The 50,373-nt window shown below is 39.2% G+C and carries 65 protein-coding genes; 35 read left to right on the forward strand and 30 right to left on the reverse strand.

The genetic code is table 11. The annotated features are described in order from the left end of the window. The first annotated feature begins 694 nt into the window (after positions 1-694). Positions 695-1,033, forward strand: a complete 339-nt coding sequence (locus DYD54_RS10910; protein ID WP_063515070.1) for a hypothetical protein — start codon at positions 695-697, stop codon at positions 1,031-1,033. 101 nt (positions 1,034-1,134) lie between these two features. Here DYD54_RS10910 and DYD54_RS10915 read toward each other — a convergent pair whose 3' ends face one another. From DYD54_RS10915 to DYD54_RS10925, 4 genes are all read right to left on the reverse strand, one after another. Beyond that, positions 1,135-1,356: a hypothetical protein gene (locus tag DYD54_RS10915; RefSeq protein WP_147285098.1), complete on the reverse strand. Its 222-nt coding sequence runs from the start codon at positions 1,354-1,356 to the stop codon at positions 1,135-1,137. A gap of 2 nt (positions 1,357-1,358) precedes the next feature. Further along, positions 1,359-1,607, reverse strand: a complete 249-nt coding sequence (locus DYD54_RS10920; protein WP_063515068.1) for a hypothetical protein — start codon at positions 1,605-1,607, stop codon at positions 1,359-1,361. Between the two features lie 68 nt (positions 1,608-1,675). Next, positions 1,676-1,870, reverse strand: coding sequence for a hypothetical protein (locus DYD54_RS11315; protein ID WP_147285099.1), 195 nt, complete (start codon positions 1,868-1,870; stop codon positions 1,676-1,678). Positions 1,871-2,171: 301 nt separating this feature from the next. After that, complete coding sequence (locus tag DYD54_RS10925) at positions 2,172-2,396, reverse strand: hypothetical protein (RefSeq protein WP_115265781.1); 225 nt, start codon at positions 2,394-2,396, stop codon at positions 2,172-2,174. 232 nt (positions 2,397-2,628) lie between these two features. Between DYD54_RS10925 and DYD54_RS10930 the strand changes: the two genes are divergently transcribed. Beyond that, complete coding sequence (locus DYD54_RS10930) at positions 2,629-3,009, forward strand: hypothetical protein (protein WP_115265782.1); 381 nt, start codon at positions 2,629-2,631, stop codon at positions 3,007-3,009. Between the two features lie 672 nt (positions 3,010-3,681). Here the strand turns inward: DYD54_RS10930 and DYD54_RS10945 are convergent. The 7 genes from DYD54_RS10945 to DYD54_RS10970 all read right to left on the reverse strand — a co-directional run bounded on the left by DYD54_RS10945 (position 3,682) and on the right by DYD54_RS10970 (position 8,450). Beyond that, entirely contained in the window at positions 3,682-4,023 is a 342-nt protein-coding gene (locus DYD54_RS10945; protein ID WP_115265785.1) for a hypothetical protein, read from the reverse strand. A gap of 147 nt (positions 4,024-4,170) precedes the next feature. Beyond that, positions 4,171-4,368, reverse strand: coding sequence for a hypothetical protein (locus tag DYD54_RS10950; RefSeq protein WP_063515064.1), 198 nt, complete (start codon positions 4,366-4,368; stop codon positions 4,171-4,173). Between the two features lie 109 nt (positions 4,369-4,477). Beyond that, a complete protein-coding gene (locus DYD54_RS10955) occupies positions 4,478-4,813 on the reverse strand; it encodes a hypothetical protein (protein ID WP_063515063.1) in 336 nt (111 codons plus the stop codon). A gap of 66 nt (positions 4,814-4,879) precedes the next feature. Next, the gene (locus DYD54_RS10960) at positions 4,880-5,422 is read right to left on the reverse strand and encodes an antirestriction protein (protein WP_063515062.1); all 543 of its coding nucleotides are present in this window, start codon (positions 5,420-5,422) and stop codon (positions 4,880-4,882) included. Between the two features lie 295 nt (positions 5,423-5,717). After that, positions 5,718-5,891, reverse strand: coding sequence for a hypothetical protein (locus DYD54_RS11495; RefSeq protein WP_157079200.1), 174 nt, complete (start codon positions 5,889-5,891; stop codon positions 5,718-5,720). A gap of 52 nt (positions 5,892-5,943) precedes the next feature. Next, a complete protein-coding gene (locus DYD54_RS10965) occupies positions 5,944-7,347 on the reverse strand; it encodes a replication initiation protein (protein ID WP_063515061.1) in 1,404 nt (467 codons plus the stop codon). Positions 7,348-8,102: 755 nt separating this feature from the next. Beyond that, positions 8,103-8,450: an H-NS family nucleoid-associated regulatory protein gene (locus tag DYD54_RS10970; RefSeq protein ID WP_063515104.1), complete on the reverse strand. Its 348-nt coding sequence runs from the start codon at positions 8,448-8,450 to the stop codon at positions 8,103-8,105. Between the two features lie 154 nt (positions 8,451-8,604). On the opposite strand from DYD54_RS10970, the gene DYD54_RS10975 reads away from it, so the two are divergent. The 26 genes from DYD54_RS10975 (at position 8,605) to DYD54_RS11100 (ending at position 32,517) form a co-directional block, all read left to right on the forward strand. Next, positions 8,605-9,045, forward strand: a complete 441-nt coding sequence (locus DYD54_RS10975; protein WP_063515103.1) for a hypothetical protein — start codon at positions 8,605-8,607, stop codon at positions 9,043-9,045. Positions 9,046-9,354: 309 nt separating this feature from the next. Further along, positions 9,355-9,660 carry a hypothetical protein gene (locus tag DYD54_RS10980; RefSeq protein WP_063515102.1) on the forward strand — a complete coding sequence of 102 codons (306 nt, stop codon included), beginning with the start codon at positions 9,355-9,357 and terminating at the stop codon, positions 9,658-9,660. After that, positions 9,657-10,397 (forward strand): ParA family protein, encoded by a 741-nt coding sequence (locus tag DYD54_RS10985; protein ID WP_063515101.1) that lies wholly within the window; start codon positions 9,657-9,659, stop codon positions 10,395-10,397. Before DYD54_RS10980 ends, DYD54_RS10985 begins: the two co-directional genes overlap by 4 nt. A gap of 12 nt (positions 10,398-10,409) precedes the next feature. Continuing rightward, positions 10,410-11,360, forward strand: a complete 951-nt coding sequence (locus tag DYD54_RS10990) for a ParB/RepB/Spo0J family partition protein (protein WP_063515100.1) — start codon at positions 10,410-10,412, stop codon at positions 11,358-11,360. Between the two features lie 218 nt (positions 11,361-11,578). Further along, positions 11,579-12,154: a lytic transglycosylase domain-containing protein gene (locus tag DYD54_RS10995; RefSeq protein ID WP_084260758.1), complete on the forward strand. Its 576-nt coding sequence runs from the start codon at positions 11,579-11,581 to the stop codon at positions 12,152-12,154. 276 nt (positions 12,155-12,430) lie between these two features. Then, positions 12,431-12,790, forward strand: coding sequence for a TrbC/VirB2 family protein (locus tag DYD54_RS11000; RefSeq protein ID WP_084260757.1), 360 nt, complete (start codon positions 12,431-12,433; stop codon positions 12,788-12,790). 33 nt (positions 12,791-12,823) lie between these two features. After that, positions 12,824-13,114, forward strand: a complete 291-nt coding sequence (traL, locus tag DYD54_RS11005; protein ID WP_063515099.1) for a type IV conjugative transfer system protein TraL — start codon at positions 12,824-12,826, stop codon at positions 13,112-13,114. Positions 13,115-13,117: 3 nt separating this feature from the next. Continuing rightward, positions 13,118-13,705 carry a TraE/TraK family type IV conjugative transfer system protein gene (locus DYD54_RS11010; RefSeq protein WP_063515098.1) on the forward strand — a complete coding sequence of 196 codons (588 nt, stop codon included), beginning with the start codon at positions 13,118-13,120 and terminating at the stop codon, positions 13,703-13,705. After that, on the forward strand, positions 13,650-14,387 hold the full coding sequence (locus DYD54_RS11015) for a TraK domain-containing protein (RefSeq protein ID WP_063515097.1): 738 nt from the start codon (positions 13,650-13,652) through the stop codon (positions 14,385-14,387). Before DYD54_RS11010 ends, DYD54_RS11015 begins: the two co-directional genes overlap by 56 nt. Next, complete coding sequence (locus tag DYD54_RS11020; RefSeq protein WP_063515096.1) at positions 14,384-15,622, forward strand: TraB/TrbI/VirB10 family type IV secretion system protein; 1,239 nt, start codon at positions 14,384-14,386, stop codon at positions 15,620-15,622. Before DYD54_RS11015 ends, DYD54_RS11020 begins: the two co-directional genes overlap by 4 nt. Before the next feature lie 9 nt (positions 15,623-15,631). Further along, positions 15,632-16,105: a thioredoxin fold domain-containing protein gene (locus DYD54_RS11025; protein ID WP_063515095.1), complete on the forward strand. Its 474-nt coding sequence runs from the start codon at positions 15,632-15,634 to the stop codon at positions 16,103-16,105. Continuing rightward, positions 16,087-16,809: a DsbC family protein gene (locus DYD54_RS11030; protein ID WP_063515094.1), complete on the forward strand. Its 723-nt coding sequence runs from the start codon at positions 16,087-16,089 to the stop codon at positions 16,807-16,809. The genes DYD54_RS11025 and DYD54_RS11030 overlap by 19 nt, the downstream gene beginning before the upstream one ends. Continuing rightward, positions 16,806-17,369 carry a type IV conjugative transfer system lipoprotein TraV gene (traV, locus tag DYD54_RS11035; RefSeq protein WP_063515093.1) on the forward strand — a complete coding sequence of 188 codons (564 nt, stop codon included), beginning with the start codon at positions 16,806-16,808 and terminating at the stop codon, positions 17,367-17,369. Before DYD54_RS11030 ends, traV begins: the two co-directional genes overlap by 4 nt. After that, positions 17,366-18,460, forward strand: coding sequence for a hypothetical protein (locus DYD54_RS11040; RefSeq protein WP_063515092.1), 1,095 nt, complete (start codon positions 17,366-17,368; stop codon positions 18,458-18,460). Before traV ends, DYD54_RS11040 begins: the two co-directional genes overlap by 4 nt. Next, on the forward strand, positions 18,444-21,047 hold the full coding sequence (gene traC, locus DYD54_RS11045; RefSeq protein WP_063515091.1) for a type IV secretion system protein TraC: 2,604 nt from the start codon (positions 18,444-18,446) through the stop codon (positions 21,045-21,047). Before DYD54_RS11040 ends, traC begins: the two co-directional genes overlap by 17 nt. Further along, the gene (locus DYD54_RS11050) at positions 21,044-21,514 is read left to right on the forward strand and encodes a hypothetical protein (RefSeq protein ID WP_063515090.1); all 471 of its coding nucleotides are present in this window, start codon (positions 21,044-21,046) and stop codon (positions 21,512-21,514) included. The genes traC and DYD54_RS11050 overlap by 4 nt, the downstream gene beginning before the upstream one ends. Then, the gene (gene lepB, locus DYD54_RS11055) at positions 21,514-22,062 is read left to right on the forward strand and encodes a signal peptidase I (protein ID WP_063515089.1); all 549 of its coding nucleotides are present in this window, start codon (positions 21,514-21,516) and stop codon (positions 22,060-22,062) included. Before DYD54_RS11050 ends, lepB begins: the two co-directional genes overlap by 1 nt. Next, the gene (traW, locus tag DYD54_RS11060) at positions 22,052-22,681 is read left to right on the forward strand and encodes a type-F conjugative transfer system protein TraW (protein ID WP_063515088.1); all 630 of its coding nucleotides are present in this window, start codon (positions 22,052-22,054) and stop codon (positions 22,679-22,681) included. The genes lepB and traW overlap by 11 nt, the downstream gene beginning before the upstream one ends. A 2-nt stretch (positions 22,682-22,683) precedes the next feature. Continuing rightward, complete coding sequence (traU, locus tag DYD54_RS11065; RefSeq protein ID WP_063515087.1) at positions 22,684-23,700, forward strand: conjugal transfer pilus assembly protein TraU; 1,017 nt, start codon at positions 22,684-22,686, stop codon at positions 23,698-23,700. Positions 23,701-23,708: 8 nt separating this feature from the next. Then, the gene (gene trbC, locus DYD54_RS11070) at positions 23,709-24,434 is read left to right on the forward strand and encodes a type-F conjugative transfer system pilin assembly protein TrbC (protein ID WP_063515086.1); all 726 of its coding nucleotides are present in this window, start codon (positions 23,709-23,711) and stop codon (positions 24,432-24,434) included. Continuing rightward, entirely contained in the window at positions 24,431-26,551 is a 2,121-nt protein-coding gene (gene traN / locus DYD54_RS11075; RefSeq protein ID WP_063515085.1) for a conjugal transfer protein TraN, read from the forward strand. The genes trbC and traN overlap by 4 nt, the downstream gene beginning before the upstream one ends. Then, positions 26,541-27,425, forward strand: a complete 885-nt coding sequence (locus tag DYD54_RS11080) for a conjugal transfer protein TraF (RefSeq protein ID WP_218563681.1) — start codon at positions 26,541-26,543, stop codon at positions 27,423-27,425. The genes traN and DYD54_RS11080 overlap by 11 nt, the downstream gene beginning before the upstream one ends. A gap of 12 nt (positions 27,426-27,437) precedes the next feature. Then, positions 27,438-27,743, forward strand: a complete 306-nt coding sequence (locus DYD54_RS11085) for a hypothetical protein (protein WP_063515083.1) — start codon at positions 27,438-27,440, stop codon at positions 27,741-27,743. Between the two features lie 2 nt (positions 27,744-27,745). Next, on the forward strand, positions 27,746-29,155 hold the full coding sequence (locus DYD54_RS11090) for a conjugal transfer protein TraH (RefSeq protein ID WP_063515082.1): 1,410 nt from the start codon (positions 27,746-27,748) through the stop codon (positions 29,153-29,155). A 9-nt stretch (positions 29,156-29,164) separates the two neighbouring features. Continuing rightward, entirely contained in the window at positions 29,165-31,987 is a 2,823-nt protein-coding gene (locus DYD54_RS11095) for a conjugal transfer protein TraG N-terminal domain-containing protein (RefSeq protein WP_063515081.1), read from the forward strand. A 164-nt stretch (positions 31,988-32,151) separates the two neighbouring features. Further along, positions 32,152-32,517, forward strand: a complete 366-nt coding sequence (locus DYD54_RS11100; protein ID WP_167541407.1) for a lytic transglycosylase domain-containing protein — start codon at positions 32,152-32,154, stop codon at positions 32,515-32,517. Between the two features lie 47 nt (positions 32,518-32,564). Here DYD54_RS11100 and DYD54_RS11105 read toward each other — a convergent pair whose 3' ends face one another. Then, positions 32,565-32,825: a hypothetical protein gene (locus tag DYD54_RS11105; RefSeq protein ID WP_147285101.1), complete on the reverse strand. Its 261-nt coding sequence runs from the start codon at positions 32,823-32,825 to the stop codon at positions 32,565-32,567. A gap of 117 nt (positions 32,826-32,942) precedes the next feature. On the opposite strand from DYD54_RS11105, the gene DYD54_RS11110 reads away from it, so the two are divergent. Then, positions 32,943-33,473, forward strand: coding sequence for a hypothetical protein (locus tag DYD54_RS11110; protein WP_063515078.1), 531 nt, complete (start codon positions 32,943-32,945; stop codon positions 33,471-33,473). A 171-nt stretch (positions 33,474-33,644) separates the two neighbouring features. On the opposite strand, the gene DYD54_RS11115 is transcribed toward DYD54_RS11110, so the two are convergent. From DYD54_RS11115 to DYD54_RS11125, 3 genes are all read right to left on the reverse strand, one after another. Further along, a complete protein-coding gene (locus tag DYD54_RS11115) occupies positions 33,645-34,082 on the reverse strand; it encodes a hypothetical protein (RefSeq protein WP_063515077.1) in 438 nt (145 codons plus the stop codon). 101 nt (positions 34,083-34,183) lie between these two features. After that, positions 34,184-34,501: a type II toxin-antitoxin system RelE/ParE family toxin gene (locus DYD54_RS11120; protein WP_063515076.1), complete on the reverse strand. Its 318-nt coding sequence runs from the start codon at positions 34,499-34,501 to the stop codon at positions 34,184-34,186. Continuing rightward, the gene (locus DYD54_RS11125; protein ID WP_063515075.1) at positions 34,501-34,809 is read right to left on the reverse strand and encodes a hypothetical protein; all 309 of its coding nucleotides are present in this window, start codon (positions 34,807-34,809) and stop codon (positions 34,501-34,503) included. The genes DYD54_RS11120 and DYD54_RS11125 overlap by 1 nt, the downstream gene beginning before the upstream one ends. Positions 34,810-35,089: 280 nt before the next feature. Here DYD54_RS11125 and DYD54_RS11130 point away from each other — a divergent pair, with 280 nt between their 5' ends. Beyond that, a complete protein-coding gene (locus tag DYD54_RS11130; RefSeq protein ID WP_063515074.1) occupies positions 35,090-35,689 on the forward strand; it encodes a recombinase family protein in 600 nt (199 codons plus the stop codon). A gap of 29 nt (positions 35,690-35,718) precedes the next feature. On the opposite strand, the gene mobF is transcribed toward DYD54_RS11130, so the two are convergent. From mobF to DYD54_RS11145, 3 genes are read right to left on the reverse strand one after another with little or no spacing between them, the layout of a single operon-like run. Further along, positions 35,719-38,571, reverse strand: coding sequence for a MobF family relaxase (gene mobF, locus DYD54_RS11135; protein WP_063515073.1), 2,853 nt, complete (start codon positions 38,569-38,571; stop codon positions 35,719-35,721). Between the two features lie 18 nt (positions 38,572-38,589). Then, complete coding sequence (locus DYD54_RS11140; protein ID WP_063515072.1) at positions 38,590-40,377, reverse strand: type IV secretion system DNA-binding domain-containing protein; 1,788 nt, start codon at positions 40,375-40,377, stop codon at positions 38,590-38,592. Between the two features lie 2 nt (positions 40,378-40,379). Beyond that, complete coding sequence (locus DYD54_RS11145) at positions 40,380-40,706, reverse strand: hypothetical protein (protein WP_063515071.1); 327 nt, start codon at positions 40,704-40,706, stop codon at positions 40,380-40,382. Between the two features lie 570 nt (positions 40,707-41,276). On the opposite strand from DYD54_RS11145, the gene DYD54_RS11150 reads away from it, so the two are divergent. Beyond that, positions 41,277-41,615 (forward strand): hypothetical protein, encoded by a 339-nt coding sequence (locus DYD54_RS11150; RefSeq protein WP_063515070.1) that lies wholly within the window; start codon positions 41,277-41,279, stop codon positions 41,613-41,615. A 48-nt stretch (positions 41,616-41,663) separates the two neighbouring features. Here DYD54_RS11150 and DYD54_RS11155 read toward each other — a convergent pair whose 3' ends face one another. The 3 genes from DYD54_RS11155 to DYD54_RS11165 all read right to left on the reverse strand — a co-directional run bounded on the left by DYD54_RS11155 (position 41,664) and on the right by DYD54_RS11165 (position 42,981). Beyond that, the gene (locus DYD54_RS11155) at positions 41,664-41,939 is read right to left on the reverse strand and encodes a hypothetical protein (RefSeq protein WP_147285102.1); all 276 of its coding nucleotides are present in this window, start codon (positions 41,937-41,939) and stop codon (positions 41,664-41,666) included. Positions 41,940-41,941: 2 nt separating this feature from the next. Further along, a complete protein-coding gene (locus DYD54_RS11160; RefSeq protein WP_063515068.1) occupies positions 41,942-42,190 on the reverse strand; it encodes a hypothetical protein in 249 nt (82 codons plus the stop codon). Positions 42,191-42,258: 68 nt separating this feature from the next. Further along, a complete protein-coding gene (locus DYD54_RS11165) occupies positions 42,259-42,981 on the reverse strand; it encodes a hypothetical protein (RefSeq protein ID WP_063515067.1) in 723 nt (240 codons plus the stop codon). A 232-nt stretch (positions 42,982-43,213) separates the two neighbouring features. Here DYD54_RS11165 and DYD54_RS11170 point away from each other — a divergent pair, with 232 nt between their 5' ends. Then, positions 43,214-43,546, forward strand: coding sequence for a hypothetical protein (locus tag DYD54_RS11170; protein WP_063515066.1), 333 nt, complete (start codon positions 43,214-43,216; stop codon positions 43,544-43,546). 611 nt (positions 43,547-44,157) lie between these two features. Here the strand turns inward: DYD54_RS11170 and DYD54_RS11175 are convergent. The 9 genes from DYD54_RS11175 to DYD54_RS11645 form a co-directional block, all read right to left on the reverse strand. Next, the gene (locus DYD54_RS11175) at positions 44,158-44,604 is read right to left on the reverse strand and encodes a hypothetical protein (RefSeq protein ID WP_063515065.1); all 447 of its coding nucleotides are present in this window, start codon (positions 44,602-44,604) and stop codon (positions 44,158-44,160) included. 147 nt (positions 44,605-44,751) lie between these two features. Continuing rightward, positions 44,752-44,949, reverse strand: a complete 198-nt coding sequence (locus DYD54_RS11180) for a hypothetical protein (RefSeq protein WP_063515064.1) — start codon at positions 44,947-44,949, stop codon at positions 44,752-44,754. A gap of 109 nt (positions 44,950-45,058) precedes the next feature. Then, positions 45,059-45,394 (reverse strand): hypothetical protein, encoded by a 336-nt coding sequence (locus tag DYD54_RS11185; protein ID WP_063515063.1) that lies wholly within the window; start codon positions 45,392-45,394, stop codon positions 45,059-45,061. A 66-nt stretch (positions 45,395-45,460) separates the two neighbouring features. Then, positions 45,461-46,003 (reverse strand): antirestriction protein, encoded by a 543-nt coding sequence (locus DYD54_RS11190; RefSeq protein WP_063515062.1) that lies wholly within the window; start codon positions 46,001-46,003, stop codon positions 45,461-45,463. A 295-nt stretch (positions 46,004-46,298) separates the two neighbouring features. Next, positions 46,299-46,472, reverse strand: a complete 174-nt coding sequence (locus DYD54_RS11500) for a hypothetical protein (RefSeq protein WP_157079200.1) — start codon at positions 46,470-46,472, stop codon at positions 46,299-46,301. A 102-nt stretch (positions 46,473-46,574) separates the two neighbouring features. After that, positions 46,575-46,997 carry a hypothetical protein gene (locus tag DYD54_RS11530; protein ID WP_178029066.1) on the reverse strand — a complete coding sequence of 141 codons (423 nt, stop codon included), beginning with the start codon at positions 46,995-46,997 and terminating at the stop codon, positions 46,575-46,577. Beyond that, entirely contained in the window at positions 46,994-47,359 is a 366-nt protein-coding gene (locus DYD54_RS11200; RefSeq protein ID WP_115265788.1) for a replication initiation protein, read from the reverse strand. Before DYD54_RS11200 ends, DYD54_RS11530 begins: the two co-directional genes overlap by 4 nt. Before the next feature lie 352 nt (positions 47,360-47,711). Further along, positions 47,712-47,927, reverse strand: a complete 216-nt coding sequence (locus DYD54_RS11205) for a hypothetical protein (protein ID WP_115265789.1) — start codon at positions 47,925-47,927, stop codon at positions 47,712-47,714. Between the two features lie 752 nt (positions 47,928-48,679). Next, entirely contained in the window at positions 48,680-49,117 is a 438-nt protein-coding gene (locus tag DYD54_RS11645) for an H-NS family nucleoid-associated regulatory protein (protein WP_218563682.1), read from the reverse strand. Positions 49,118-49,180: 63 nt separating this feature from the next. Between DYD54_RS11645 and DYD54_RS11215 the strand changes: the two genes are divergently transcribed. The 3 genes from DYD54_RS11215 to DYD54_RS11225 all read left to right on the forward strand — a co-directional run. Beyond that, a complete protein-coding gene (locus DYD54_RS11215) occupies positions 49,181-49,495 on the forward strand; it encodes a hypothetical protein (RefSeq protein WP_115265790.1) in 315 nt (104 codons plus the stop codon). Positions 49,496-49,930: 435 nt separating this feature from the next. Continuing rightward, complete coding sequence (locus DYD54_RS11220; protein ID WP_115265791.1) at positions 49,931-50,164, forward strand: hypothetical protein; 234 nt, start codon at positions 49,931-49,933, stop codon at positions 50,162-50,164. A 66-nt stretch (positions 50,165-50,230) separates the two neighbouring features. Beyond that, positions 50,231-50,373 (forward strand): ParA family protein (locus DYD54_RS11225; protein WP_147285103.1); only part of this gene is annotated, 143 nt, incomplete at its 3' end.

Genomic DNA, 50,373 nt, shown 5'->3' on the forward strand with positions numbered 1-50,373 from the left:
ACATCATGCCTTTTACGATTAAATTTTTTATATATTCCGATATATTTTTTCCGCCATTTTTTTTCAAAAGCTCATAGAAATCTTGATCAACTCTGACGGCTACAACTTTTGGTTTTTGCTGACATTTTAAAATTTCCTTGTTTACATGAAATTACCTTATTATAAACTTACAGCATAATTTCAACTATTTTGTAAACATACAAACAATGCAACTGTAAACACTCAAAAGCTTTTAATAGTAAGGCTTTGAAACTGCTTTAGCAAGTTGCGTGGTGTGTGGTTAGAAAATCGGCTCTCTGCAAGAGATTTTGTCCGTTTCTCATGCCCAATCTATATGCAATCACTTTACACATTTTTTTCCGAATTTTTAACGCGGATGATCCGACAGGCGATTTTTAAAAAAACACAAAAAAAGAGATAGCCCAGCAACAGGCACCAAGGCGACGCATTAGGGCGCGTTAGGGATTGCAGTGGAAATGACAAGCAAAGCCATTTTTAGAAAATCTTAGACTGTGGCGGTTGAGCGGTTAGCGAAAACGCCTCAGGCTTAGATTTTCTTAATGGGTTTGTACAGTCATTGGAGCGGAAAGCCCGACCCGAAGGGGAACGCCCAGAGAAATAAAGATCAGGAAATTTTGACGAAAACAAGAATATGTTGTAAAATCTATGGACAACCAAAAATAGGAATATCTTTATGAATCAGTTTAACCAAAACACCTTTAATAGTAGCCTTAATAACACCGCTGAGAATGCGCCACAATCAAACCAGATCGACGCCAGCACACCAAGCGAACCAAACACCATACCAAAAGAAAAAGAAGCGCTAACGCCAACCCAGCGCAAAATGCAAAAGCTCATGGAGCAGATGGAAAAACTGAAAGAGCAAGAAGCTGCCGAACGCCAAAAAGCGGCGGAAAAACAAGAAAAAGAAGTTTTGAAATTGCTGAAAAAATCAGGCTTTTTTAAATATAATACCAAGCAAATTGAAAAGGCATTACCCCAGATACTCCAATTGCTTGATAGCCAACGATAAAACGAAAAAGCCCATTAAAAATAATGGGCTTTTTAATTAGCATTTTAAATCAAATATCGTGATTCTCATGCCGTCTATATTGAAATAGCTGGCTAAAAAATTTACTTCATAGTTGCAATTTTTGTGGTAGGTTTCTTTGATGAAATTTCCATGCGTTCAAAGATGATGCTAATGCCTGCTTGGGTGATATGACCGAGGTCAAAATGTGAAAATTTTTCAAAGATTTCACAATTTAGCTGATGTTCATTCAGCAAATTATTTTTTTCTAAAATTTCAAAACAGATGCTAACATCATCAGAATAATCATTGGTTAAATCAAACATTTTTAGCATTCCTCATAGTTTATTTTTTGATTTATTTTTTGCCCATAAATTTTCATTAAATAATGTATTGCCGTCCAGCGTTCACCCTTAATTCTTAGATAGGGTTTACCACAATTCCAAGCTAATTTTAAACCCAATTTTTCAGCAATATCACCCGTTATATCTCGAATTTCATCATTAGTAACATGAAAAAAGCTAAAACAATGGTTTAGGGCGTTTGTTGAATTTCTAATGATGGCTAAAATTTTCATTTTTAAATCTCCGTCTTATTATCTTTAGTATCATTGCTAGGCACTAGCCTAGCAATGATTTTTTATTTTTAATAATATCTTGAGTAATAGTCCTCTTTGTAATTTCCTTTTTCATCTTTTAATTTTAAACTTGCACTACAACATGAATTAATATTAATTCTAGCAGAAATCACGCCATTTTGATTTTTGCTAATACTTACCTGTTTTTGAATAATTTCATCATCAATAAAATCATTTACGGAAGGCAGACAAGTGCCAGACATATTCGGATTTTCTTTTTGAAAAGATTTGGCAATTTCTTTAAGTAGCAGCGTTTTTTTGCCCTTAATCCTACTACTTGATAATAATCAACATTGGTTTGTTCATATCCCAAACGCATATAAAAACATCGCCAACATTTAAAACATCTTGAGCATTTTTCATTTGCTGTTTTTCAAGCTTTTTTGCGCTTGTCTTTCTTGTTTTCTTTGTACAATTTTCAAAACATTATTAGCCCAATTTTGAACAAATGCCGTCAAATCTTGTAAAGTTTTAAAGAAATATCGGAACGCTGGATTTTTCGCTTTATTGGGCAAAACCAACACCAATAACGCCATCATTAAATGATTTTAAAAAATCATCCCCGTTAAATTCGGTGAAATAATACGCCAATTGGCTATTATCGCCACATTGTGCCTTGCGGCTCTCAAAAATGCTTTGATACAATGATTTATTTTTGACAGTTGCCAAAAAATTATTAAACGCATTCATTGGATTTTGTGCAGCTTGGGCGATTGGATAAGTATTCATAATATTTACCTTGATTAGTTGAGTTTTTAATTTACCCGATTGGGCGTACCATCAAAAGGCTTGCATCCCCTTTTGATGTTTTATATTATATAATATAAAACAAGATAAAGCAAGCATTATTTGCAAAATTTTTCAGAAAAAAAAATTAAAAATTCGCCAAAATTCCTTGATTTTTTATAATATACATTATATAATATAAAACATATAGACGGCAAGGCAAAAAGGTGATATTATGTACATTGACGATAGTAAATTAAATTCTTACAGTCATGAAGAATTGGAGAAAAGAAAAATGGTAATTGATATTACAAAAGTTATTCATGATATGCAAATGGATAAACAACGATATGAAAATGAGCGGATGGAAAGACAAGCTCAATTAGATGCTGAGGCTGAGGAACGCAGGGTGAGAATTGCTAAAATGCAAGCTGAAATTGATGAAGTTATCAAGAAAACGAAACATCACCCGTCATCAGCTATCATTGTAGCGTCGATTGCTTGTTTTGGTAGTATTGTGGTCGCATTAATTGCGGCGGTTGCATTCTGGGCTAAGAAATCCAGTTTAACTCTAAATAAAACGCCGTCTATATCAATTTTAACTTGCAAAAGTTAAAATTGTTTGTATCATCTTTTTGGAGGAGCCAGCAGAGCCCCATAAAACTAGTGGCATCAATCCCCACAAGACCTGCAACAAAAAACCAAAACGCCCGCTTTTGCGTTTTGGTTTTTTGTTTGTACCATCTTCCCGTTTTCACCTGCGTCGCCCCGCCACGAATTAATTTTTTTGCTGTCAAGGGCAAAATCAACCCCTTGCCCTTTAGGGTGAAAAAAATTTTCAGGTGCTTTTTCTGAAAATTTTTTTCAGGGTTTATTTTGCCCTGCAAAAAATTAGAGTTGCGGATAAGGCGATGCAACGGTGGAAACGGTCAAGATGGTAGGTCTTGTGGGGATTGATGCCTTCCTCTTCCGCTTTTGCGTTAGGGATTGCAGTGGAAATGACAAGCAAAGCCATTTTTAGAAAATCTTAGACTGTGGCGGTTGAGCGGTTAGCGAAAACGCCCTCAGGCTTAGATTTTCTTAATGGGTTTGTGCAGTCATTGGAACGGAAAGCCCGACCCGAAGGGGAACGCCCAAAAAATAATTCAATACCATCACCAGCACACAACCAAAGCCATTAAAAATCAGCGCTCAATCAGCTTAGAACGCTTGCTTTTCGCTCGTAAAGGAATTTTGAAGGCTAGACTATACTCACGCTTACACGACGAAATACAGGCTTCTGTGTAGCCTAAACAACGCTCTTGATAACGGCTGATGATATCATCCACTTTATCAAAATCTTTGCTTTTGTTGCTGGCATCACGGCCTTTGGTGGCAAAGCATTCATTGAACAGGTGCTAGGGAAATTGATTTTCCAGATGCCTTTGGCAATTCGGGCCGCCAAAATCGCCGTCATGTCCAAGTGCTCCAATTGAGCAATTAGTTTGAGAGATTCAAACGCTGATTGCTGGCGCACTTTACGCACCAAGCCTGACAGATACGCCGCTTGCGAATATTGGTTCATTTCTTGATATTCTTGATCACTGATCAGCTGGCAATGTATCTGGGGAAGTTTGTTCGTAAACTCCATTTTAAAAATACCAAAAACGATTAACACATAAATATTAAATAAATAAATTTATTATAATATAACCAAATTTTAAAATCATACAAATTTTTTATTCTAACCGAAAAAACGCCGTATCGCTAGATACGGCGTTCTATCCTTTCATCCGAATCATCCCTTAGGCTGCTCGATGCCATAGTGCTTGTATAGCAGCGACAAAGCCAGCGCCGTGAACGGAGTATCATCCGCATCAATGGCGGCCAAAATATCTGCATCCGCTTCTACGGAGAAAATGACGATTTTTTTAATTAACCCTTCTTCATATTTTTTAATGGCTCGTCGGGTGTATTCTGGGGTAATGTTGCTCATGGTCTTTTCCTAATTTGACAAATAACAAGAGTAATGATAACATAATCACCAATCAAGATACTTGATTAGTTGAGAAATCCCCAAGTTGCATCCTTGGGGATTTTGTTTTTTAGCAATTATCAAACAAATAAATTTTTCCCTCAAGATGTTTTTTAAAGTGCGCTTGAATTGGATGATCCACGCCAATATCAATGCGTACAATCTGGCAATAGCCCTTACCTTCAAATCCTGCAAAATATCGCTCGATCCAGCGCTTGATTTGTGAGGCGCTCATTTTAGCAAGCTCTGTAGAGACAGATTTTCGAAGGCAGATATTAGAAAAACCCACAGATACCCTAGACAACTCATTGCAATATTTGAATGAAATTTTGATATAGTCTGCATCTAGGGTTGATGGTTTATATACTTGAACCAAGGTGCTGATTGCTGTAATTAATCGCTTCATGTGTATGCTCCATGCCATCTTTGGCCAGTACCTGCACCAAAGATGGGTTATTGTCCTTAATGAAATTCAATCGGTGAACTTGTAAAATTCACGGCTAAATTTACGGTAGCTGATGATTAAATCAGCATCTTGGCTGTCATACACCTGATTATACAGTTTTTCTAGCGCCCACAGTCTGGCATTGTGATATTTTTGACTGAGCAATACAGCATCTGATTGGTTGATGTGGTAAAAGGCACGACCCAAGGCAATGAATGAGCAGATAAAACCAAAGGTTTTGTTGTCCATCACGCCTTCGGCGTAGTTAAGGCGATTGGCACAGGTAAATAATTTGTCGTCCGCTGGATAGCAGAAAAACACCTTGCCATCATCCATTTCGGCAAATTCCCAATAGCCGCCCTTGTATTCTTCGTTAAGCATACCAGCGATTTCATACAAGCAGTGTTTAAACGCTACAGCGGCACGAGAACCCAAATGATCTGCTAAAAATTCTGAGCGGCCTTGTTCATTGGCAATGGCAATATCAGCCACAGGGAACAAAACAGGGTTTTGTGCGGTGGATACGCCAATAGAAAATTCTTTGGCTTCTTGTACGGTTAATTTGTTCATAACATTTACCTTGATTAGTTGAGTTTATATTTTGCCCAATTGGGCGTACCATCAAAAGGCTTGCATCCCCTTTTGATGTTTTATATTATATAATATAAACAAAAGCAAAGCAAGTTATATTTGCAATTTTTTTAATAGTTTAACTATTTTTGCCCACTGCTTGAGCGGTTTATCCACAGGCCGCCGCCCCCGCCGTGCGCCCCCATAACGCTGACGGCGAAGGGGCGGCGATAGACTGTGGATAATACCGCAATACAACGATATTTATTTTAGTAAATTTGCGTCGACGCAAATTTTATGGATGGGCTTTATCGTCCGCCAGTTGATAATGCTCTCTGAGCAGCTGGCGCATTAATGCACTAAAAACAACCGATTGATCATTTTGTATCGCTTGAATTAATGCTTGGTCTTTCACTTTATTAAAAACCACATTTTTTTGTTTGCGTGCTGGTTTCTTTGCTTGACTCATGATAACATCCTCATTGAAAATTTAATACATTATATAATATGTAATATATAAATTAAACCATATCCCAATATTTTTCTTTCATAGCATCAGTAATTTTAAAAATCATTGGTGCAAATTTGTAGTAATCATTTTTAGCATTTTTTGACTTGTATAATAATTGTTGGTTGCGAGGGATGTCTGCCAAGATGCCATTTACGATAGCTTGGCGTTCGTCTTCGCTCAATGATTCAAAAATCAAAATGGCTTTGTCTTGCTCTGCTTTGACTTTAGCAGCTTCTTCTGCCTCTTTTAATTTTTTATTCAATGCTGCTTTTTTGGCTTCGGCTGCTTCCTCCGCTTTTTTGGCGTCGGCTTCTGCTTTGGCTTTGCGCTTTTCGATGCGGTCACTATCCCAACCTTCATCCAAGGCTTTGTAATAGACGCCAGCAATGTTTTCAACGCTTTTGCCTTGCGCTTCGGATCGATCTAGATATTCATTGGCTCGCTCAACAATTGATCTAATTTGATCTTCGTTGTATTTGGTCAAATAGGATTTGATTTTTCTGACTGATAGCTCGATGCGCAAGCCGTCAAAGGCTGGGTGTTTTTCAGCAGCTGCGCTATGGCTATCGTCGCTGGTGGTTGCTGGTGCATCAGCATTGGTATTGCTACTAGGTGGATTGATATTTTGCTCACCAACAATCTGTTCAATTCTGATTGTAGGGCGACGGCCTTTTTTATATTTGGCGGTGAAAAACAGCCCCGTGACTTTTCTGCCCTGATTGATATAATGCACCTCCACTTCAATATCAGACAATTCATTACTGTTGATATTGGCAATTGGCTTGGTGATTGTCCATCGGTTTAGTTCTTTAAAAAGCGGATATTCATTTTTTTCCAATCCAATATATTCACGGTAGCTATCTATTGTCATCTGTGGGGTTTTGCCATAGCCAAGCATCTGACCCAAGCCCATGTAATCTAAGCACAATTTGTATATGATGGCTTCGTATTTGCCAGCGAATGAATTAAAGATATTCCAGTTGATCAACAAAAACATTTCTTTGGCATCTTTATCACCTTTGAGTACATTAAGCACAAAAGATGGCAGCATAAATCCAACTCGCGAACCCTTGATTTTCCATTCTGATAAAAAACCCGAGCCTTTGGAAGAGGGTTTGCCATCCTTTTCAAGGTAATTCAATATGATTGGTTCTTTTCGCAGTGATTCCAAATCCTGCTTTAAAAATTTTTTACTGATTTCATAACCCATCATTTTTTCAAGTTCAGATAGATGGATAAAATAAAATCCTTCGTCGTCAAACTCCAACACATCTTTTTCTAATGCGTCCTTGTAAGCCTTAAGAAATAAGAACCAGTATTTGTACTGATTGATGGTGATTGAGTGCTTGACATGCACCAATGCCTGAGCGGTTTTAATCTCATTTCTGGCAACTTTCGTGGTTTTTTGAGGCATGGCAATAAATCCATTTAGTTAATGACTGTGTTCATTTTATCAAAATAGTGTAGTTTGTCAAATTTTTTTCTACACCATTTATGTAGGAAATTTGATTTTGTTCTACACCTTACAAAATTTAGGGTAAATTTCTACATAATACCGCATTCAAAAATGATGCAGATTGGGGCGCCAAACAAGGGAAAATTAGGGGGGTAAATTTCTACACCATAGGGGGGGTAAATTTCTACACCATAGGGGGGTAAATTTCTACACCATAGGGGGGGTAAATTTCTACACCATAGGGGGGTAAATTTCTACACCATAGGGGGGTAAATTTCTACACCATAGGGGGGTAAATTTCTACACCCAAAAATGCTGTAAGTATTGAAAATAAAGGCTTTGCTCAGTGTCTAAATATAGCTTAAATTAGCTTAAATAAAATAGCTAGCTAATAGCTAAAAGCACATAGCTAGCTATTTTTTTATTTTTTGATTAATCTATTGACTAAATCAAGAAATTTTTGAGTTTGATGCTGATAATGGCTCTTGGACCATAGAGGGATAAAAAGATGTGATTTGTTTTTTTTTTGAAATGTGGGAAATATTCAAGTAGCGAATTTGCCACTTTTTAAGCAGTATAACGCATTTTAAAATCGGTCATGTAGGGTACATCATTTTTTCGTTTAAAATTGATTGTGTGCGATTTGGTGAAGAAATACGGCTATTTATTTTGTATATTTTAAAAGAGTGGGTTCATAACCCACTCTTTTTTGGCTAATCTTGGTTATTTTCAAGTTCTTTTTCGCTGTAACCAGCTGCAATTCTTTCTTTGAACCATTTTGGCGTTTTACCACGACCAGCCCAATATGCGCCAGTCACAGGGTCTTGATATTTTGGTTTTGTTTTACGCAGGTAGCCTTGTGCAGAAAATCCAACTAAATGCATTGCCTTGATTGGATCAATGCCGTTTGCTTTGCAGTAAGACAAAAATTCATCACGCATCCTAATTAAATCTGTTCGGATCTTCAGCTGGCGCACACGATTTAATTCTTGTTCGACAGTATCAAGATCTGACAGCGATAGATCATCCAATTTGAGCGCTTCCGCTTTCTTTTTTGCCATGTTTTCGCCATTTGTAATCTGATAAAAATATAATAATATCATAACATAGATTATTAAAAAATATGTTTTGAAAATATATTATTTTGAACAAAAAATTTGCAAAAAAATATTATATAATTATTATTATAATTATTAACTAATCACGGAGGTTGAAATGAGCGAATTACAGTTTTTGCAAGATTATACGATTGAGTTGTTGCAGTATGAACAATCTGAGCAGCTGATTAACGGCACTAAAGCGTTTTACTACATTGATAATTTGGTGACGCCAGCAGTGCAAAATATCGCCAATAAAATTGCGCCATACACCAGTAATCATCGCTTTAAGCGTAGCCCCATGCAAATAGAACTTGTATTTGATACACCACTGGTATCTGAAAATGTGTTTAGTATTTTTGTCAATAATGAGATGACCGAAATTGTATTTTATATGCATTCGCCAGCTGTGTATTCTGAAACCAAAACTTTAACAATCAATGATCCTACAGTTTTTAATGAACAAGATATTTGGCTTGAGTTTGTTAAAATGATGTCCGATCGCAGAGTATCGTTAGAACAAGAATTTGGCCTAGTACCAACACCCAAAGACGAGTAAAAAAACCACCTGCGGCGGTTTTTTTACTTTTGCGTCGGCGCAAATGCTTGAGCGGTTTATCCACAGGCCGCCGCCCCCGCCGTGCGCCCCCATAACGCTGACGGCGAAGGGGCGGCGATAGACTGTGGATAATACCGCAATACAACCATATTTATTTGAATGAATTTGCGCAATAAATATTTTTTGGAAAATATTTTTATATATTAAAAAAATATTTATTGAAAATATTTTTTTAATATATTATGATAACTCCATCACTAAGAAAGATGGGGATGTTTTGTGACCAGAAGAAACTATTTAATGGGGTCTATGACAGAAAGCGAGCTATCAAGATTGTTGAAAAGAACTCGCATTCAAGAAAGAGGCCGCAACATTGCTTATGATGTTTTGGTGGCTGGCATGGATGTATCCAGTGCAGCAAAAAATCATCAAGTCAGTGAACAATGGGTATTAAATCTTTGCAATCGCATCAAAGACTTAAAAAATAATTCAAACTCAATTAAAATATCTGTTACTCTACCTGCTTCGATCGCTCCACAAGCTAAACAAATGCTACTTGGATTGAAAGAAGTGTATGAATTGGGGCAAACGGCAGCAAGTGAGGATAGCGAATGAAAACATTAGTAGTAGCCAATCAAAAAGGCGGTGTTGGCAAAACCACAATAGCGGTACATATTGCGTTATTAGCTGTACAAATGGGCAAAAAAACACTATATATTGATTTGGATGTACAAGCCAATTCATCTGAATTTTTGAAAAATGGCCATACAGAGTTATTGCTGAATGCATCAGATTTATTCAAATCTGATCAGAATTTTGAATTTGCGTCGGCGCAATTTGTGGTGTTTAGTGCAGATAATGAGCTGGCCAATTCGGATTTCAATTTAGAATATTGGGCGGCAAACATCAAAAAAATTGAATCAGAATTTGATTTTTGCGTGATTGATACGCCGCCAACCTTGGGATTGTCGCAAGTGGCGCCAATTGTGATTGCCAATTATGTGCTATCACCGATTGAATTAAGTCCATTTTCTGTTCAAGGCGCTGCCAATTTATTGACGACATTAACCAACTTGCAAGCCAAGTTTAATCCCAATCTGAAATTTTTGGGCTTGATTCCATCACGGGTTAATGCTAATAATAACCGCCAGTTAGAGATTTTGGCGCAGATGAAGCAGCAATATGGCCAATTGATGTATCCTGAAGATATGTTCATTCCAGAGCGTCAAGCGTTTGTTGATTCTGTGTATTTGCAGATACCTGTTTGGCAAATCAAAGAACATGCAGCCAAAAAAGTAACCACAAAAGTACGCCCAATATTCACAGATATTATCAATCGGGCAATGCATTAGGAGGGTGTTTTGATGAATGACAAATTAGCAAGTTTGAATTTAGGTGGTTTATTAAATAAACCCGTGATTGGTCAAGTCAGTGAAATTGATATTTCATTGATTGCCGAAGACAGCTTGAATGCTCGCCGTGAATTTCATGATGACACTTTGCATGAGTTGGCGCAGAGCATCAAAGAGCACGGCGTTATCTCGCCAATTTCGCTCAGAGCCAATCCACTCAAGGATGGTTATTATATTATCAATCATGGCCACCGCCGCTTTAGAGCAGCGCAGTTGGCTGAAAAAACCACCATTCCTGCATTTTTGGATAATGAGATTGATGTTTTTGGTCGCTTTATTGAAAACATCCAAAGAGAAGATTTGTCGCCACTGGATATTGCCAACCAGCTCAATACTTTTGTGCAAGATGGCATGGCAGGTAAGGATATTGCCGAAAAACTGGGTAAAAGCGATAGCTGGGTATCAAGACACTTAGGCTTACTATCTGCACCAATCACCATCAAAAAATCGCTTGAAAGCGGTAAAATTAAGTCTGTTGAAGCTGCTAAAACTTTGGCAAGCCTAAGCAATGATCACCCTGTTGAAGTCGAAGACTTTTTAGCATCAGCAACTACGGAAATCACGCAAAAACAAGTTCGTGAGCTATCCAAAGAGCTTAAGGGCGAAAAAGAGTATCCGCCTGTGGCTGATGTGACTTTGGCAAATGACGAAGAGCAATTGGATGATGATTTTGAATTAATGATTGAACCTATGGTGGAAAATGAGCAAGATAGCGCTGCCATTTCGCCAGTACCAGTAGTTTATGCATCCAAAGAGGTGTTGATTATCGAGCTGATCGAGGCTGCTAGACTTAACCAGCAGCAAAAAGAGCGATTGCTGGATGAATTAAGCGACGAACAGCGCTTTGATAAATCGTTTGATTCACTCAGATTTTATCTTGAGCAGCTTGATTTGGATATTTAAGCATAAAAACACCAATAACCCTGTTCAACAGGGTTATTTTTTTTGCGTTTTTGATAAAAAATATTTTTATTTTAATATTTTAAATTAAATAATAAACATATATATATATATATATATATATGTTTAAAAAAAGTTTGTTGCTTTATATTGCATTTTTGTTAAAATTGAAATAAGATAGCATTAGGGCATTAATTGTATTTTTAAGTGTATTTCGTGCTATGAAAATTAAATATGCGTTTTTTGCACTGGTGCTGACGCTGGGCATGGTGATAGGAAGTCAAGCAAAAGCGGCGTGTTGGAATGAAGCTGGTGCCAAGTACGGCATTGACCCCTTGCTCTTGATGGCTATAGGCTGGAAGGAATCACGAGGCAATCCTAATGCGGTTGGACCGCCTCTCAAAGATGGTAATGTGGCATTGGGATTGATGCAAATTAATACAATTCATCTGCCGAATTTACGCCGCCACGGTATCAACAGAAGCGATCTTTTTAACCCTTGTATTAGCGTTCATGTTGGTGCATCTGTGTTACGGGATTGTATCAATAAATTTGGTGAGATATGGAGAGCGGTCGGGTGTTATTACGGTGGGCCGCATTCTAAAGCATATAACGCAATGGCTGGATACTCTAAAGATGTGCAAGGATATTATGCCAGCTATGTAAAAATGTTCCGTCCACAAGCGCCGCAAAATGCAGTAAGCCAACCAATAACAGGAGTCAGCTATGCGCCACAAATTATCCATCCAAACAAAGTTGATATTAGCAATCTTGAGCTTGTGTTGTTTAGCGATTAGCGGTTGCCAATCTCAGCCAAAAGATGTGATGTGGCGCTACAATCCAGCTGAGCAATCGCTGAATGCGCCGATGCCGTTTAGTGCTTATGTGTATGTCACACAGCAGGTTCAAGATGACCAACTCAATTATGTGACCTGTAATCCTAATTTGTGTCCAGCATGGGGGCGCAAAACATTAATTGCAGAATAATGCGTATTAGCCTTGGTGCGCATTGAAAAAAAACTCAAGGTAATTTGGAGTGTTTTTCAGATTGTATTTATTATAAGGAGTGAGTTATGAATACTTATCTATCTGAAACCAGCTTAGAGCAAACCAAAAAACAAGCCGTGCTACTGTGGGAGCGCAACAAAAGCGCAATCATCACAGCAGCAGTAATTTTGGCGGTTGTCTGCCTATCAGTTGATCTGGCTGAAGCTGCCCGTACAACGGACGAATTTTCTGGTACTGCTACTAAGTTTGAAAACTGGATCAAGGGCAATTTGGGTAAAACCATTGCATTTGTTTCATTGATCATTGGCGCTGGTATTGCTGCATTCAAAAAAGATGGTATGGCGTTGGTATTCGCTCTATTCATCTCAATTGGTATCGGCGTTATCGTTGGTCTAATCAACGCTACTTTCACCGCCGTGATCTAATCATTTGCGTCGACGCAAATAGGGTTGATACTCATGCAGAATGATAGTCACACTATACCAACGAGGCTTGATGACAAGCCGAAGTTTTTATTTTTTGATTATGATGTTGCTATTGTTGCACTCATTCCTTGTGCAATCGGCATTTCGATGAATCAATTTTTTGGATTGGTTGGGTTGTTTGTTGGTTGCATTTTGGCAGTTGGGTATAAAAGCTTCAAGGCTGGCAAACATGCAGGGGTATTAACCCACTTAATTTTTTGGAAGACGGGTACGCCTGCGCCTTCGGCCATGCCCAAGTCACATCAGCGAAATTTTTTGGGTTGAAGTATGAATTTGGATGCTGGAAAAAAGACAATTGCTGAAGTTAAAGGCGCCAACAGATTCTTCAAAACGCTGTTGGTGATTTTTGGTATCAGTAATTGTGTGTTGGTAGCCATGCTGCTGTGGGTATTGATGCGTGATAATGTCATCATTACACCGCCAGTCATCACCAATAAATATGAAATTGGTAACTCGCAAATTGGTGATAAATATCTGGTAGATATGGCTGAATATGTGATTACAACGCTCCGAACCGTCAATAAAGACAATGTAGATTACAACAACGGTATCATCCTTAAGATGGTGGACGCTGAGAGTTTGCCGCAATTGCGCAAAAATCTTGATGCGCAAGCAAGCAGAATCAAGCGTGAGGATATTATGACGGTATGGTCTGGCTCTATTGCTGAGCCGCAGATCGTCAATAAAAACACTGTAGTTTTAAGCGGTAAACTCAAAACCTATTATTCAGATAAATTGGTTTCTGATGACATTAAAGATTATCGCATTGAATTTGGAACAACTGGAGTAGGAAGAATCTATGTTAAAAAAGTTGAAGAAGTTAAGCCTGAGTTTGCCTCTGCTGGCGCTAATTAGTATTGAGGCGCAGGCCAAAAGTGAAGTTGTGAATGCAGATAGATTTACCGCAGAAGTCGCAATTTCACGGTATGAACAAAACTTGATCGAGATCCAAGGCCGCCGCATCAGCTCAGTAATCCCGTCGATTGCTGGGGCTTTGTCATATCATCAGGATCAAGAAAACGGCGTACTGTATTTCACTTTGGCCAATGAACAACACATGGGGCCAATCTCAATGTTTGTCAATGATGATCATGGTGGGCGTTACAGATTAATCCTTGTGCCATCGCATCAAACATCACAAGAAATTATCATTGTACCTAAGGATCGAGCGGCTGAATCAGCTAAAAATTCAACCGTGCGAACCAATGAATCGCATATTGCCATGATTAAAAAAATGATGACGGAAATGGCGAAGGTCAGCAACGGCGCCCAAATATCAGATGATATTCAAATGAGCCGAGTGGATGAGGTGATCCCACTATGGCAAGAAGCAAAACTAACGCTAGTTAATAGATATGATAGCGAAGAATTGGTGGGCGAAGAATACCAAATTACCAATGTCACTAAAGTGCTTTTACAGCTGCGTGAGCAAGAGTTTTACCGCAATAATGTATATGCTGTAAGTGTATCCAAACTATCGCTTGAGCCTAATGATACTGCATTTGTTTATGTTGTAAGAGGTAAGGAGTCACAATGAGCGCTGTAGATAAAAATGATGAGCGCCGAAAAAAGCAGATGATCTTAGCTGGCGCTGCTGGTTCTTTGATTTTAATTGTCGGTGTTGGCAGTGTGTTCATGATGGATAGCGGCACCGAAGAAGAAGCAGTGGAAGTACAAACCGTTGAATTGCAACCTGTCGGCAGCATCGAAAATGAAGATGCTTGGCGCCGTAGTGTTGCAGAAGAGGATGGGATGCGCCAAATGCAAATGGAAGAGCTGCAACAAGAGCTGGATGCCAGCCGTGAAAACAATGCTGCCATTATTGAGCAGATGAACAATTTGAATGCACAAATCGCAGAGCTGCAAAGTCGCCCAACTCAGGAAGTTGTGCGTGAAGTGCGTGTGACAACGCCAGCGCCATCTGTCAGCTACACACCACCAGCGAATTATCCAGCACCAGCAGTATCAACACCAGTTGCCTCAAACCCTGTATTGCCTTCACCAACGGGCAATCTAGATGTGTTGAACTCATCACCTGCATATGGTGCGCCAGTTGCTCAAACGCCAAAAGAGCCTCGTAAACTTGAGATTATTACTTTTGAATCTCGTGGCGGCAGCAAAAATAATAGCAATGAAGACAATACATTAATCCCAACTACTTCATTTGTGGCGGCGACACTGCTTAATGGTGCAGATGCGCCAACAGGTGGACAGGCACAAAGTAACCCTTTGCCAATTGTGCTTCAGGTTAAAAATCCAGCAAATTTGCCAAATGGCCATAAAGCTAATATCAAAAACTGTCGATTCTTGGCAGCTGCTTGGGGTGATTTGTCTTCTGAGCGTATGTTTGCCCGTATCGAAACGCTGTCTTGCGTCATCAATGGCAAATCGTATGAGATGCCAGCCAAAGGATATATTGTTGGCGAAGATGGCAAAACAGGCATGAGAGGCCGTTTGGTCAGCAAGAAAGGTAAATTGCTTGGCTTGTCGTTCTTATCAGGCGTTGTTGGTGCTACAGGTTCTGTGGCCTCATCTATTGGATCAACCACAACCGCAATTGGTGGTTTGAGTACCAGTACTGTTAGTGGTTCAGATGCCGCTAGAGCGGCGCTAGGCGGTGGTGTGAGCGAAGGTTCTAATACGCTGGCTGAATATTACAGGGAGCAAGCAGAGCGTCTATTTGATGTGATTGAAATTGATGCTGGCCGTGCGCCAGAAGTGCTAATTACAAGCCCAATCGCATTCCCTGCTGGCGTAACGCTGAAAAAATAGAGGTGCTTAATGTTTAAAAAACTTTTGTGCTGTAGTTTGTTGTTGTGTGCATCGGTGGCATATGCAGATAGATTGTGGCAATCGCTCAATCTTAAAAATTCATTGGTATTTAAAAAGGGTCGTGGCGAACAACAGGCGGCTATGATCACAGATATTAACTGTGGCTATTGCCGTATGTTGGAAAAAGAATTGGATCAAATCGACAATGTGACGATCTATAAATTCTTAACGCCATTACAAGGGGGTTATAGTCAGTCAGTTAGTATCTGGTGCGCTGCTAATCGTAATTCGGCTTATGTGCGCAGTACCCAACTGCAAGAAGCGCCAAAGGTAGCAAGTTGCAGCAATCCAATTTCTAGCAATTTGGCATGGTTTTATAAAAAGCAGTTGGTAGGTACACCAGCGCTGATTAAGCCAAATGGTGAGATTAAATATGGCCATGCAACCAAAGAGGAAATTAAACAATGGCTAAAATCAAGATAATTACACTGGCAACACTGGCGGCGGTATCGGTAGCAGTGGTTCATAGTTTTGCGTCGACGCAAACTGGCACGCAAGACTTAGACAAAAAGACAATTGAGCAATCAATCAAAGCGCAATACCCAAACACAACGATTGATGCCATCAACCAAACGCCGATGACTGGCATTTATGAAGTTGTGATGGGAAAAAATATTGCTTATACCAACAGTGAAGGTCGCTATTTTATGTTCGGTCATCTGTTTGATATGCAAACACAAACAGATATTACCGCCGAAAACAAGAAAGCTTACGCCAAAATCGCATGGCAAGATCTATCTTTGGATAATGCGCTGGTCTTCAAAAAAGGCAATGGTGAACGCAAATTTGCCATGATTACAGATGTGGATTGTGGCTATTGCCGTATGTTGGAAAAAGAATTGGATCAAATCGACAATGTGACGATCTATAAATTCTTAACGCCATTACAAGGGGGTTATAGTCAGTCAGTTAGTATCTGGTGCTCAGCAGATCGCAATAATGCTTATACCAACAGAATCATCAATGGCGTACAAGTGCCAGAAAAAACTTGCCAGAATCCAATTGATGACAATTTGGCATTTTTTGAATCCAAGCAATTAACAGGAACGCCAACATTGATTAAGCCAGATGGCGAAGTGTTCCAAGGATACGCACAAAAATCAGAGATCGAGGAGTGGTTACAATGAAAAAGATAGTAGCAATGGTTGTGGCGTCGCTAAGCTTGGGCGGCTGTGCATCGCTAACAGGATTGGATGCGAAAAGTGATTTTGCTTGTGCAGCACCCGAGGGTTTTAGCTGTACTTCTATGACGGGTGTGTACGCCAACATTAATAATCCAGACTTGCCCAAAGGCAAAAAAGCAACCTTTTTGGGTGCTAGTAACCAGCGGTATGCACCAAGACACAAGCCCAGTATGGATCAACACGGACGCACGCCATTAACGCAATATCAGGATACAGGTATTCCAATCAGAACCCAGCCTCAAATCATGCGTATTTGGGTGGCGCCGTGGGAATCGACGGATAAAACATTTTATGATCAAAACTATGTGTATAGTGTCGTAGATTATGGCGATTGGGTGCTAACTCATAATAAGAGTAATATCATTTCTGAGTTTTCGCCAATTGGTGTGAAAAAAGGCGATACAACATCTGTTGATGCAGAAAAGCAGTACAACAATCCGCCAGCGCCAGTACCAGCACCAACCGAAGAACCCTTTGTGGTTGATATTGAGGGCAACCAATGAAATTTTTGTCGAACCTGCGTTCCAAAGTGGAAAGCTGGTTAATTAACGACACGCTCAATAACACGAGCTTTACGAACATCAACAACGATAGCAATAGCTTTGTTGAAAAATTTGGGCTTCATCAGTTGTGTTTGCTTGAAATGTTTGATGCGCAAAGTCAGTGTTTTTATGGGTCTGATACTGCTGGATTTGGGTTTTTGCTCAAGTCCGAGCAGTACACCCAAAATCAATATCAAGCTTTGTCTGAGCTGGTGCATCATATCAATGCTGGCTATGGATTGCAAATTACTAGCATGGAATCAGTGCTATTGGTGTCTGTATCTTGCAATGTGGCATTCACCAATACCGATGATGTAGAAGCAATGCAAGCGGTGCAAACAAAGCTATTTGAGCTATTGGATGCTTGTTTTGATGTGGAGCATTTGACGGCGCAAAGCTTGATTAATATAGCGTCTGATATGCTGTATCCGCACCGAGCCTTGAATGGTGACGCCGAGCAACTGATTTATGATGACCTGTTTTTTGTCCGTGACCAGCTGGCCAACTATGATGATGTCGCTGTTGAAGTAAAAAAATCAAGCATCAGCTATCAAAAACAACAAGAGTGGTTTACTGCAATTGGCTTTGGTGTGCAGCGTTACTATGATGCCAATATCAGTCCAGCAGCAGAAGAGTATCAGCGGTTTATTGAGAGTAAATTGGCTTCAATACAAGGCGCTAAGGCTTACTTTACGCTTGGGGTGTATAAGCCTGTTAAAAGCAAAAAACCCAAAGAAATGTCGCTGTATGAGCATCAGCATAGACAAAAATTGAGGGTTTACCATATTTTTACTGTTGTATCAAAAGAACATGATGCAACAACATTAACCAAAATCGCAACCGATGCAATCAGATTGTTTGATTATCAGGTTGTGCCGTTACATAACAGGCAATTAGCAGCACTGTTTTTTGGTTTGCCAATTTGTCTTGGATTGGGTACGGCTGAGGATATTTATAATTTAAGGCTGTGCAAAAGCGTTGATTTGGTGCATCACCATGATGTATTCCCTGTGATTTATAACTTGGTAGCTCACAATGGCAAAGAAATTTGATTTTCGCAAAATTCTTGGTGGTTTAGAAGAGTTTATTAAATCTGGTATTGCTAAAGAAACAAACTTTTCGGCAAGTATGAACGATATTCGCAAGCTAACAAGTGGTGTTGGCTTTCACCAAATATTGCCTTACGAAAAATACGATACTGAAACCAAATTGTTTTACAACAGTGAGAACATGGGGTTTTGTTTGATTGTCAGCCCTCAATCTGGTGCAGATGAGGATATGATCAATCGATTGAACACCATGTACAGTATGATTCCAGCCAACTATGGTATGCAATGGAGCATGTTAGGCAGCTCGTCTTTTGATGATGATTTTGATGATTTTGTGTCTTTGAGAGAACGCACAATCGAAAAAGGTCAAGGCGGCGACATTTTTGTACAGCTGGCCAAACAAAAAGCCAAATACATCAAAAAAAACCAAGGGCAACCAATGTTTTTAGGGTCGAATTACTCGATCAAAAAAACAACGCTGATTTTGAGCATTTACACCAAATCAGATATTGAAAATCGCTATAAGGTTGAAGAGATTATCAATCTTCGAGAAAGTATTGTATCCAATCTTAAATCTGCTTATTTTCAATCTGAAGTGTTGAACCCAAACGGCTTAATTCGTTTTCTGTGGTTGATATTCAATCCTGAATGTATGTTTGGTGAAGAATTAAGATTGGGTGATATTGATTTTGATACAAACAAGTTAATCAAAAGCCAAGTCACGCAGCTGGGGAAGGTGCTAACAGTCCGAGGCAAGGATATTGTTTTTGGTGAGCTAGATGGTGATAGCGACGAATATTACGACATCAACAAAGACAACCGCATTTGTGCAAGAACCTTGGGTGTGCAGCGCTATCCAAAGTGGAAAGCGCTGTGGCAAATGGAAAAAGCGACAGGGGATTTTTTCAACAATACTTTGCAATATCCCTGCCCGTACCTGATCACCGCTGGTATTTATTTCTTGGATCGTAACGAAACTGAAAACCGTGTGATCTTAAAATACACTCGTGCCAAAGACAATGCAAGATCGCCAATGGCAAGATTTCAGCCAGAATTGGCCGAGCAAGAAAGGGATTGGTCATTTGTACATCATCAATTAGACAATGGTAAATCTATCTGTGAAATTTACCATACCATCACCTTTTTTGCGCCAAAAAACAAAATGAACCAGTATGAACAGGTGGTGAATAATATCTGGCAATCAATGGGTTTTAAGCTTTGTTCACTTGAAACTTTGCAGATGCCAGCGTTTTATAGCGCTTTGCCTTTGACGCTCAACCAAGATTTGAGAAGTGATTTGAAGCGGTTCCAGCTCATCTCAACCAAAACAACGCTAAATGCAGTAGATATGTCGCCAATCTTAAGTGAATGGTCGGGGTTTGGTGATAAGGTTTTATGTTTCTTTGGTCGCAAGGGCAATCCTGTATTTTTGGATTTATACGCCAATGATGCGGGTAACTACAACTTATTTGTGACTGGTGCGTCTGGTTCTGGTAAATCGGTATTATTGGGTGAACTCATTAATGCTTATCGGGGCGTTGGCGCCAAAGCTTATGTGATTGATAATGGCCGCTCATTTCGCAACATTGTTGAGCGTCAAGGCGGTACATTTTTGGATTTTGACAGCCGAAGCAATATCTGCATCAATCCGTTCAGCTGGATTTCTGGTTCAGAAAACTGGGAAAACGAGTTGGAAATGCTGGTGCCAATCTATTCTCGTATGGCAGCGCCAAATAGCACTTTGACGGACTACCAAAAAGCACTGCTGCGAGAAGCATTAACCACTGTATATAGTAAATATGGCGATCAAGGCGGTGTTGATGCCGTGATTGAAGAATTAAGCAGCATGAAAAACGAGCTGAATGTACCAGATACTGAAGCGTTCAGATTGGCTAAGCAGCTCAACCCATATTCTTCTAAGTCGCATGGTGCTTATGGTCGATTCTTTAATGGTGTTGCCAATTTGCGCTTGGATGGTGACATGATCGGCCTTGAGCTTGAAGAGCTGAATAACTTTAAGGATTTGCGCAAAGTGGTTGTATTGACGCTGATTATGCGTGTTACGGCGCAAATGTACTTATCTCGCAAGCAAAAGAAGATCATTATTATTGATGAGGCGTGGGATTTGCTGGGTAATGATGAAGATGCAGCTAAATTCATTGAAGAAGGTTATCGCCGAGTGCGTAAATACGGCGGTATTTTCTGCATCGGTACACAAGGTATTCAAGATGCGGTAATGAACAAAGCTGCTGGCGCTGCTTTTTCTAATGCTGACTGGAAATTCTTTTTGCGTCCAGATATGGATAAGCTCAAAGAGGTGATCAAAGATTCTTTGATTGCTTTGGATGATACCAAGATTCGATACTTAGAATCGCTACAAACCGTTCAAGGTAAGTATTCTGAGATGCTAATTACAAGCCCAACGGGGATGAATATCGTAAGGCACATTGCTGATCCTTACAGCTTGTTACTGTCTGCGTCCAACCAAGCAGATTATAACGAAGTCGAAGAGTTGCGCAGCCAAGGGTATGATGCAACACAAGTTCTTAATATTATGGCGCAACGCCGTGGAATGGAGATTATCCAATGAGTGATGATAAAAAAATCGGATCAGATGATGTGCAAGAAGTTGAGCATCAACAAGAATCAAAATCTCAAAAACCAAAGAAAAAGACCAAATCTGGCAATTGGGTGTCTGCAATGACTATGGTCATTGCATCAACGATTTTAACGCTACTGTGCTTAATTCCGTTTGGATATGCGTTTTTGCAAAAAATCCCAAATCCTGTCGGGGTTGTCGATCTGCAAAAACTGGTGGATGAAAATCAAAGCACCATCGTTGCAGCATTGATGACTTCACCAGATATGAGCGAGCAACAACGCATGTTGGCGCAGCAACAAGCCCAACAGTTTGCCACTAAGCTATCTAAAGCGGTAGAAGAAACCGCCAAAGAATGTAAGTGTGTGCTGATTAATAAGGCGGCTGTGCTGACAGATAAGCAAGCTGGTGTTTTGGTTGATTATACAGACAAAATCAGACAGGAGGTCAAAAAATAATGGATGTTATGCAGCCAAAGGTTAAATATTTTTTGTGGTGTAAGCTGACACGCACCAACTTGATTTTATTGGTTGTTGGCTTGGTTTTTGTGTTGGCGGCGCTGCTGGTCAGAACCAATCCTAAGTATGATATTCATTGGAATATCAGCGAAAGCATCAAAGCAACATTTTTTATCGTAGATAAGGCGGCCTTGCCGAATCGTGGTGATTTTGTCGCCTTTAATTATTACGATATAACCGCTGAGGCGTATAAATTGGGCATCATGGATACGCCACCAAAAGTTGTTTTTATTAAGCAGGTTGTTGGTGTGGCTGGCGATGTTGTATCACAGAAAAACAGAGAATTTTTTGTAAATGGCCGAAGTGTCGGTGTGGCCAAAGTAAAATCCAAACAGGGGCGACCGCTTAAAGCCAATGAATTTGAGGGAGTAATTCCCTTGGGATTTTACTATGTTTATACGCCCCATAAGGACAGTTACGATTCACGATATGCAGATGTTGGATTAATACCAGTGAAAGAAGTGAAAGGAAAGGCTTATGCGTACTAAATCGGTATTGGTAGGATTGGTTGGATTATTTGCGTCGGCGCAAATTTTCGCTCAAGATTTGGGAGTGATTGGCAAGACTTATGTAATCGCTGAACAAGATGCTGTGGAGCAAATTCAAGCCAAATTGAAAAATATGGAAGCATCGGGCGAATTGGCCAAAATCGAAAAACAGGCGATTAAGAAAAGCTTGCATAGCCTAAAAAACCCAAAAGCCAATGAGCTGACAAAGGCAACCAAACGCATTGATAAGCTGTTTGACCCAACACAAGTGATTGAACACGAAGTAAGGGCCGAGGATGGCACTTTGATTGCGCCAGCTGGCACGAGAATCAATCCGCTTGAGCATATGACGCTATCCAAGTCGTTGCTGTTTTTTGACGGTCGAGATAAAGAACAGGTAAATGCTGCCAAGGCTATGATTGCCAAACATGGCACTAAGGTGATGCCAATTCTTACCGCTGGTTCTTGGTACGATCTCAGCAAAAGCTGGCGACGCCAAATTTATTATGATCAAGGCGGCTATATGATTGCCAAGTTGAATATTGAGCAGGTGCCGGCTGTGGTAACGCAGCAAGGACAACAACTTAGAATCAGTTATATTCCAGCTAAAGAGCTATGATTATGATGAAGCGTTGGATTATTGCAACCGTTTTAATGCTGTGTTCAACCTTGGCTTTTGCCAATGATGGCAAAGGCGGTTTGTGTGTCGGTAAATTTGCCAATCCGATCACGGATGTATGCTGGTCTTGTTTGTTCCCAATCAGTCTAGGTGGTCATGCCATTTATAAGGGCGGCCAAGAAGATAATGAAAACCCAAAAAACCTATTGTGTGCATGTTCAACACCACCAATTGTTGGTGTACAAACAGGGTTTTGGGAGCCTGTGCGCCGATTGGATGTGACCCGTAAACCGTATTGCATGGTGTCATTAGGTGGCATTGATATGAATTTAGGTTTTAAAGCGCCAGAAGGTCGTGTGGCCATCAAAGAAGACGGCACCAAGGATAGTTTTTGGCAAGCTCATTGGTATATCGATCCATTGTTATACATTCTTGATGCGCTAGCAGAGCATCCTTGCCTTGAAACGGGCGATTATGATGTTGGTTACATGACTGAAATTGATCCAATGTGGAATGATGATGAGGTGAATTTACTGCTTAACCCCGATGTATTTTTGTTTAGTAATCCCGTTGCTCAGGCAGTTTGTATTGGTGATTGTGTGAAATCGAGCACAGGATTTGGCAGCAATTCACTGTACTGGTGTGCAGGTTGCAATGGCAGCATCTTTCCAATGAATGGTCGTGTTGGTTCTCATGTGTCACTGGTTCAAGCCAGCTCACTTGTGGCGCAGCGCATGACCGCCAAAATGCACCGCCAGCTACTTACATGGGGTACATCTGGTGAAAAAGGATTGTGCGGCCCGTATGTACAACCAATCATGCAAAAAGATCAGTATAAATATTCAATGCTGTATCCAATACCACAAACCAAAGGTGCAAGAAGTTCAAGAAAATGTTGCCAACCATTCGGGCGTACAACAGCAGATTGGGGTGCAGGGCGTTCATATCCATATAAGGGTGAAGACTTCTCTTATATGTTATTTCGCAAGAAAAATTGTTGTCTAGGACCGTATATTTAGGGGCTGTGATGAAAAAACCATATTTATTTATTTTGCTGTTTACTCTTTTGTCGGCCGTTGGTTTAACTTGGCTAATTTCCGCCAATGCAAACTCTTCTTCATTGCCTTTTTTCTCAGATAAACAAGCGCAGAGCGAAGAAGAAAAAAAGAAACAATTGGCGTTTCAGGCAGAGTGGAGGAAGGTTGAGAGTGAGCGCAAGGCCATGATGGATAGTATCCAAACCAATCATGTTGCGCCACAGGTGAAAGAATATCAAAATCACAACATTGACTTGGCCCAAATCGCTGCTCGATATGAGCAGGGTGTTATCCAGCAGCAAAGAGGCGAAAGAGTGTATGTGTTTGTTACCTTGGATATGCCAAAAGAAACCTTGCAGCGTTTGGCCAAAGATGTGCGCCGCTTGGATGGCGCTTTGGTCATCCGTGGGTTTTATGAGGGCAGCTTGAAAAAGACTTATGCCAAGATTGGTGAATTGGGATTATCTGATGGCAATGTACAGATTAACCCAGAGGCATTTCATAAATACAAAATTGCCTTGGCGCCAAGTTTTGTTGTTGTCAAAAAATTGGGTGCTAACGAAAGCTTGGATATGGAAGGTTGTGCCTTACCAGAAGACTACATAAAAATCGCAGGTGATGTCAGCTTAAGATATGCACTTGAAAAAATGTTGTCAGCGGTCACGGATAGCAAGGATAAGCAGATTGTACAGCAACAATTGGGTAGATTGTCATGAAAAAATTGGTGATGACAGCGATAGCGGCAATAGTGTTTGGTTCACAAGCAGCACAGGCGAATGATTGTCAAGGTGCAATGACTGCAACAATCAATTCAATGGATGATGCCATCAGATACGGTAAAGCAGTTGGCGACAACTGTAAAGGCTTAACGCAATCTAGCGTTTCTGCAAATAATGCAGCTGCTGTGGCCCAATCGATCGATGCCAACTATAGCAATCATACCAGTACCCAATATTATGACCGTGATTTGAATGTGTCATTAAGAGCTGGCAATTCCAAAATTGCCAAATGCTCAGGCGATATATCTGCTTTATCTGATCGTGATAAAGCAGATTGTGAAGCGGTGGAATTTGCCGCTAAAAACGGCGAGCAGCGCCCAAAATACAACCTAGATTATGAAAACGATCCTTTGATTGATAGTTCAAAAGATCAGATTAATAATGCCAAGATTGAAGATGGCCAAAACTTCTGCCGTGTGGTTAGAAATGTGGTGCCAGCCACTTATGAGCAAAAGCAATGCCTTGTCACCTCTGGTACGCATGAAGCAAGTTGCCAAGATACGGTAAATCTATCAGGATGTATTGTGCCAACTGCCCAATATCGAGTTGCAGATGGCGGCGTGGTAAAGGGTAGTACGAGAGTACAAAGAGCCAGCGAATTACCAACAAACATTGAGTTTGGTGATAAAGCTTTGCAACTTACTATGATGGGACATGGCCGCCGTCGTTTGGGTCCTCATGTTGCCGAGTATGCATTTGAGATCAAAAATTTAAACCAAATCGATAGGGCGGTTATTGCAAGGTACTATCGTGATGACGGCTTGAGAGTTTGGGTAAATGATACTTTAGTGATTGATGATGGCTATGGAATACAGGCTGTGTCCACCGTTCATCCCAATAAGGATTTAAAACCATTCTTAAAAGAAGGCATCAACATCATTAAAGCAGATTTGTTCAACAATACCAGAGATGCAATTTTGCATTTAACGGTGGATATTCCAGTATTTAAAGGGTGTGAAAAGACATTTAACACCACTTGTACGACGGCGCACCAAAACCCAAATGTGTGCCAACTGGTGAAGAAGACTTGCGTAGAACCATCACAAGAGCCTTTGGCAGGTATTTTGGGTTCGGTAGATAGAGAGCCTTTGGGTAGTTGTAAAAAACAAACTTATGAAATGGTCTGTGCTGGCGAATTAAATGTCAGTGAATGCTCATCTTTGGATACCCAAGGCTGCGAGCAGATCTCTAGCGAATGTACAGAGCGTGACGGTAGCGGAAAATGCGTTACTTATAATCAAACTTACCAATGTAAAAAAACAGAGGAGCGAGTTACTGAAACAAGACAGTGTGAGCAGCAGTTATGTAATGGCGATAACTGCATTGGCAACCCACCGCCAGAAGCGGATGGGGATTTTGGTAAAGCAATTGCCATCATGGAAGCCCAAAGACAGGCTGGCACTTATGGTAAAACGCCCACAGGATACAATATCTTTGATGGCGATCCGTCTGTATGTTCAGTCAAAGTATTGGCTGGCCACAGTGTCATGAGCTGCTGCAAAGCCATTTCGACGGGCGACAAGTTCCAAAATCGCACACAGGGGATTGGCGCTACGCAAACATACGGCAATAACCCAAATCAGCCAGCCATCGACGATCGAGGCAGTAAGTATGTGTATGACAATGTTTTTGACCAGAACAAGACTGTAGCAGTCATCCAATCAGCGGCAACACTGGGATGGTTGCAGTGCAACAACGAGGAAAAAGTATTGGCCATCAAGCGAGGCAGTGGACTGTGTGAATACTCCCATGAGTGGTGTTCCAAGAAAACATTTTTTGGGTCATGCCTCGAGAAAAAACGCCAATACTGCTGCTATCGTTCAACTTTGGCCAGAATTATCAACAAACAAGGTCGGCAGCAGTTAGGCAAAGGCGCTGGCTGTAATGGCTTTACTTTGGATGAATTGCAGCGTTTGGACTTTTCACGCATGGACTTATCAGAGTTCATCAATGAAATTGTACCTGCGGATATTGATGTTGAACAAAGAAAACGCCAAGTTCAGCAAACAGTTAAAAAAAGTTTCAATAGCGGAGTGAATTATTATGACAGGTAGTCTAAAAGCCTTGGCTGTTAGTATAGGGGTGCTTCTGGCTATGCCAGCCGTACCCAGCAGCCTTGATTATGATTCAGTGTGGCAGTGCAATACTCGCAAAACAAACTGGTATTGTGACGAGAGCAAGCGCCAGCCAGCGCCAGTGCAACAACCACCTGCAAGACAATCAACAACAGTACAGCCTCAGCAAAGTGTTGTGACTGCGGTACCAAATGCAACCGTGGTAAATCCAGCACAGCAGACGGTACCAGCGCAACAACCCAAAGTAACTAGCTTAAATGAGGTGCAAACAATTGAACAATTGCGCCAGCTGCTCAAGGACAAAGAAGATGCAGCTATCATGCATCCCACCGAAGAGAACATGAAAGAATATCTTGAGGTGTGGAAGTACAGCCAAGAAAAAGCGTCGTTTTTTGCGGATCAATGGCAGCGTACTGTGTGGAAAAACCCACATTTGGATTATTCCATCAATCATCCAACATCAGCAATGGGGTTGAATGTGGCCAACCAACAAAAGCTACAAACAAGAAATGTCACGATTCAGGCGTTGGCACAAAAACACGGCATCATCTTCTTTTTCAGATCCGATTGCCCGTATTGCCATGCTACCGCCAGAGTGCTTAAAGCAATGGAACAACAATATGGCGTTGATATTATCGCTGCATCATTGGATGGTGGCGCCTTGCCAGAGTTTCCACGTCCTAAAGATGGCCGTAATTTGGCGCAAAAATGGCAAGTACAAGTAGTGCCAGCCTTATTTATCGCCAATAAACAAACGGCCGAATATGCGCCAATTGGCTTTGGTACAATGACAATGGAAGAGATTTTAGATCGTATGTATGCGCTAACAACGCCTACAGGTGTCAATTTTTGATGAGGTAATGATATGAAAGCGTTGCTATTGTTGATATTGATCTTTGGAGCGACACAAAGTTATGCCCAGCAAATGCAAAGAGAATATACCGTAACCAGAACCATGAATCTTGGCTATAAGCACAATCAAGATGCATTCATTAATCACTTTAGGGAGCAAGCACCCCTAGAATATGAACGAGCATGGAAATACATTTCGTATGAACTTAATCTTGAGGATGGTTTAGAGCTTGATGATTTGCGCGGCCATGACAATCGCACAGCCCGCATCATCCCAATTCGATGGGCGTTTGATTATTTTATAACCAAAGGGAATTGATGATGAAATCTTATCTTAAACTATTATCAGCCTCAGTTGTGCTGGGATTATCCATTCATGCCAATGCAAACTCAATGGAAAGTGTGTTTAATGAGCTAAATGGAACGGCTACTTATGGCGGACCAGCAGCCATTCAGACCCAAACAATGAATTATTATCATGGCGGCAACATCACCTTAGCAACACCAACCAGAAGCTATAATTTGGCGACAGCTCAAGCACCAAGTGTCAATGCTGGATGCGGCGGTATTGATCTTCATATGGGTGGATTTTCATTCATTAGCAAAGAACAATTTGTGCAATTATTACGCAACATCGGTTCAAACGCCTTAGGTTATGGTTTTAAGATCGCTTTGCAAAACATTTGCCCCACTTGTGAAAATGTCATGACTTCGCTTCAGAATGTGGCTGACCGCATCAACCAATTTAACATTAATTCTTGTCAAGCTGCCAAAGGTATTGTACATGCAGCTGCTAATGAAGTATTTAATACACAGTATGATACTAAAGTGATGGATTGGGGGATGGTTGATGGCATTTACCGTGATGGTGCAGATGCTTACCGCAATGTAAAAAATGTCTTTAATCAGGATAAGCGAAGAGAGGCTTTAGAAGCCGCCAGAAGACGCAATCCAACAAGGGCAGAAGAATTACCAACGGGCAATGTTACTTGGAATGCGCTGGGAAAAATTCAAGGAATTAGTGAGATTGATAAAAGAAGATTTATGGGCTTGATAGGTACGGTTGTTTTTGATGCCGATGGTAAAATTACACCATATATACCAAGAGATCCGATGATTACAAGAAAAATCATTCGTGGCGATTCTGCTAATTTTGTAGAAATGCAAATCCCAACTTGTCAAAACAGTGACTGCACCAAGATGAATTGGCAAGTTTTCGAAAAAAGTCCTTCTTTTAAAAAGCTGGTTATTGGCAAAATGCAAACCATGCAACAATATATTAGTCAGCGCAAACCCTATCCTAATGCTATCAAAAATGAAGTTTTAGCTTTTGTTAATGCAACAGATGTTCCAGTTTATAAAATTGTGGCTCTCACTGCCTCACTTAACAACCAAGGTATTGGGGATATCGCCATTGAGAAATATAGTGAATTAATTGCTGCCAAATATGCTCAAACATACATTAGCACAGTGGCAAGAAATTTGCGAAATACTTTGGATTATATGATAGCCAAAGAAAGTAAAGCTGCTCAAGTCGATGCTATGAAAATGTTGATTGGTCGCATTGATGAGTTAGAAAAACAGTTGGCAATGGATGTAGAGCAATTATATAACTCAGCGCAAACCAGCTTTATTGTCGCTCAAGAAGTAAAAATGCTTGAAAACACCATGCTTAGCAATATGACATCAACCATTGCAAATTCTCTTCAATTTGGAAATAGCTTGAAGTAAGGATGTGACATGGCAGTATTATTAGAAACACCGTTTGATCCGCAAGCGCTTTTTACAGCGCTGAATTATATCAGCAATGTATTCAATGCAGCCAGCTGGCAAAACTTACTCAAGCTGTTTTTTATGATTGCATTGATTAATGGCATTGTATCAGTCGGTATTTACCGAAAAACTGATTATGTTAAGCAGTTTATAATTGCTTTAGGTTTTGCTAGTGTTTTATCTTACCCGATCAATGACACTCTGGCCATTAAGCGTGCAGATACAGAAAGAGTTTATACAATCAATAATAGTAAAGCACCTTTCATTTTGGTGGAAGGCATTCGAATAGTGAATTTGGTGACAAAATGGTTTACCTCGATGGCTGGTGCAAGCATTAATTCGCCAAACTATACGGGGATGTATGATGCTGGCATTGGTTCTAATGCCAATATTATTCGCAATTCTATTGATATGGCCATTCCAGATCCTAAAGTTAAAGCAGACCTTGTTCAATTTATTAAGGAATGCACCCTGTACGACATTCGGGATGGTGCTGTGTCTATGCATGACTTAGTAAATAAAGGCAATGGCTTTGATCTCATATTTAACAACACTTCACCAGCAAGATTTGTGAGTATCAATTCCAGCACGGGCAGGCCAGAAGTTAAAACCTGCCATGATGCCGCCCAAGTATTGAAAACACAAGTGAACTCTGAGACACAAAAGGCTTTAACGGGCAAAGCAAGCATGTTCTTTTACCAAAAGGATGTTGCGCCGCTGGTTGTGTATTCAACGGCGGTTCAAAGCTCTTATCAAACTCAGTTAAATATCAATAGCAATGTAAGCCAAATTGCAAAACAAAATATGTTTAACCATCTGCTTGAGGTCAGTGGTGAAGATATTGGAAAGTTGCTGAATGAACCTTCGATGGCTGAAAGTGCCGCAATTCACATGGGTGTTGCTCGTGCTGCCAAAAAAGCAGCCTTTCAGCAGTCCATTGTTGCGCAATTGGGTAAAGAGATTTTACCTGCCATGTCCAGTTGGTTTGCCATCATTATTATCATGCTATTTCCCTTCGTGGTACTAATCTTTGTCATCACCCAATTTAACAACATGTGGCAAATTTTAGTTGGCTACATGGGGACTTTATTTTGGATATGTTGCTGGCAACCAATCTTTGCGATTATCAATGGCCTTGCCAATTGGGAGCTTGGGCGACAATTAGCAAAAACAGGGGCTTTTAGACAAGAAGGCATCCCTTATGGCTTTGTAACACCTGTTTATGATACGCTTTTGAGTAATCATAGCATGGTGGGCTGGATGGTCATGCTAACCCCAATCATTGCAGGTATGGTGGTATATGGCACCTATCGAGGATTTAGTCATCTTGGCAACAGTATTTTTTCTACCTTTTCTGGTGCAAGTAGTGCTGTTGGCAATGAAATGTCTGATGGCAACCTAAACATGGGCAATACCAATCTTGGTAATAGCAGTTTGGGAAATTCAACCCAAAACACCACTTCAGCTAATAAATATAACCCTTCGCCAGTTGTTGAAAGTGGAATATTTAGCATAAATGATGGCGTAGGTACTACCTCCCATTATTTTCTTAATAAAGATGTGATTAAAACTCAAGATAAAAGAGATATGGAATTATCAGAGTTTAGTACAGCACATGATGCGAGAGTTTCGCAAAGTAGTTATTTTTCAGGGAATCAACGCTTCAGTGTAGATAAAAACACAGGGTGGCACAGCGAACAAGGAGCTTCTACTGAGCAGGTGCAATCTAGCGCTACCGATATAACAAGAACAGCTGGCACAGAAGATAGTACAGGCAACACCACCTATAGAGATATCAATAATTCTGCATCATCTGGTACACAGACAAATACAGTTATTGTTATTGGTTCTGGTCAGTCATCGGCCGCTGGAAGTAATAACAGCACAAATACTCATAAGGGTGTAAATACGAATGTACAGGACTCGATTTCTGATATCTCATCAACCACGGGTCAATCATCTTGGAATATAGGTATTGGTGGATCTGGAGGTATAAATGGCGGTAGTGGTGGCAGAGGCGCTGGCAAAGGTGGTATTCTAGGAGCTATAGGATCACTTGTTAATGGCGGTATAAGTACTGGTGAGACAGTATCTCAACAAAGTTTATCTGGCAGAACATCCATTACCAGTGACACAAAAGGCACTAGTCGAGATGAAACCACTTTCAACCGTAATGAAAATTCAAGTTTTATTAATCAATCTCAACAATCTGGTCAGGTAAGTAGTAATATACATACAAACACCTCTGGTAATCGCTTTGAGAGAACTGATAGAACATTCACAAGTGATACGACAGCGACAACAGATCATACTAGCAATGGCTTAACCGAATTTGCATCCGCTCGCACGCAAGAAGGAGCTACTGTTCAAAAAGGGTTGAGTCAAGAAGTTGGTGATCGTTATGAAGGTAGTTTTGACGAAGTATCCACCAGAAGTGTCAATTTGGGATTGGCAACACATATGGATTCAGCAGCTCAGTGGGTACATGATAACAATAAACCTCTTTTTGATGAGATCCTTAAGCATCATAACATTGACCCGCAACACGGGATGGAATCATACTATGATACCGAAGGGGATCAGCGAAGAAATTTGCGGTTAGATTTTGCACATGCACAACATGAAATGAAGCAGTCCAATACTCTAACAAGCCAACCAGAAGCAAGAGGCGTTCTACCAACCAGTCGCTCAACTATGGATGAAAATTATGAAAAATATAGTCCCAATACATTAAAAGTAGGTCAAGATGCTATCGATAAAATAACATCAAATTTTGATCCAAAAAAGTAGCTGCGCCGCCGCAACAACCCGAGCAGACAACCACACCAGCAGCGGCGCAACAACCAACAAATACTGCTCAAGGAAAACCTAAAACCATAGGCAAAGATTTTTCAGCCGCTTCATTGCAGCGAGTCGCAAAATACGAGCCTATGGCTAGGAAGATTTATCAAGAAATGGGTGTATCACCCGATTTGGTGCCTATTTTATTGGCTCAGCTTCATGCAGAATCTGGCTGGAATCCAAGTGCAGTTTCTCCTGCTCAAGCACAAGGACTTAGCCAATTTATTCCATCAAGCGCCCGAAGATTCGGCGTAAAATATGGTACATCAGATGCCGCAGTTAGAACGCAAATTCAAGGGCAGGTAAAGTATATGAATTACTTGCTTGGGTTTTTTAATGGCAATCTAAATCATGCTCTAAGTGCTTATAACTGGGGTGAGGGAAACATGCAAAAACATCTTCAAGGTAAAAGACAGATGCCAGCCGAAACAAGAAGCTATGTGCCTAAAATCAAGAGATTATCGGGATACTATAGGTAAAAAACAAGACAGCCCAAAAACCAATCAGTTTTTTGGGCTGTCTTGTTTCAATCTTGACTTTCTATCACAATAGTCGTAAATCTATCGGTTTGACTGATTGCCACTACTCGATAGCCTTTTTCATAAATATCGTTCAGGGAAATAATTTCTCTATCAAATAGGGAGTGACATCGAAATTTAGGGATGCTGTAATGCATACGCGACCATTCGCATATATCACCTTTTTTGGCATTGGTATCAGCATTTGCTACTGTTGTAGAAAAAGCACCAAATGATAGCAGTGACGCTAAAATAATCTTTTTGAACATTTTAATCATCCTTTTAAATGTCGGTGGAAAATATTTATTGATCATCAATAAATATGTTATATTTTACCTTATACCTTAATCCATTGGCTAGTCCCAATATACAGCATGGTGCAAATTATGTCGATTCTTGATTCTATTATGGAAAATATTCACAACCAAGTAACCGCCCAAGATGTCAATAAAAATATCGCTAGAGGCATCAAAGGTAAAGATAGGGATGGAATCCCCAGTGAAAACAAAGAACAGGGGCATGATAGCATTGATCAAGCCATGCACAATGAGCAAACCAGAAATGACGCCTTGCAAGATCGAGGTAGTCAGGCTGTTGAAGGCAGGGAAAGCATACAGCACGAAATTGGCGAAATATCCAATTTAATTATTCGTGATGGGTTTAAATTCAGCAATACCCAAACGGGCAATCTGGTATATAAAGATGATAGCAGTGCTATTGTGCAGATTGGCAAAAATATAGGCCTTAGCTACGACGCTCAAAACTTTAAAAACATTGAGCTTGGCGAACGAGTAACAATTTCTATGGTGCATGATGAACACAGAATTATGGCTGCTGCTGAATTTGATAGGCAGCAGCAGGGGCATGATGTATCTGGTGCCGATCGAGCGGTTGAACTTGACAATGAAATGCACTAATCAAAATTGCGCCGACGCAAATAGGGGGTTTTATGAAATATTGGATGTTATCGTTGTTTTTCTTAAGCAGTATTGCTTCAGCACAGTATATGATACAGCTACCCAAGGTGTTAGATATTAAAATATCAGATAGTAATACCATTAGTTTTCGATCTCAAGGGCAAAATATCCTTATTCGATTAGCTGGATTAAACTCTTAACATTACCTTTATCAATATAAATTTTCTCTTTCATACAATTGCCAGCATAAACAGGGCAATTTAAAATTGGGTATAATGGCGTTGTGTTGATTATAAGCTCACGCATATATGGGCGGTAAGTGATTGCTCCGATATACTCACAATCCTGTTCTTGTTCTATGGTCTTGCTGTCTTTGGTGCAGGTGTGCAGGGTTATTTTGGCTATGTTGGCGTAACCACTATTAACATAATTAAAGTGGTATGTTAGCCAAATAGACAAAGCAAGACAAACAACCCCCAATAAACCATTGGCATATCGTAAGAACTTATCTATCTTGTGATACTTTTTGCTTGGCTTAAATACCGTATAAAAACACCAAAATGCCAATATGATAAAAAGCCAATGAAAATTAAATTGGTCTAGGTTCATTTTTAAAATTTAATCTTAAAGTTCATTTATTTTGGTATCAATATTTGAAATCTCTTTATTTGATGGAAATATAGATATATTCAAATTTAAAAAAATAATGTTCAAGAACCAAGTTTTTGTTTCAAAAATGCCAAATCTCTTCGTCCATCCAAAACCTCTAAGATATGTACCGTATCGTCAATGATAGTGTAGTACACCAAAAATGGCAGTTTTGGCACAACCATTTTTCTTATATTGGGCGAAAAATCAGCCATAGGACAGCGTTCAGGAAAATATTCAAGTGAACTGATCGCTTCTTGAATGGCTGTAATGTTAGCTTCAGCCACAATATAGCTGGCAACATCCACATAGTATTCATAAAGCGACATCAGTGCTTGCTTGGCATCATCAGAGATGGCAATGGTATAAGCTTGACGCATTATAACTTACCCTTGGCTTGCGCATATTGTTTGCCATGTTCACGAACAGCAGCAAAGCAATCATCAACCGAAGTGCCTTTTTTGCCATCCAACACATTTTGATATGCCTGCATGACTCGCTTTTCGACATAAGCTTCGTATTCTTCCTGCTCTTTGACTTCCTGCAGGACTTTATCCACCAATTCACCCATCAGATAATTCAGTGTGCGGTTTTGACGCTTGGCAAGCTGCTCTAATGCTTGCTTTTTCTCAAAATCCATCACAAGTGATACTCTGGATTTTTGTGTAATTGTATTAACTGCAACCATCAGCTACCTCATTATTATTAACTTATCATAACAGTTAATAATATATACTACTTAGGTAAAAAAGTCAATAAAAGGTGGTCGCCTTAAATTTTCTAATTTTTTTTGCAATTTAAATTCTTAAAAACAGTAGTTTTTGAGAATAGGGGCGATGTTTTATATCGACCCATATTTTCCAAACCTTATCAATTCTCAATAATATATCTCAAAAGTATTCTCAAAAACTATGTTGAAGTTTTTTGAGAATTGAATTAAAATGCAAATTTATAACATAGGAAAAATTATGAAAGTTGGGTACGCTCGTGTAAGTACACATGATCAAAACCTTAATTTACAAATTGATGCTTTAACCAAGGCTGGTTGCGAAAAGATCTTTACAGATAAAATAAGCAGTGCTAAAACGAAGCGTGAAGGCTTGGAATCTGCATTGGAATATGTCAGATCGGGTGATATGTTAGTTGTGTGGAAACTAGATCGGCTGTGTCGCAATATCTACGAATTGATGCAGGTTAGTAAAAGCTTGGAAGATCGAGGTATTGAACTACAAAGCCTAACTGAATCAATTGATACATCAACACCAACAGGTCGTATGTATTTTACCATCTTGGGTGCCGTAGCTCAAATGGAAAGGGAACAGATTCAAGAAAGGGTTAGGGCAGGACTGGCAGCTGCCGCCTTGCGTGGCAAAAAGGGTGGTCGCCCCAAAGTTCTTACCAAAACCAAAAAATCGGCCGCTCTTGAAATGCTAAAGAGCGGTATGGATTATAATTCGGTTGCTGAGGTGGTTGGCGTAACAACCAAAACACTATACAGGCACCTACCAGCCGCTAAAGTTAATTTACTTACTTTACCAACAAAGCAGGAACACAGTATCACAGAATAATCAGGATGGCATTAATTGCGTCGGCGCAATTAATGCTCAATATCCTTATCGTGTTCACGGGTTTTCTGTTGTTGCTCATTTTCGATGTGATCTAAAGTTTTTTCAAGATCAAAACCCTGCTTTTGTTGATTGAATTTGTTATTCTTTTCTAGCTCACCAATTGCAAAAGTCTTATCCTGTTTTGCTGATAGCACTTCTTTAAGTTTGGCGGCATCATTTGTATGTAGCTCAAAATTCATCTTAGAACGAGTGAGCGCAACATAAAACATTCGATCCCCGATAATTTTATTCAAGTTTTTGCGCTCTGATTCCTTGGTTTGGTCATTCATGTGAATGTACAGATAGGTATTATTATAAGTTGAACCCTGTGATGCGTACACAGTTGAAGCATAGTTATAGTCAATATTTCTATCTTTGTCTGTGAGCGCAAACTCTTTGCCATCTTGGGTTTTAACCGTTACCTCGCCATCTTTAACCTTGGTGACAACCGCCTCTGTATTATTGGCATAGCGTTGTCTCTCTTTATCTGAATCATTTTCTGTAAATTTAATTCTGTCGCCTACAGCTAACTTGATTTTTTCTGCCTGATAAACATTAGGACGATGACTTTTAGCTGGTTTCCAATCAATAATTTTACCATTTTTATCTTCCAATTTTACAATGGTTCTTTTGTCATCGAAACCAACAACTTTTAAAACATCATTTTTTTCAATACCTAAATAACGCACAGCTGAACCAAACTTAACCAAATTATCCTTTTGATAAAAGAATGCTTGACCACGCTGTGCTTCGGTCATATTAACCCTTTTGTAACTCGCAACCACCACCTCTTCGCCACCCAACTCGCCACGATCTTGTAATTTATCCCTATACAACTGGTTATATTCTTGTCGGTTGGCATTAAATGGCGTAATAACCATACTTTTATCACGCTCAGATTTGGGTAATGAAACCACTTTTTCAACCAGCTCTTCTAGCGAATTTTTGCTTTCTTTGACCATGTTTTTTGACTGCATAATATCCACTGCTTTTTGGATATTTTTAGCAAGTAGTTGATCTTTTTTATCGCCCAAAGCGACATCGACAATTGTCTTCAATTCCGCTGTTTTTTGTCTATTTATATCTTTCATTTCCGAATAATCCATCCCTCTTTCCTGACCAATTTCAAATGGCTTGCCAAAAGAGATGGATTGCAATTGCATCTTATCACCCAAAAATATTACCCGTGCATCCGCTTGGATTGCATAATTAGCAATACTATTCAGCTCTCTTTGCCCAGCAAATGACGACTCATCCACTACCCAAATTTCTTTGTCACGCTCAATTTCTGGATTATCCTGCTTTTGGGCATCAAATTCTTTTTGTGCCTGCCTAGCATTAATCAAAAACATTGTATTGGTTTCGCTCTGGATTCCTGTTTCCTGCATCAAGTTATTAGCCGCTTTTTTGGTGCCAGACATGCCACGGATAACCAGTCCATTATCTTGAGCGATATTCTTAACCACTTCTAGCATGGTAGTTTTGCCAGTACCAGCTAAACCCTGCACTCCAATAAATCTGTCCTTGGTATTAAAAATCTTCTCTACTGACTGCCTTTGACCATCTGTAAGTCTAAATCCTTTTTCTTTTTCATATGCAGCGATACTAGCATTCACGCGATCTTCAGTCACAACTTGTTCAATTGAACCTTTATGGTCTGTAATCGTCTTGATTGTCCAAGACTCTGAGTTAATAACCGACTTAGTTGTAATTTTATCTACACCATCGATTTCAACAATCCTTCCTGATTGCTTCATTTGCTTAATTTGGTAATCAGTATATTGAACTGAAGATATGCCGACACTTCTTTCATATGCCAATTGTCGTAAATCTCGATTGGAAAACACTGCTTCACGTTCAGATAAACTATTTAGTGATGTTCTGATCGCATTTTTTGTTTGCTTGTAATCATTCGCATGAGATACATATCTTTGCTTCGAGTCTTGTATTAATTTACTGCCCTCAACGCCCAATGTTTGAGCTTTTTCTTGCCATTGGTCTTTGAGTAGTTCATGCGCAACATTAATTTTGGGATTTCTTGTATTTAGTGTAGCGATTTCACGTTGAGCAGCTGATGCTTCATCTCTGGATAAGCCCAACTCGGACAGGGCAGCATCAATTTCCTGTTTGCGAGTCGAAAAAGCATCTATGGCTTCCTGAGATATACCCTTAATGTCAAAGTTGCCTTTTGAATCTTTGATTTCAATCTCATACCCAAGTTTTTGTACTTTCTCAGCCAAAAGGTTAGTGTACATTGCCCCATACATGCGTTGGCCAGCATAAATACCACTATTATCTATACTTCGCCATTTGCCATCACTACCTTTAACAGCGTTCATAATCAACGCATGTGTATGGGTATCTGGCTCTTGTAGGCGGTTGGTATCGTGGCTAAATTTAGCAATAATAACATCAGAAGAATACTCTTCTTTAGTCACGCCATCTTGCGTAACACGGGCCTTAATTGCCTCCTGACTGATTGCCTCCAGCGTCTCAGAAACCGCCTCTTCATGAGCGGCACGCAAGCGTTCATCACCAAAGACTTCTGATAAAATTGAAATGCTTTTTGGTGCCGAAAATGTTATATCGACAGCAGCCCTATGAACCAATTTTTGCTCACCGTTTTCATCTTTTTCAATTCTGCCAAGTTGCTGACCTTCAACTTTTCCATTCAGAAGATCCTCAAATTGCTGTGGATTAATCGCCCCAGATAGCCCCAATTTTTGAGCACCAGCACCCTGCCATGAAGTATTATTGAGTGTATTTTCAACCGTATTAAAATCGTCTTTAGCGTAATAGCTTAAAGCCTGTCTGGTGCTACCAACATTGCTTACATTCAGCATCCATTCCTCCCTTTGGTACTAGTCAATAATTGATCTAAAACTATCGTATTCCACTTCATTTCTTGCCTGAACATTCTTCTCCATTTTGTTATTTGGAATCCACGCAGGGGCGTTTTCTGGCACAGGTTCATAGTCAAATTTAACCTTGGTAATTGGATACTTACCAGCCACCTTCAAATAGCCTTCCAAATTGTCAAGATTTTGAATTTCTGAACCAAGAACAATCTTTCTGATATTGCGACGGCCATAAAAACTAACACCATCACGAGCGTTATTTACGCCCATCGATCTTGATACTTCTTTTTCATCCATTTCAACTTCGCCAAGAGATTTTGCCATAATGTCTGCTGATGCGTCATCGGTTACACGCATCAAAAGTTTTGTTTGGCAACCCGACAAAATTGTTTTTGCATCATATTCGCCATACAATTTATAAATCTGGTTAAAGTCCTGAAAACCTAGCACATGGCACAATCCATATTTACGAGTATTGGTTAAAGAAAATGCCAAATCATCAAGCTTTTGTAGCGTTGGCATTTCATCAATAAATAACCAAATTCTATCTTTTTCTTCCATGCCAGATGTCTCTGGAAGTGACACAGCGGTCTTGATAATTGTATTCACCCAAAGCGACATGATAGGCTTAAGTACATCCCTTGCTTCTTCACTGGTTCGAATAAACATCCAGCTATCATCATCTGACAGCATCCAATCGCGAATTGAAAAGCTTGCACCTGTATCATCCAAATATTCAAAACATTCAAGTTTGTTTTGCAAAGTCATCAATAAGTTGATGGATGTTTTTTCAGTTTTTGGATTAATGTATTTTTCAGCTGGTGTACCTTGAACTAGTGCATGAACACCATTGAAATCATTTGCAACCAACGAATCGTATAAGTCCATATTGGTCATACGATTTTCGGCCTCAAGAATTTTAAAAACGGTTTTTAAAACTAGGCGGCCACCTTCTGAGAAAAATTGATTTTCGTTGCCAACTGGAGAGGGGATTAGACCATTGGCAATCGTTTCATAGTGCATGGAATTTCTAATCTCACTCCATACATTCCAAGAAGGGGAACGCTTATCAAATGGGTTCATCAGTATGTCTTTTCCTTCACGGAAAAATTCAGAAGTAAATGCACCCGTTGGATCATAAACAACCGCTTTTTTTCCTCTTGCTCTAATCTGACGCATCAGGCTATGAAATGTTTGTGATTTACCAACACCTTGCGCCCCTGCCAACGCAATATTTAATGGTTCAGAACCCTTAACCATTGGCACACCAGCAATGTTATATGGACTGGCATTATCATCTTCATTGATTAATCGAACCAAAGTTTTTGTTTCAACTTTTTCTGCACCACGCAATCTTTCATCCGCCATTTGACCACGGCCAAACTGCCACCAATAGATCAGCATAAAGATGCTGACTGCACCACCAAAAAGCCCGCCAAGAATTAAGCCATTTTTAATTTTTCTTGCGCTATCATTTGCTGCTGCTTCTACAGATTCTGGAATATTGTTGGCTGGAATCATGTACTCTTTGCCATCAGTATGTATGTAAGAAAACTGGCCATAATCCATACCTACCGCTGAAAACATCTTTGATTGTAAATAACCAAAAGTATTGCCAAATTCATATTGATTCATCTTAAAATAAACATAGGCACTGGCAATCACAATGAATGTCACCAGTCCAAATATTAGTGCATTGATTAATCCAATGATCAACATATGTATTTGGTACAACCAGATCTCTGAACCTCGTGTGAAGTTCATTAATTCGCCTTCACGATGTCTTGACATATCTACTCCATTTTATGCTGCTGTGAGTTCTGATAAAATGCCTTAATGTCTTCTTGTCTGTATCCTTGTTTAATAGCAATTCTAACAGTTAACTCTTGAAGAAAATTCAAAGCATTCATTACATTATCGTCGTTATTTTCCGATAATTTTGATGAAGAATCAACACCAAAATTCTCTGCCCTTTGGTATATCTCATCCAATTCGCACATCATGCCTTTTACGATTAAATTTTTTATATATTCCGATATATTTTTTCCGCCATTTTTTTTCAAAAGCTCATAGAAATCTTGATCAACTCTGACGGCTACAACTTTGGTTTTTGCTGACATTTTAAAATTTCCTTGTTTACATGAAATTACCTTATTATAAATAACTTACAGCATAATTTCAACTATTTTGTAAACATACAAACAATGCAACTGTAAACACTCAAAAGCTTTTAATAGTAAGGCTTTGAAACTGCTTTAGCAAGTTGCGTGGTGTGTGGTTAGAAAATCGGCTCTCTGCAAGAGATTTTGTCCGTTTCTCATGCCCAATCTATATGCAATCACTTTACACATTTTTTCCGAATTTTTAACGCGGATGATCCGACAGGCGATTTTTAAAAAACACAAAAAAAGAGATAGCCCAGCAACAGGCACCAAGGCGACGCATTAGGGCGCGTTAGGGATTGCAGTGGAAATGACAAGCAAAGCCATTTTTAGAAAATCTTAGACTGTGGCGGTTGAGCGGTTAGCGAAAACGCCTCAGGCTTAGATTTTCTTAATGGGTTTGTACAGTCATTGGAGCGGAAAGCCCGACCCGAAGGGGAACGCCCAGAGAAATAAAGATCAGGAAATTTTGACGAAAACAAGAATATGTTGTAAAATCTATGGACAACCAAAAATAGGAATATCTTTATGAATCAGTTTAACCAAAACACCTTTAATAGTAGCCTTAATAACACCGCTGAGAATGCGCCACAATCAAACCAGATCGACGCCAGCACACCAAGCGAACCAAACACCATACCAAAAGAAAAAGAAGCGCTAACGCCAACCCAGCGCAAAATGCAAAAGCTCATGGAGCAGATGGAAAAACTGAAAGAGCAAGAAGCTGCCGAACGCCAAAAAGCGGCGGAAAAACAAGAAAAAGAAGTTTTGAAATTGCTGAAAAAATCAGGCTTTTTTAAATATAATACCAAGCAAATTGAAAAGGCATTACCCCAGATACTCCAATTGCTTGATAGCCAACGATAAAACGAAAAAGCCCATTAAAATAATGGGCTTTTTAATTAGCATTTTAAATCAAATATCGTGAATTCTCATGCCGTCTATATTGAAATAGCTGGCTAAAAAATTTACTTCATAGTTGCAATTTTTGTGGTAGGTTTCTTTGATGAAATTTTCCATGCGTTCAAAGATGATGCTAATGCCTGCTTGGGTGATATGACCGAGGTCAAAATGTGAAATATTTTCAAAGATTTCACAATTTAGCTGATGTTCATTCAGCAAATTATTTTTTTCTAAAATTTCAAAACAGATGCTAACATCATCAGAATAATCATTGGTTAAATCAAACATTTTTAGCATTCCTCATAGTTTATTTTTTGATTTATTTTTTGCCCATAAATTTTCATTAAATAATGTATTGCCGTCCAGCGTTCACCCTTAATTCTTAGATAGGGTTTACCACAATTCCAAGCTAATTTTAAACCCAATTTTTCAGCAATATCACCCGTTATATCTCGAATTTCATCATTAGTAACATGAAAAAAGCTAAAACAATGGTTTAGGGCGTTTGTTGAATTTCTAATGATGGCTAAAATTTTCATTTTTAAATCTCCGTCTTATTATCTTTAGTATCATTGCTAGGCACTAGCCTAGCAATGATTTTTTATTTTTAATAATATCTTGAGTAATAGTCCTCTTTGTAATTTCCTTTTTCATCTTTTAATTTTAAACTTGCACTACAACATGAATTAATATTAATTCTAGCAGAAATCACGCCATTTTGATTTTTGCTAATACTTACCTGTTTTTGAATAATTTCATCATCAATAAAATCATTTACGGAAGGCAGACAAGTGCCAGACATATTCGGATTTTCTTTTTGAAAAGATTTGGCAATTTCTTTAAGTAGCAGCGTTTTTTTGCCCTTAAATCCTACTACTTGATAATAATCAACATTGGTTTGTTCATATCCCCAAACGCATATAAAAACATCGCCAACATTTAAAACATCTTGAGCATTTTTCATTTGCTGTTTTTCAAGCTTTTTTTGCGCTTGTCTTTCTTGTTTTCTTTGTACAATTTTCAAAACATTATTAGCCCAATTTTGAACAAATGCCGTCAAATCTTGTAAAGTTTTAAAGAAATATCGGAACGCTGGATTTTTCGCTTTATTGGCAAAACCAACACCAATAACGCCATCATTAAATGATTTTACAAAAATCATCCCGTTAAATTCGGTGAAATAATACGCCAATTGGCTATTATCGCCACATTGTGCCTTGCGGCTCTCAAAAATGCTTTGATACAATGATTTATTTTTGACAGTTGCCAAAAAATTATTAAACGCATTCATTGGATTTTGTGCAGCTTGGGCGATTGGATAAGTATTCATAATATTTACCTTGATTAGTTGAGTTTTTAATTTACCCGATTGGGCGTACCATCAAAAGGCTTGCATCCCCTTTTGATGTTTTATATTATATAATATAAAACAAGATAAAGCAAGCATTATTTGCAAAATTTTTCAGAAAAAAAATTAAAAAATTCGCCAAAATTCCTTGATTTTTTATAATATACATTATATAATATAAAACATATAGACGGCAAGGCAAAAAGGTGATATTATGTACATTGACGATAGTAAATTAAATTCTTACAGTCATGAAGAATTGGAGAAAAGAAAAATGGTAATTGATATTACAAAAGTTATTCATGATATGCAAATGGATAAACAACGATATGAAAATGAGCGGATGGAAAGACAAGCTCAATTAGATGCTGAGGCTGAGGAACGCAGGGTGAGAATTGCTAAAATGCAAGCTGAAATTGATGAAGTTATCAAGAAAACGAAACATCACCCGTCATCAGCTATCATTGTAGCGTCGATTGCTTGTTTTGGTAGTATTGTGGTCGCATTAATTGCGGCGGTTGCATTCTGGCTAAGAAATCCAGTTTAACTCTAAATAAAACGCCGTCTATATCAATTTTAACTTGCAAAAGTTAAAATTGTTTGTATCATCTTTTTGGAGGAGCCAGCAGAGCCCCATAAACTAGTGGCATCAATCCCCACAAGACCTGCAACAAAAAACCAAAACGCCGCTTTTGCGTTTTGGTTTTTTGTTTGTACCATCTTCCCGTTTTCACCTGCGTCGCCCCGCCACGAATTAATTTTTTGCTGTCAAGGGCAAAATCAACCCCTTGCCCTTTAGGGTGAAAAAAATTTTCAGGTGCTTTTTCTGAAAATTTTTTTCAGGGTTTATTTTGCCCTGCAAAAAATTAGAGTTGCGGATAAGGCGATGCAACGGTGGAAACGGTCAAGATGGTAGGTCTTGTGGGGATTGATGCCTTCCTCTTCCGCTTTTGCGTTAGGGATTGCAGTGGAAATGACAAGCAAAGCCATTTTTAGAAAATCTTAGACTGTGGCGGTTGAGCGGTTAGCGAAAACGCCTCAGGCTTAGATTTTCTTAATGGGTTTGTGCAGTCATTGGAACGGAAAGCCCGACCCGAAGGGGAACGCCCAAAAAATAATTCAATACCATCACCAGCACACAACCAAAGCCATTAAAAATCAGCGCTCAATCAGCTTAGAACGCTTGCTTTTCGCTCGTAAAGGAATTTTGAAGGCTAGACTATACTCACGCTTACACGACGAAATACAGGCTTCTGTGTAGCCTAAACAACGCTCTTGATAACGGCTGATGATATCATCCACTTTATCAAAATCTTTGCTTTTGTTGCTGGCATCACGGCCTTTGGTGGCAAAGCATTCATTGAACAAGGTGCTAGGGAAATTGATTTTCCAGATGCCTTTGGCAATTCGGGCCGCCAAAATCGCCGTCATGTCCAAGTGCTCCAATTGAGCAATTAGTTTGAGAGATTCAAACGCTGATTGCTGGCGCACTTTACGCACCAAGCCTGACAGATACGCCGCTTGCGAATATTGGTTCATTTCTTGATATTCTTGATCACTGATCAGCTGGCAATGTATCTGGGGAAGTTTGTTCGTAAACTCCATTTTAAAAATACCAAAAACGATTAACACATAAATATTAAATAAATAAATTTATTATAATATAACCAAATTTTAAAATCATACAAATTTTTTATTCTAACCGAAAAAACGCCGTATCGCTAGATACGGCGTTCTATCCTTTCATCCGAATCATCCCTTAGGCTGCTCGATGCCATAGTGCTTGTATAGCAGCGACAAAGCCAGCGCCGTGAACGGAGTATCATCCGCATCAATGGCGGCCAAAATATCTGCATCCGCTTCTACGGAGAAAATGACGATTTTTTTAATTAACCCTTCTTCATATTTTTTAATGGCTCGTCGGGTGTATTCTGGGGTAATGTTGCTCATGGTCTTTTCCTAATTTGACAAATAACAAGAGTAATGATAACATAATCACCAATCAAGATACTTGATTAGTTGAGAAATCCCCAAGTTGCATCCTTGGGGATTTTGTTTTTTAGCAATTATCAAACAAATAAATTTTTCCCTCAAGATGTTTTTTAAAGTGCGCTTGAATTGGATGATCCACGCCAATATCAATGCGTACAATCTGGCAATAGCCCTTACCTTCAAATCCTGCAAAATATCGCTCGATCCAGCGCTTGATTTGTGAGGCGCTCATTTTAGCAAGCTCTGTAGAGACAGATTTTCGAAGGCAGATATTAGAAAAACCCACAGATACCCTAGACAACTCATTGCAATATTTGAATGAAATTTTGATATAGTCTGCATCTAGGGTTGATGGTTTATATACTTGAACCAAGGTGCTGATTGCTGTAATTAATCGCTTCATGTGTATGCTCCATGCCATCTTTGGCCAGTACCTGCACCAAAGATGGGTTATTGTCCTTAATGAAATTCAATCGGTGAACTTGTAAAATTCACGGCTAAATTTACGGTAGCTGATGATTAAATCAGCATCTTGGCTGTCATACACCTGATTATACAGTTTTTCTAGCGCCCACAGTCTGGCATTGTGATATTTTTGACTGAGCAATACAGCATCTGATTGGTTGATGTGGTAAAAGGCACGACCCAAGGCAATGAATGAGCAGATAAAACCAAAGGTTTTGTTGTCCATCACGCCTTCGGCGTAGTTAAGGCGATTGGCACAGGTAAATAATTTGTCGTCCGCTGGATAGCAGAAAAACACCTTGCCATCATCCATTTCGGCAAATTCCCAATAGCCGCCCTTGTATTCTTCGTTAAGCATACCAGCGATTTCATACAAGCAGTGTTTAAACGCTACAGCGGCACGAGAACCCAAATGATCTGCTAAAAATTCTGAGCGGCCTTGTTCATTGGCAATGGCAATATCAGCCACAGGGAACAAAACAGGGTTTTGTGCGGTGGATACGCCAATAGAAAATTCTTTGGCTTCTTGTACGGTTAATTTGTTCATAACATTTACCTTGATTAGTTGAGTTTATATTTTGCCCAATTGGGCGTACCATCAAAAGGCTTGCATCCCCTTTTGATGTTTTATATTATATAATATAAACAAAAGCAAAGCAAGTTATATTTGCAATTTTTTTAATAGTTTAACTATTTTTGCCCACTGCTTGAGCGGTTTATCCACAGGCCGCCGCCCCCGCCGTGCGCCCCCATAACGCTGACGGCGAAGGGGCGGCGATAGACTGTGGATAATACCGCAATACAACGATATTTATTTTAGTAAATTTGCGTCGACGCAAATTTTATGGATGGGCTTTATCGTCCGCCAGTTGATAATGCTCTCTGAGCAGCTGGCGCATTAATGCACTAAAAACAACCGATTGATCATTTTGTATCGCTTGAATTAATGCTTGGTCTTTCACTTTATTAAAAACCACATTTTTTTGTTTGCGTGCTGGTTTCTTTGCTTGACTCATGATAACATCCTCATTGAAAATTTAATACATTATATAATATGTAATATATAAATTAAACCATATCCCAATATTTTTCTTTCATAGCATCAGTAATTTTAAAAATCATTGGTGCAATTTGTAGTAATCATTTTTAGCATTTTTTGACTTGTATAATAATTGTTGGTTGCGAGGGATGTCTGCCAAGATGCCATTTACGATAGCTTGGCGTTCGTCTTCGCTCAATGATTCAAAAATCAAAATGGCTTTGTCTTGCTCTGCTTTGACTTTAGCAGCTTCTTCTGCCTCTTTTAATTTTTTATTCAATGCTGCTTTTTTGGCTTCGGCTGCTTCCTCCGCTTTTTTGGCGTCGGCTTCTGCTTTGGCTTTGCGCTTTTCGATGCGGTCACTATCCCAACCTTCATCCAAGGCTTTGTAATAGACGCCAGCAATGTTTTCAACGCTTTTGCCTTGCGCTTCGGATCGATCTAGATATTCATTGGCTCGCTCAACAATTGATCTAATTTGATCTTCGTTGTATTTGGTCAAATAGGATTTGATTTTTCTGACTGATAGCTCGATGCGCAAGCCGTCAAAGGCTGGGTGTTTTTCAGCAGCTGCGCTATGGCTATCGTCGCTGGTGGTTGCTGGTGCATCAGCATTGGTATTGCTACTAGTGGATTGATATTTTGCTCACCAACAATCTGTTCAATTCTGATTGTAGGGCGACGGCCTTTTTTATATTTGGCGGTGAAAAACAGCCCCGTGACTTTTCTGCCCTGATTGATATAATGCACCTCCACTTCAATATCAGACAATTCATTACTGTTGATATTGGCAATTGGCTTGGTGATTGTCCATCGGTTTAGTTCTTTAAAAAGCGGATATTCATTTTTTCCAATCCAATATATTCACGGTAGCTATCTATTGTCATCTGTGGGGTTTTGCCATAGCCAAGCATCTGACCCAAGCCCATGTAATCTAAGCACAATTTGTATATGATGGCTTCGTATTTGCCAGCGAATGAATTAAAGATATTCCAAGTTGATCAACAAAAACATTTCTTTGGCATCTTTATCACCTTTGAGTACATTAAGCACAAAAGATGGCAGCATAAATCCAACTCGCGAACCCTTGATTTTCCATTCTGATAAAAAACCCGAGCCTTTGGAAGAGGGTTTGCCATCCTTTTCAAGGTAATTCAATATGATTGGTTCTTTTCGCAGTGATTCCAAATCCTGCTTTAAAAATTTTTTACTGATTTCAATAACCCATCATTTTTTCAAGTTCAGATAGATGGATAAAATAAAATCCTTCGTCGTCAAACTCCAACACATCTTTTTCTAATGCGTCCTTGTAAGCCTTAAGAAATAAGAACCAGTATTTGTACTGATTGATGGTGATTGAGTGCTTGACATGCACCAATGCCTGAGCGGTTTTAATCTCATTTCTGGCAACTTTCGTGGTTTTTTGAGGCATGGCAATAAATCCATTTAGTTAATGACTGTGTTCATTTTATCAAAATAGTGTAGTTTGTCAAATTTTTTTCTACACCATTTATGTAGGAAATTTGATTTTGTTCTACACCTTACAAAATTTAGGGTAAATTTCTACATAATACCGCATTCAAAAATGATGCAGATTGGGGCGCCAAACAAGGGAAAATTAGGGGGGTAAATTTCTACACCATAGGGGGGTAATTTCTACACCATAGGGGGGTAAATTTCTACACCATAGGGGGGGTAATTTCTACACCATAGGGGGGTAAATTTCTACACCATAGGGGGGTAAATTTCTACACCATAGGGGGGTAAATTTCTACACCCAAAAATGCTGTAAGTATTGAAAATAAAGGCTTTGCTCAGTGTCTAAATATAGCTTAAATTAGCTTAAATAAAATAGCTAGCTAATAGCTAAAAGCACATAGCTAGCTATTTTTTTATTTTTTGATTAATCTATTGACTAAATCAAGAAATTTTTGAGTTGATGCTGATAATGGCTCTTGGACCATAGAGGGATAAAAAGATGTGATTTGTTTTTTTTTTGAAATGTGGGAAATATTCAAGTAGCGAATTTGCCACTTTTTAAGCCAGTATAACGCATTTTAAAATCGGTCATGTAGGGTACATCATTTTTTCGTTTAAAATTGATTGTGTGCGATTTGGTGAAGAAATACGGCTATTTATTTTGTATATTTTAAAAGAGTGGGTTCATAACCCACTCTTTTTTGGCTAATCTTGGTTATTTTCAAGTTCTTTTTCGCTGTAACCAGCTGCAATTCTTTCTTTGAACCATTTTGGCGTTTTACCACGACCAGCCCAATATGCGCCAGTCACAGGGTCTTGATATTTTGGTTTTGTTTTACGCAGGTAGCCTTGTGCAGAAAATCCAACTAAATGCATTGCCTTGATTGGATCAATGCCGTTTGCTTTGCAGTAAGACAAAAATTCATCACGCATCCTAATTAAATCTGTTCGGATCTTCAGCTGGCGCACACGATTTAATTCTTGTTCGACAGTATCAAGATCTGACAGCGATAGATCATCCAATTTGAGCGCTTCCGCTTTCTTTTTGCCATGTTTTCGCCATTTGTAATCTGATAAAAATATAATAATATCATAACATAGATTATTAAAAAATATGTTTTGAAAATATATTATTTTGAACAAAAAATTTGCAAAAAAATATTATATAATTATTATTATAATTATTAACTAATCACGGAGGTTGAAATGAGCGAATTACAGTTTTTGCAAGATTATACGATTGAGTTGTTGCAGTATGAACAATCTGAGCAGCTGATTAACGGCACTAAAGCGTTTTACTACATTGATAATTTGGTGACGCCAGCAGTGCAAAATATCGCCAATAAAATTGCGCCATACACCAGTAATCATCGCTTTAAGCGTAGCCCCATGCAAATAGAACTTGTATTTGATACACCACTGGTATCTGAAAATGTGTTTAGTATTTTTGTCAATAATGAGATGACCGAAATTGTATTTATATGCATTCGCCAGCTGTGTATTCTGAAACCAAAACTTTAACAATCAATGATCCTACAGTTTTTAATGAACAAGATATTTGGCTTGAGTTTGTTAAAATGATGTCCGATCGCAGAGTATCGTTAGAACAAGAATTTGGCCTAGTACCAACACCCAAAGACGAGTAAAAAAACCACCTGCGGCGGTTTTTTTTACTTTTGCGTCGGCGCAAATGCTTGAGCGGTTTATCCACAGGCCGCCGCCCCGCCGTGCGCCCCCATAACGCTGACGGCGAAGGGGCGGCGATAGACTGTGGATAATACCGCAATACAACCATATTTATTTGAATGAATTTGCGCAATAAATATTTTTTTGGAAAATATTTTTATATATTAAAAAAATATTTATTGAAAATATTTTTTTAATATATTATGATAACTCCATCACTAAGAAAGATGGGGATGTTTTGTGACCAGAAGAAACTATTTAATGGGGTCTATGACAGAAAGCGAGCTATCAAGATTGTTGAAAAGAACTCGCATTCAAGAAAGAGGCCGCAACATTGCTTATGATGTTTTGGTGGCTGGCATGGATGTATCCAGTGCAGCAAAAAATCATCAAGTCAGTGAACAATGGGTATTAAATCTTTGCAATCGCATCAAAGACTTAAAAAATAATTCAAACTCAATTAAAATATCTGTTACTACCTGCTTCGATCGCTCCACAAGCTAAACAAATGCTACTTGGATTGAAAGAAGTGTATGAATTGGGGCAAACGGCAGCAAGTGAGGATAGCGAATGAAAACATTAGTAGTAGCCAATCAAAAAGGCGGTGTTGGCAAAACCACAATAGCGGTACATATTGCGTTATTAGCTGTACAAATGGGCAAAAAAACACTATATATTGATTTGGATGTACAAGCCAATTCATCTGAATTTTT

It is taken from the genome of Moraxella ovis, assembly GCF_900453105.1.
GTDB classification, from domain to species: Bacteria; Pseudomonadota; Gammaproteobacteria; order Pseudomonadales; family Moraxellaceae; genus Moraxella; species Moraxella ovis.

Bases quoted from the DNA above. Each gene is read 5' to 3' on its own strand.
- DYD54_RS11170 (WP_063515066.1), top strand. From the start codon at position 43,214: ATGTACATTGACGATAGTAAATTAAATTCTTACAGTCATGAAGAATTG.
- DYD54_RS11040 (WP_063515092.1), top strand. From the start codon at position 17,366: ATGAAATTTTTGTCGAACCTGCGTTCCAAAGTGGAAAGCTGGTTAATT.
- DYD54_RS11115 (WP_063515077.1), bottom strand. From the start codon at position 34,082: ATGAACCTAGACCAATTTAATTTTCATTGGCTTTTTATCATATTGGCA.
- DYD54_RS11185 (WP_063515063.1), bottom strand. From the start codon at position 45,394: ATGAAGCGATTAATTACAGCAATCAGCACCTTGGTTCAAGTATATAAA.
- DYD54_RS11050 (WP_063515090.1), top strand. From the start codon at position 21,044: ATGAGTGATGATAAAAAAATCGGATCAGATGATGTGCAAGAAGTTGAG.
- DYD54_RS11030 (WP_063515094.1), top strand. From the start codon at position 16,087: ATGGCTAAAATCAAGATAATTACACTGGCAACACTGGCGGCGGTATCG.
- DYD54_RS11090 (WP_063515082.1), top strand. From the start codon at position 27,746: ATGAAATCTTATCTTAAACTATTATCAGCCTCAGTTGTGCTGGGATTA.
- DYD54_RS10930 (WP_115265782.1), top strand. From the start codon at position 2,629: ATGTACATTGACGATAGTAAATTAAATTCTTACAGTCATGAAGAATTG.
- DYD54_RS10950 (WP_063515064.1), bottom strand. From the start codon at position 4,368: ATGAGCAACATTACCCCAGAATACACCCGACGAGCCATTAAAAAATAT.
- DYD54_RS10980 (WP_063515102.1), top strand. From the start codon at position 9,355: ATGACAGAAAGCGAGCTATCAAGATTGTTGAAAAGAACTCGCATTCAA.
- DYD54_RS11165 (WP_063515067.1), bottom strand. From the start codon at position 42,981: ATGAATACTTATCCAATCGCCCAAGCTGCACAAAATCCAATGAATGCG.
- DYD54_RS11000 (WP_084260757.1), top strand. From the start codon at position 12,431: ATGAATACTTATCTATCTGAAACCAGCTTAGAGCAAACCAAAAAACAA.
- traV (WP_063515093.1), top strand. From the start codon at position 16,806: ATGAAAAAGATAGTAGCAATGGTTGTGGCGTCGCTAAGCTTGGGCGGC.
- traU (WP_063515087.1), top strand. From the start codon at position 22,684: ATGATGAAGCGTTGGATTATTGCAACCGTTTTAATGCTGTGTTCAACC.
- DYD54_RS11010 (WP_063515098.1), top strand. From the start codon at position 13,118: ATGAATTTGGATGCTGGAAAAAAGACAATTGCTGAAGTTAAAGGCGCC.
- DYD54_RS10960 (WP_063515062.1), bottom strand. From the start codon at position 5,422: ATGAACAAATTAACCGTACAAGAAGCCAAAGAATTTTCTATTGGCGTA.
- DYD54_RS11180 (WP_063515064.1), bottom strand. From the start codon at position 44,949: ATGAGCAACATTACCCCAGAATACACCCGACGAGCCATTAAAAAATAT.
- DYD54_RS10970 (WP_063515104.1), bottom strand. From the start codon at position 8,450: ATGGCAAAAAAGAAAGCGGAAGCGCTCAAATTGGATGATCTATCGCTG.
- DYD54_RS10925 (WP_115265781.1), bottom strand. From the start codon at position 2,396: ATGAATACTTATCCAATCGCCCAAGCTGCACAAAATCCAATGAATGCG.
- DYD54_RS11105 (WP_147285101.1), bottom strand. From the start codon at position 32,825: ATGTTCAAAAAGATTATTTTAGCGTCACTGCTATCATTTGGTGCTTTT.
- trbC (WP_063515086.1), top strand. From the start codon at position 23,709: ATGAAAAAACCATATTTATTTATTTTGCTGTTTACTCTTTTGTCGGCC.
- DYD54_RS11130 (WP_063515074.1), top strand. From the start codon at position 35,090: ATGAAAGTTGGGTACGCTCGTGTAAGTACACATGATCAAAACCTTAAT.
- DYD54_RS11110 (WP_063515078.1), top strand. From the start codon at position 32,943: ATGTCGATTCTTGATTCTATTATGGAAAATATTCACAACCAAGTAACC.
- DYD54_RS11205 (WP_115265789.1), bottom strand. From the start codon at position 47,927: ATGCCTCAAAAAACCACGAAAGTTGCCAGAAATGAGATTAAAACCGCT.
- DYD54_RS11015 (WP_063515097.1), top strand. From the start codon at position 13,650: ATGTTAAAAAAGTTGAAGAAGTTAAGCCTGAGTTTGCCTCTGCTGGCG.
- mobF (WP_063515073.1), bottom strand. From the start codon at position 38,571: ATGCTGAATGTAAGCAATGTTGGTAGCACCAGACAGGCTTTAAGCTAT.
- DYD54_RS11085 (WP_063515083.1), top strand. From the start codon at position 27,438: ATGAAAGCGTTGCTATTGTTGATATTGATCTTTGGAGCGACACAAAGT.
- DYD54_RS11175 (WP_063515065.1), bottom strand. From the start codon at position 44,604: ATGGAGTTTACGAACAAACTTCCCCAGATACATTGCCAGCTGATCAGT.
- DYD54_RS11025 (WP_063515095.1), top strand. From the start codon at position 15,632: ATGTTTAAAAAACTTTTGTGCTGTAGTTTGTTGTTGTGTGCATCGGTG.
- traC (WP_063515091.1), top strand. From the start codon at position 18,444: ATGGCAAAGAAATTTGATTTTCGCAAAATTCTTGGTGGTTTAGAAGAG.
- DYD54_RS11100 (WP_167541407.1), top strand. From the start codon at position 32,152: ATGGGTGTATCACCCGATTTGGTGCCTATTTTATTGGCTCAGCTTCAT.
- DYD54_RS10910 (WP_063515070.1), top strand. From the start codon at position 695: ATGAATCAGTTTAACCAAAACACCTTTAATAGTAGCCTTAATAACACC.
- DYD54_RS11150 (WP_063515070.1), top strand. From the start codon at position 41,277: ATGAATCAGTTTAACCAAAACACCTTTAATAGTAGCCTTAATAACACC.
- DYD54_RS11140 (WP_063515072.1), bottom strand. From the start codon at position 40,377: ATGTCAAGACATCGTGAAGGCGAATTAATGAACTTCACACGAGGTTCA.
- DYD54_RS10915 (WP_147285098.1), bottom strand. From the start codon at position 1,356: ATGTTTGATTTAACCAATGATTATTCTGATGATGTTAGCATCTGTTTT.
- DYD54_RS11215 (WP_115265790.1), top strand. From the start codon at position 49,181: ATGAGCGAATTACAGTTTTTGCAAGATTATACGATTGAGTTGTTGCAG.
- DYD54_RS11080 (WP_218563681.1), top strand. From the start codon at position 26,541: ATGACAGGTAGTCTAAAAGCCTTGGCTGTTAGTATAGGGGTGCTTCTG.
- DYD54_RS11120 (WP_063515076.1), bottom strand. From the start codon at position 34,501: ATGCGTCAAGCTTATACCATTGCCATCTCTGATGATGCCAAGCAAGCA.
- DYD54_RS11145 (WP_063515071.1), bottom strand. From the start codon at position 40,706: ATGTCAGCAAAAACCAAAGTTGTAGCCGTCAGAGTTGATCAAGATTTC.
- DYD54_RS11160 (WP_063515068.1), bottom strand. From the start codon at position 42,190: ATGAAAATTTTAGCCATCATTAGAAATTCAACAAACGCCCTAAACCAT.
- DYD54_RS11500 (WP_157079200.1), bottom strand. From the start codon at position 46,472: ATGAGTCAAGCAAAGAAACCAGCACGCAAACAAAAAAATGTGGTTTTT.
- DYD54_RS11315 (WP_147285099.1), bottom strand. From the start codon at position 1,870: ATGTCTGGCACTTGTCTGCCTTCCGTAAATGATTTTATTGATGATGAA.
- DYD54_RS10990 (WP_063515100.1), top strand. From the start codon at position 10,410: ATGAATGACAAATTAGCAAGTTTGAATTTAGGTGGTTTATTAAATAAA.
- DYD54_RS10920 (WP_063515068.1), bottom strand. From the start codon at position 1,607: ATGAAAATTTTAGCCATCATTAGAAATTCAACAAACGCCCTAAACCAT.
- DYD54_RS11220 (WP_115265791.1), top strand. From the start codon at position 49,931: ATGACAGAAAGCGAGCTATCAAGATTGTTGAAAAGAACTCGCATTCAA.
- DYD54_RS11125 (WP_063515075.1), bottom strand. From the start codon at position 34,809: ATGGTTGCAGTTAATACAATTACACAAAAATCCAGAGTATCACTTGTG.
- DYD54_RS11095 (WP_063515081.1), top strand. From the start codon at position 29,165: ATGGCAGTATTATTAGAAACACCGTTTGATCCGCAAGCGCTTTTTACA.
- DYD54_RS11155 (WP_147285102.1), bottom strand. From the start codon at position 41,939: ATGTTTGATTTAACCAATGATTATTCTGATGATGTTAGCATCTGTTTT.
- DYD54_RS11495 (WP_157079200.1), bottom strand. From the start codon at position 5,891: ATGAGTCAAGCAAAGAAACCAGCACGCAAACAAAAAAATGTGGTTTTT.
- DYD54_RS10975 (WP_063515103.1), top strand. From the start codon at position 8,605: ATGAGCGAATTACAGTTTTTGCAAGATTATACGATTGAGTTGTTGCAG.
- lepB (WP_063515089.1), top strand. From the start codon at position 21,514: ATGGATGTTATGCAGCCAAAGGTTAAATATTTTTTGTGGTGTAAGCTG.
- DYD54_RS10965 (WP_063515061.1), bottom strand. From the start codon at position 7,347: ATGCCTCAAAAAACCACGAAAGTTGCCAGAAATGAGATTAAAACCGCT.
- DYD54_RS10985 (WP_063515101.1), top strand. From the start codon at position 9,657: ATGAAAACATTAGTAGTAGCCAATCAAAAAGGCGGTGTTGGCAAAACC.
- DYD54_RS11190 (WP_063515062.1), bottom strand. From the start codon at position 46,003: ATGAACAAATTAACCGTACAAGAAGCCAAAGAATTTTCTATTGGCGTA.
- DYD54_RS10995 (WP_084260758.1), top strand. From the start codon at position 11,579: ATGAAAATTAAATATGCGTTTTTTGCACTGGTGCTGACGCTGGGCATG.
- traN (WP_063515085.1), top strand. From the start codon at position 24,431: ATGAAAAAATTGGTGATGACAGCGATAGCGGCAATAGTGTTTGGTTCA.
- DYD54_RS10955 (WP_063515063.1), bottom strand. From the start codon at position 4,813: ATGAAGCGATTAATTACAGCAATCAGCACCTTGGTTCAAGTATATAAA.
- DYD54_RS11020 (WP_063515096.1), top strand. From the start codon at position 14,384: ATGAGCGCTGTAGATAAAAATGATGAGCGCCGAAAAAAGCAGATGATC.
- DYD54_RS10945 (WP_115265785.1), bottom strand. From the start codon at position 4,023: ATGGAGTTTACGAACAAACTTCCCCAGATACATTGCCAGCTGATCAGT.
- traL (WP_063515099.1), top strand. From the start codon at position 12,824: ATGCAGAATGATAGTCACACTATACCAACGAGGCTTGATGACAAGCCG.
- traW (WP_063515088.1), top strand. From the start codon at position 22,052: ATGCGTACTAAATCGGTATTGGTAGGATTGGTTGGATTATTTGCGTCG.